Annotated in this window: 52 protein-coding genes and 1 tRNA gene (2 of these 53 only partly in view); 48 read left to right on the top strand and 5 right to left on the bottom strand. The window is 70.9% G+C overall.

What is annotated here, in order from left to right:
• The 4 genes from aroC to BGO45_RS00790 form a co-directional block, all read left to right on the top strand.
• On the top strand, positions 1-622 hold the 3' portion of the coding sequence (gene aroC, locus BGO45_RS00805; RefSeq protein ID WP_292690023.1) for a chorismate synthase. The gene continues 605 nt to the left of window position 1, outside the view; 622 of the gene's 1,227 nt are visible here — the last part of the coding sequence; its start codon lies off the left edge, out of view; it ends in the stop codon at positions 620-622.
• Positions 609-1,145 carry a shikimate kinase gene (locus tag BGO45_RS00800; RefSeq protein ID WP_292690021.1) on the top strand — a complete coding sequence of 179 codons (537 nt, stop codon included), beginning with the start codon at positions 609-611 and terminating at the stop codon, positions 1,143-1,145. The genes aroC and BGO45_RS00800 overlap by 14 nt, the downstream gene beginning before the upstream one ends.
• Positions 1,142-2,218: a 3-dehydroquinate synthase gene (gene aroB, locus BGO45_RS00795; protein WP_292690019.1), complete on the top strand. Its 1,077-nt coding sequence runs from the start codon at positions 1,142-1,144 to the stop codon at positions 2,216-2,218. The genes BGO45_RS00800 and aroB overlap by 4 nt, the downstream gene beginning before the upstream one ends.
• Before the next feature lie 102 nt (positions 2,219-2,320).
• A complete protein-coding gene (locus BGO45_RS00790) occupies positions 2,321-3,559 on the top strand; it encodes a heparan-alpha-glucosaminide N-acetyltransferase domain-containing protein (RefSeq protein ID WP_292690017.1) in 1,239 nt (412 codons plus the stop codon).
• 52 nt (positions 3,560-3,611) lie between these two features.
• On the opposite strand, the gene BGO45_RS00785 is transcribed toward BGO45_RS00790, so the two are convergent.
• From BGO45_RS00785 to BGO45_RS00775, 3 genes are all read right to left on the bottom strand, one after another.
• Positions 3,612-4,931: an MFS transporter gene (locus BGO45_RS00785; RefSeq protein WP_292690015.1), complete on the bottom strand. Its 1,320-nt coding sequence runs from the start codon at positions 4,929-4,931 to the stop codon at positions 3,612-3,614.
• A gap of 13 nt (positions 4,932-4,944) precedes the next feature.
• The gene (locus BGO45_RS00780; protein WP_292690013.1) at positions 4,945-5,826 is read right to left on the bottom strand and encodes a shikimate dehydrogenase; all 882 of its coding nucleotides are present in this window, start codon (positions 5,824-5,826) and stop codon (positions 4,945-4,947) included.
• A gap of 118 nt (positions 5,827-5,944) precedes the next feature.
• Positions 5,945-6,577: a TetR/AcrR family transcriptional regulator gene (locus tag BGO45_RS00775; protein WP_292690011.1), complete on the bottom strand. Its 633-nt coding sequence runs from the start codon at positions 6,575-6,577 to the stop codon at positions 5,945-5,947.
• 50 nt (positions 6,578-6,627) lie between these two features.
• Here BGO45_RS00775 and BGO45_RS00770 point away from each other — a divergent pair, with 50 nt between their 5' ends.
• The 35 genes from BGO45_RS00770 (at position 6,628) to BGO45_RS00600 (ending at position 47,030) form a co-directional block, all read left to right on the top strand.
• Complete coding sequence (locus tag BGO45_RS00770) at positions 6,628-8,448, top strand: sugar phosphate isomerase/epimerase and 4-hydroxyphenylpyruvate domain-containing protein (protein WP_292690009.1); 1,821 nt, start codon at positions 6,628-6,630, stop codon at positions 8,446-8,448.
• Positions 8,449-8,461: 13 nt separating this feature from the next.
• The gene (locus BGO45_RS00765; protein WP_292690007.1) at positions 8,462-8,920 is read left to right on the top strand and encodes a type II 3-dehydroquinate dehydratase; all 459 of its coding nucleotides are present in this window, start codon (positions 8,462-8,464) and stop codon (positions 8,918-8,920) included.
• A gap of 81 nt (positions 8,921-9,001) precedes the next feature.
• Positions 9,002-9,562: an elongation factor P gene (gene efp / locus BGO45_RS00760; protein WP_076490500.1), complete on the top strand. Its 561-nt coding sequence runs from the start codon at positions 9,002-9,004 to the stop codon at positions 9,560-9,562.
• A gap of 2 nt (positions 9,563-9,564) precedes the next feature.
• Entirely contained in the window at positions 9,565-9,975 is a 411-nt protein-coding gene (nusB, locus tag BGO45_RS00755; protein ID WP_292690006.1) for a transcription antitermination factor NusB, read from the top strand.
• 217 nt (positions 9,976-10,192) lie between these two features.
• Positions 10,193-13,141 carry a DEAD/DEAH box helicase gene (locus tag BGO45_RS00750; protein WP_292690003.1) on the top strand — a complete coding sequence of 983 codons (2,949 nt, stop codon included), beginning with the start codon at positions 10,193-10,195 and terminating at the stop codon, positions 13,139-13,141.
• Positions 13,142-13,233: 92 nt separating this feature from the next.
• Positions 13,234-14,811, top strand: a complete 1,578-nt coding sequence (locus tag BGO45_RS00745) for a Rieske 2Fe-2S domain-containing protein (RefSeq protein WP_292690001.1) — start codon at positions 13,234-13,236, stop codon at positions 14,809-14,811.
• Positions 14,812-14,948: 137 nt separating this feature from the next.
• Positions 14,949-15,479 (top strand): bifunctional pyr operon transcriptional regulator/uracil phosphoribosyltransferase PyrR, encoded by a 531-nt coding sequence (gene pyrR, locus BGO45_RS00740; protein ID WP_292689999.1) that lies wholly within the window; start codon positions 14,949-14,951, stop codon positions 15,477-15,479.
• A complete protein-coding gene (locus BGO45_RS00735; RefSeq protein ID WP_292689997.1) occupies positions 15,476-16,444 on the top strand; it encodes an aspartate carbamoyltransferase catalytic subunit in 969 nt (322 codons plus the stop codon). Before pyrR ends, BGO45_RS00735 begins: the two co-directional genes overlap by 4 nt.
• Positions 16,441-17,763 (top strand): dihydroorotase, encoded by a 1,323-nt coding sequence (locus BGO45_RS00730; protein WP_292689995.1) that lies wholly within the window; start codon positions 16,441-16,443, stop codon positions 17,761-17,763. Before BGO45_RS00735 ends, BGO45_RS00730 begins: the two co-directional genes overlap by 4 nt.
• Positions 17,760-18,263: a hypothetical protein gene (locus BGO45_RS00725; protein WP_076490507.1), complete on the top strand. Its 504-nt coding sequence runs from the start codon at positions 17,760-17,762 to the stop codon at positions 18,261-18,263. Before BGO45_RS00730 ends, BGO45_RS00725 begins: the two co-directional genes overlap by 4 nt.
• Positions 18,260-19,432, top strand: a complete 1,173-nt coding sequence (carA, locus tag BGO45_RS00720) for a glutamine-hydrolyzing carbamoyl-phosphate synthase small subunit (protein ID WP_076490508.1) — start codon at positions 18,260-18,262, stop codon at positions 19,430-19,432. Before BGO45_RS00725 ends, carA begins: the two co-directional genes overlap by 4 nt.
• A complete protein-coding gene (gene carB / locus BGO45_RS00715) occupies positions 19,425-22,712 on the top strand; it encodes a carbamoyl-phosphate synthase large subunit (protein ID WP_292689991.1) in 3,288 nt (1,095 codons plus the stop codon). The genes carA and carB overlap by 8 nt, the downstream gene beginning before the upstream one ends.
• Positions 22,709-23,569 (top strand): orotidine-5'-phosphate decarboxylase, encoded by an 861-nt coding sequence (gene pyrF / locus BGO45_RS00710; protein ID WP_292689989.1) that lies wholly within the window; start codon positions 22,709-22,711, stop codon positions 23,567-23,569. The genes carB and pyrF overlap by 4 nt, the downstream gene beginning before the upstream one ends.
• Positions 23,562-24,476: a guanylate kinase gene (gmk, locus tag BGO45_RS00705; RefSeq protein WP_292689987.1), complete on the top strand. Its 915-nt coding sequence runs from the start codon at positions 23,562-23,564 to the stop codon at positions 24,474-24,476. Before pyrF ends, gmk begins: the two co-directional genes overlap by 8 nt.
• 68 nt (positions 24,477-24,544) lie before the next feature.
• Positions 24,545-24,799, top strand: a complete 255-nt coding sequence (rpoZ, locus tag BGO45_RS00700) for a DNA-directed RNA polymerase subunit omega (protein WP_292689985.1) — start codon at positions 24,545-24,547, stop codon at positions 24,797-24,799.
• Positions 24,800-24,915: 116 nt separating this feature from the next.
• Entirely contained in the window at positions 24,916-26,109 is a 1,194-nt protein-coding gene (gene metK / locus BGO45_RS00695) for a methionine adenosyltransferase (protein WP_292689983.1), read from the top strand.
• Positions 26,110-26,208: 99 nt separating this feature from the next.
• On the top strand, positions 26,209-28,191 hold the full coding sequence (locus tag BGO45_RS00690) for a primosomal protein N' (protein WP_292689981.1): 1,983 nt from the start codon (positions 26,209-26,211) through the stop codon (positions 28,189-28,191).
• Between the two features lie 49 nt (positions 28,192-28,240).
• Positions 28,241-29,158 carry a methionyl-tRNA formyltransferase gene (fmt, locus tag BGO45_RS00685; protein ID WP_292689979.1) on the top strand — a complete coding sequence of 306 codons (918 nt, stop codon included), beginning with the start codon at positions 28,241-28,243 and terminating at the stop codon, positions 29,156-29,158.
• Positions 29,155-30,525 carry a transcription antitermination factor NusB gene (locus BGO45_RS00680; RefSeq protein WP_292689977.1) on the top strand — a complete coding sequence of 457 codons (1,371 nt, stop codon included), beginning with the start codon at positions 29,155-29,157 and terminating at the stop codon, positions 30,523-30,525. Before fmt ends, BGO45_RS00680 begins: the two co-directional genes overlap by 4 nt.
• A gap of 25 nt (positions 30,526-30,550) precedes the next feature.
• Positions 30,551-31,222 carry a ribulose-phosphate 3-epimerase gene (gene rpe, locus BGO45_RS00675; protein WP_292689975.1) on the top strand — a complete coding sequence of 224 codons (672 nt, stop codon included), beginning with the start codon at positions 30,551-30,553 and terminating at the stop codon, positions 31,220-31,222.
• Positions 31,223-31,439: 217 nt separating this feature from the next.
• Positions 31,440-31,703, top strand: coding sequence for a phosphoribosyl-ATP diphosphatase (locus tag BGO45_RS00670; RefSeq protein ID WP_022877496.1), 264 nt, complete (start codon positions 31,440-31,442; stop codon positions 31,701-31,703).
• 46 nt (positions 31,704-31,749) lie between these two features.
• Complete coding sequence (gene hisG, locus BGO45_RS00665; RefSeq protein ID WP_292689971.1) at positions 31,750-32,592, top strand: ATP phosphoribosyltransferase; 843 nt, start codon at positions 31,750-31,752, stop codon at positions 32,590-32,592.
• Positions 32,592-33,356: an imidazole glycerol phosphate synthase subunit HisF gene (gene hisF / locus BGO45_RS00660; protein WP_292689968.1), complete on the top strand. Its 765-nt coding sequence runs from the start codon at positions 32,592-32,594 to the stop codon at positions 33,354-33,356. The genes hisG and hisF overlap by 1 nt, the downstream gene beginning before the upstream one ends.
• Complete coding sequence (gene hisI, locus BGO45_RS00655; protein ID WP_292689966.1) at positions 33,353-33,700, top strand: phosphoribosyl-AMP cyclohydrolase; 348 nt, start codon at positions 33,353-33,355, stop codon at positions 33,698-33,700. The genes hisF and hisI overlap by 4 nt, the downstream gene beginning before the upstream one ends.
• Before the next feature lie 32 nt (positions 33,701-33,732).
• The gene (locus BGO45_RS00650; RefSeq protein ID WP_292689964.1) at positions 33,733-34,287 is read left to right on the top strand and encodes a Trp biosynthesis-associated membrane protein; all 555 of its coding nucleotides are present in this window, start codon (positions 33,733-33,735) and stop codon (positions 34,285-34,287) included.
• Positions 34,288-34,394: 107 nt separating this feature from the next.
• Entirely contained in the window at positions 34,395-34,625 is a 231-nt protein-coding gene (locus tag BGO45_RS00645) for a DUF6704 family protein (protein WP_292689962.1), read from the top strand.
• A gap of 2 nt (positions 34,626-34,627) precedes the next feature.
• Positions 34,628-35,404, top strand: a complete 777-nt coding sequence (trpC, locus tag BGO45_RS00640) for an indole-3-glycerol phosphate synthase TrpC (protein WP_292689961.1) — start codon at positions 34,628-34,630, stop codon at positions 35,402-35,404.
• Positions 35,401-36,735 (top strand): tryptophan synthase subunit beta, encoded by a 1,335-nt coding sequence (gene trpB, locus BGO45_RS00635; protein WP_292689959.1) that lies wholly within the window; start codon positions 35,401-35,403, stop codon positions 36,733-36,735. Before trpC ends, trpB begins: the two co-directional genes overlap by 4 nt.
• Positions 36,732-37,523 (top strand): tryptophan synthase subunit alpha, encoded by a 792-nt coding sequence (gene trpA / locus BGO45_RS00630; protein ID WP_292689957.1) that lies wholly within the window; start codon positions 36,732-36,734, stop codon positions 37,521-37,523. The genes trpB and trpA overlap by 4 nt, the downstream gene beginning before the upstream one ends.
• A gap of 10 nt (positions 37,524-37,533) precedes the next feature.
• Complete coding sequence (gene lgt / locus BGO45_RS00625) at positions 37,534-38,538, top strand: prolipoprotein diacylglyceryl transferase (RefSeq protein ID WP_076490526.1); 1,005 nt, start codon at positions 37,534-37,536, stop codon at positions 38,536-38,538.
• A gap of 52 nt (positions 38,539-38,590) precedes the next feature.
• Complete coding sequence (gene gltB / locus BGO45_RS00620; RefSeq protein WP_292689954.1) at positions 38,591-43,168, top strand: glutamate synthase large subunit; 4,578 nt, start codon at positions 38,591-38,593, stop codon at positions 43,166-43,168.
• Positions 43,161-44,627, top strand: coding sequence for a glutamate synthase subunit beta (locus tag BGO45_RS00615; protein WP_292689953.1), 1,467 nt, complete (start codon positions 43,161-43,163; stop codon positions 44,625-44,627). The genes gltB and BGO45_RS00615 overlap by 8 nt, the downstream gene beginning before the upstream one ends.
• 55 nt (positions 44,628-44,682) lie before the next feature.
• Complete coding sequence (pyk, locus tag BGO45_RS00610; RefSeq protein ID WP_292689950.1) at positions 44,683-46,128, top strand: pyruvate kinase; 1,446 nt, start codon at positions 44,683-44,685, stop codon at positions 46,126-46,128.
• 73 nt (positions 46,129-46,201) lie between these two features.
• Positions 46,202-46,284: transfer RNA gene (locus BGO45_RS00605), tRNA-Leu, on the top strand.
• A 125-nt stretch (positions 46,285-46,409) separates the two neighbouring features.
• Positions 46,410-47,030 (top strand): response regulator, encoded by a 621-nt coding sequence (locus BGO45_RS00600; protein WP_076490530.1) that lies wholly within the window; start codon positions 46,410-46,412, stop codon positions 47,028-47,030.
• Between the two features lie 68 nt (positions 47,031-47,098).
• On the opposite strand, the gene BGO45_RS00595 is transcribed toward BGO45_RS00600, so the two are convergent.
• On the bottom strand, positions 47,099-47,536 hold the full coding sequence (locus tag BGO45_RS00595) for a hotdog fold thioesterase (protein WP_292689947.1): 438 nt from the start codon (positions 47,534-47,536) through the stop codon (positions 47,099-47,101).
• 59 nt (positions 47,537-47,595) lie between these two features.
• Between BGO45_RS00595 and polA the strand changes: the two genes are divergently transcribed.
• From polA to BGO45_RS00570, 5 genes are all read left to right on the top strand, one after another.
• A complete protein-coding gene (gene polA, locus BGO45_RS00590; protein ID WP_292689945.1) occupies positions 47,596-50,232 on the top strand; it encodes a DNA polymerase I in 2,637 nt (878 codons plus the stop codon).
• Positions 50,233-50,302: 70 nt separating this feature from the next.
• On the top strand, positions 50,303-51,979 hold the full coding sequence (locus tag BGO45_RS00585) for a DUF885 domain-containing protein (protein ID WP_292689944.1): 1,677 nt from the start codon (positions 50,303-50,305) through the stop codon (positions 51,977-51,979).
• Positions 51,980-52,073: 94 nt separating this feature from the next.
• On the top strand, positions 52,074-53,132 hold the full coding sequence (locus tag BGO45_RS00580; RefSeq protein ID WP_292689943.1) for an LLM class flavin-dependent oxidoreductase: 1,059 nt from the start codon (positions 52,074-52,076) through the stop codon (positions 53,130-53,132).
• On the top strand, positions 53,129-54,469 hold the full coding sequence (locus tag BGO45_RS00575; RefSeq protein ID WP_292689941.1) for an MFS transporter: 1,341 nt from the start codon (positions 53,129-53,131) through the stop codon (positions 54,467-54,469). The genes BGO45_RS00580 and BGO45_RS00575 overlap by 4 nt, the downstream gene beginning before the upstream one ends.
• A gap of 143 nt (positions 54,470-54,612) precedes the next feature.
• Entirely contained in the window at positions 54,613-55,407 is a 795-nt protein-coding gene (locus BGO45_RS00570; RefSeq protein WP_292689939.1) for an SGNH/GDSL hydrolase family protein, read from the top strand.
• Here the strand turns inward: BGO45_RS00570 and BGO45_RS00565 are convergent.
• A complete protein-coding gene (locus BGO45_RS00565) occupies positions 55,371-55,565 on the bottom strand; it encodes a hypothetical protein (RefSeq protein ID WP_292689937.1) in 195 nt (64 codons plus the stop codon). The genes BGO45_RS00570 and BGO45_RS00565 overlap by 37 nt on opposite strands.
• A gap of 77 nt (positions 55,566-55,642) precedes the next feature.
• Here BGO45_RS00565 and BGO45_RS00560 point away from each other — a divergent pair, with 77 nt between their 5' ends.
• The 4 genes in view from BGO45_RS00560 to BGO45_RS00545 are tightly spaced (at most 33 nt apart) and all read left to right on the top strand, a layout consistent with a single transcriptional unit that may run on beyond the window.
• On the top strand, positions 55,643-56,305 hold the full coding sequence (locus tag BGO45_RS00560; RefSeq protein WP_292689934.1) for a MarR family transcriptional regulator: 663 nt from the start codon (positions 55,643-55,645) through the stop codon (positions 56,303-56,305).
• A gap of 16 nt (positions 56,306-56,321) precedes the next feature.
• A complete protein-coding gene (locus BGO45_RS00555; protein WP_292689932.1) occupies positions 56,322-56,723 on the top strand; it encodes an arsenate reductase ArsC in 402 nt (133 codons plus the stop codon).
• Between the two features lie 33 nt (positions 56,724-56,756).
• Entirely contained in the window at positions 56,757-57,563 is an 807-nt protein-coding gene (locus BGO45_RS00550; RefSeq protein ID WP_292689930.1) for an SDR family NAD(P)-dependent oxidoreductase, read from the top strand.
• A protein-coding gene (locus BGO45_RS00545) for a DUF6578 domain-containing protein (protein ID WP_292689928.1) crosses the window boundary here: on the top strand, positions 57,551-57,671 show its 5' portion. The gene runs 536 nt beyond the window's last position; 121 of the gene's 657 nt are visible here — the first part of the coding sequence; its start codon is at positions 57,551-57,553; the stop codon falls past the right edge of the window. Before BGO45_RS00550 ends, BGO45_RS00545 begins: the two co-directional genes overlap by 13 nt.

The following is a 57,671-nucleotide window of genomic DNA, read 5'->3' as shown; positions in this document are numbered from 1 at the left end:
GGCGATGGTCGCCGAGGTCGACGACGCGAAGAAGGCCGGTGACACGCTCGGCGGCATCGTCGAGGTGCTCGCGTACGGCCTCCCGCCGGGGCTGGGCTCGCACGTGCAGTGGGACCGTCGACTGGATGCCAAGCTCGCCCAGGCCCTGATGAGCATTCAGGCGATCAAGGGCGTCGAGGTCGGCGACGGCTTCCTCACCACGACGCGCCGCGGGTCGCAGGCCCACGACGAGCTGTTCGCGACCGGAGACGGGATCACCCGCTCGTCCGACCGCGCGGGCGGCACCGAGGGCGGCATGTCGACCGGCACCGTTCTGCGGGTGCGCGCCGGCATGAAGCCGATCGCCACGATCCCGCACGCGCTGCGCACCGTCGACGTCGCCACGGGCGACACCGCCGCGGCCCACCACCAGCGTTCCGACGTCTGCGCCGTCCCCGCGGCGGGCGTCGTCGCCGAGGCGATGGTCGCGATCACGCTCGCCGACGCGGTGCTGGAGAAGTTCGGTGGCGACAACGTCGCCGAGACGCGCCGGAACCTCGAGACGTACCTCGCTCACCTGCCGGAGACGCTGCGCACCACCGACGCCTCCGACGCGGCGTTGCTCGCGCATGACCTCGGCTGACGTCCGCGAGGGCGCGCTCGTGCTCATCGGACCGATGGGCGCGGGCAAGACGAGCGTCGGACGTCGCGTCGCGCGCGCGTTGGGGGAGACCTTCAGCGACACCGACAAGATCGTCGTGCGCGACCACGGCCCGATCCGCGACCTGTTCCTCGCCCACGGCGAGGCGCACTTCCGGGCGATCGAACGGGATGCCGTGGCCGAAGCGCTCGACCGCGGAGGCGTCGTCGCGCTCGGCGGGGGAGCGGTGCTCGACCCCGTCACACGCGAGCGCCTGACCCGGCATCGCGTGGTGCTGCTGACCGTGGCGCCGCACGTCGTGGCATCCCGGATCCACGGGGACGAGCGCCCGTTGCTGGGCGGCGAAGACCCGGCGGAGCGCTGGCTCCGCATCTACGAGGAGCGGCGCCCGATCTACGAGGCCGCCGCCGACATCGCCTTCGACACGTCGTCGGGTCCGCTGGCCCGCGTCGTCGACGACATCGTGGCCTGGGCGCGTCCCGTCCCGGCCCAGGAGACCCCATGAGCGACACCACCACCATCGCCGTCGCCGGCGACCCCGGATACGACATCACGATCGGCCGCGGCCTGCTCGCCTCCCTCGGCGAGAAGCTGCCCGCGGCGGCGCAGAAGGTGCTCGTCGTGCACCCGCCGACGCTCGCGGCACAGGCCGAGGCGTTGCGCGCGCAGCTGGTCGGCGACCGCCAGGTCCTGCTCGCGGAGATCCCCGACGCGGAGGCCGGCAAGCGCATCGAGGTCGCGGCGTTCTGCTGGCAGGTCATGGGCCAGGCCGACTTCACGCGGACGGACGCCGTCATCGGCTTCGGCGGCGGCGCGGTCACCGACCTCGCCGGGTTCGTGGCCGCGACGTGGCTGCGGGGCGTCGCCGTCGTCCAGGTGCCGACGACCGTGCTGGCGATGGTCGACGCGGCCGTCGGAGGCAAGACGGGCGTCAACACCGCGGAGGGCAAGAACCTGGTGGGCGCCTTCTGGCCGCCCCACGCGGTCGTCTGCGACCTGGACCTGCTCGACACCCTGTCGAAGAACGAGGCCACCGCGGGCTTCGCCGAGGTCGTGAAGGCCGGGTTCATCTGGCATCCCGAGATCCTGGACCTGATCGAGGCCGACCCGTCGGGGATCGTCGACCCGCGGGGGGACGCGTTCCGCCGCTGCATCGAGCTCGCGATCGACATGAAGGCGCGTGTCGTCGGCGAGGACCTGCGCGAGGCGGGCCTGCGCGAGGTGCTGAACTACGGTCACACCCTGGGCCACGCGATCGAGCACGCGGAGCGGTACCGCTGGCGTCACGGCGCCGCGATCTCGGTGGGCATGGTGTTCGCCGCCGAGCTCTCGCGTCTGGCGGGCCGTCTGTCCGACGACGTCGCCCAGCGCCACCGCACGGTGCTCGAGTCGCTGGGCCTTCCGACGACCTACCGCGCGGGCGCGTTCCAGACGCTCAAGGCGACGATGCAGCGCGACAAGAAGAGCCGCGGCAGCATGCTGCGCTTCATCGTGCTCGACGACCTCGCCCGCCCGACGGTGCTGCAGGCCCCCGACGAGTCGCTGCTGTTCGCGGCGTACCAGGAGGTCGGGGCGTAACGACACCTGTGTCCACAGGGGGTTTCCGCGTCATCCTCGGGGCGCGCTGTTACACCGCCGGGCCGACGCGGGCGGGCGGACCCGCTCCCTAGCGTCGACGTCATGGACACTCGTACCGCTCTCGCACCGCCCGCCCGTCGGCTCGGTTCCGCTCGCGTGTGGGGTATCGACATCGCCCGGTTCCTCGCGCTCGGGGGAATGATGATGGCTCACGTGTGGCAGGTGAACACCGACGGCAGCGCATCAGCGCTCCATCCATTTGTCTCGGGGAGGGCAGCCGCACTCTTCGCCGTCCTCGCCGGGGTCGGCATCGCCCTGACCACCCACAGCGACCTCGCCGCCGGAAGGTTCGGAGCCGCTCGCGCCGCGGTGTTCGGCCGCGGTCTGGCTCTCGTCGTCCTGGGGCTGACCCTGGGGTTGATGCCCTCCGGACCGTTCATCATCCTCGCGTACTACGGAATGGTGTTCTGGGTTCTCGTGCCGCTGCTGCGGGTGCCGTCGCCGATCCTCTTGGCCCTCGCGGGCGTCCTCGCCCTCGGCTGGCCACCCGTGTCGATGATGGTGCGCACCGGGCTGCCGCCGTTCGAGCTGGGATCCCCGAGTTGGTTCAGCCTCGCAGACCCGGCGATGTTGTTGCGCGGACTGTTCCTGACGGGCATCTATCCGGTCCCCACCTGGATCGTCTACGCGCTGGTGGGGCTCGTGGTCGGTCGCGCCGTCCGCGCGGCGACCGATACGGCGGCGGTGCGGCGATTGGCATGGCGCATGACGGCGATCGGCGCGGCATCGACGCTCGTCGCGTGGGGTGTCGTGCGCGCGATCGCGGAGCCGACGATCGCGGGGATCGCCGAAAGGCTGCACGCCGATCCGGCGATGGTCGACGCACTGTACTTCGGCGACTCCTTCGGCACCGTGTTCGCGGGGGATCCGGCGATGCTGCTCTCACCATCCGCTCACTCGGGGACGACTCTCGATCTCGCCCTCACCGTGGGGATCGCCCTCGCCGTGCTCGGCCTCTGCCTGCTCCTGGGCACGGTCCTCACCGCCAGGGTGCGCCGTGTCTTCGAGCCGATTCGACGCGCGGGGGCGGCACCTCTGACCATCTACGCCCTGCACGCCACCGCCGTGGGCATCGCCATGCTCATCGCCCAGGGCGACGGCGACGGCCCGCTGCAGTGGTACACCGAAGGCGCGGGCATCTGGGCGCTGAACGTGGCCGGGGCACTCCTCATCGGGACGATCCTGATGATCACCGACCGGCGTGGCCCGCTGGAGGCCGTCGTGACGTGGACCGGACGGCAGGTGTCACGCCCCTGGCGGCGCGCGGCCGTTCCCGCCTGATCCCCGACGACGGCCCCCTCCCGGAGGAGGGGGCCATCGTCGTTCGGGAGGATCAGACGGTCGCGGGGACGCGCTCCTCGGCGCGCAGTCCGAGCTGCCCGGTGGGCACGTCCTTCGTCTCGCGGGCGGTCAGCGCGCTGACCGAGGCCACGATGGCGATCACCGCGGTGAAGACGCTGATGACGATCCAGCCGTTCTCGCCGCTCCCGCCGAGCGCCGCGACGATGCTGGGCGCGAAGCCGGCCATCAGGAAACCGAGCTGCGTTCCGATCGCCATGCCGGAGAACCGGACGCGCGTGGAGAACATCTCGCCGTAGAACGAGGGCCAGACGGCGTTCGCCGCGGCGTAGCCGAACGAGAACGTGAGGATCGCGAGGCCGAAGGTGAGCAGGTCGTTCCCCTTGCCCATCGACAGGATGTAGAAGGGCATGAACGCCGCGGACGACAGTGCGCCGTAGATGAAGACGGGCTTGCGGCCGATGCGGTCGGCGAGCCGGCCGAACAGGGGCTGGGTGCCGAGGGCGACGATGTTGGCCACGACCACGAGCCACAGGGTGACGCTCGCGGCGAGCCCCTGCTCCTTGCCGTAGGCGATGGCGAGGGTGCCGAAGACGGTGGAGACCGCGGCGATGAACGCGCAGCAGATGACGCGCAGCACGTCGCGCCAGTGGTCGCGCAGCAGCGGGACGAGCGGCATGCGGGCGATCTGTCCGGTGGCCTTGGCCTGCTCGAACTCGGGCGTCTCGTGCAGGCTCCGCCGGATGAAGAACGCCACGATCACGACGACCGCGCTGAGCCAGAACGGCACGCGCCAGCCCCAGCTGAACTTGATGTCGTCGGGCAGGGCGACGACGGGGATGAAGATGAGGGCGGCGAGGATCTGGCCGCCCTGGGTTCCCGTGAGGGTCCACGACGTGAAGAACGACCGACGGTTCTCGGGGGCGTGCTCGAGGGTGAGCGACGACGCTCCCGCCTGCTCGCCGGCGGCGGAGAGCCCCTGCATCAGACGGCAGACGACGAGCAGCGCGGGGGCGAACCACCCGATCTGCGCGAAGCCCGGGAGGCATCCGATGATGAAGGTCGAGAGGCCCATCAGCAGCAGCGTGAACATCAGCACCTTCTGCCGACCGATCCGGTCGCCGAAGTGGCCGAGGATCACCGCGCCGACCGGGCGGGCGACGTAGGCGAACCCGAAGGTCGCGAACGACATCACCAGGGCCGCCTGATCCCCGGACGGGAAGAACACCGTCGGGAAGATCAGCGCGGCCGCCGAGCCGAACAGGAAGAAGTCGTAGTACTCCACGGCGCTGCCCATGAAGCTCGCGGCGGCGGCCTTCACGGGAGTCTTCCGCGTCGTTGCGGTGGTGGTCATGGACGTGTGCTCCTTAGCGGGCGAGGACGTCGCCGGCGGCGACGAGGTCGAGGAAATGGGCGGTCATGCGGTCGGGATCGGGTCGCGTCCCGGTGATGAGGGCGAAAGCGTCGACGGCCTGGTGGACCGCCATCCGTCCGCCGCCGAGGGTGCGGCAGCCGCGTTCGCGCGCGGTGATCAGCAGCTCGGTGTCGAGCGGCCGGTAGACGATGTCGGCGACCCAGAGGTCGGGCCGCAGCAGGTCGGCATCCAGGGGGAGTCCGGGGTGCTCGGCCATCCCGACGGGCGTGCAGTGCACGAGACCGTCGGCTCCCGCGAGCACGGCCGCGAGATCGGCGGGCACGGCGGAGTCGACCACGGCGGACGGATGCCGTGCCGCGAGGTCTCCGGCGAGGGCACCGGCGCGGGCGGCGTCGATGTCGACGATCGTGAGCTGCGCCGCACCCGAGCGCAGCAGGGCATCGGCGACGGCGGACCCGGCTCCTCCCGCCCCGAGCTGCACCACCCGGTCGGTCACGGCATCCGGGAGTCCCTCGCCGAAGGCGGCGGCGAACCCGGTCGTGTCGGTGTTGTAGCCGACGCGGCCCGAGGGTGTGAACAGGACGGTGTTCACGGCGCCCAGCGCTGCGGCCACGGGGTCGATGCGGTCGAGGTGCGCGATCACGCTCTGCTTGCACGGGTGCGTGACGTTGACCGCGTCGTAGCCGAGGCGCTCCGCCCAGGCGAGCACGTCGCCGATGCGGGCGGGGTCGATGCCGAGCGAGGGGAGGTCGAGGGGCCGGTAGACGTAGGTCAGGCCGAGCGCGCGCGCCTCGGCCATGTGCATCGGCGGAGTGAGCGAGGGCAGGACGCCCGCGCCGATGAGGCCCACGAGGTACGGGTGCGAGTCGATCACGGTACTCCTTCGTCTCCGGATCCCGGTCGTCGGCGGCGAGCCGCTATGTACTAACCGGTACGTTCACAGAAAAGCACGACGAACGACGCCTGTCAACAGGGGCGTGGATGCCGGCGGCTCAGGCCGCGGGGGAGGTGAGCCACCCGACGACGACGTCGCCGATGACCGACCGCAGGTGCGCGCGCCGGGCAGGGGCCGCCAGATCGACGTCGAACAGGTGCCCGAAGGTGTAGCGGTTCGCGACCTGGAAGACGCAGTAGGCGCTGATCACGAGGTGCACGTCGATCGCCTCGACGTCGTCGCGGAAGAGCCCCGCGGCGCGACCGCGCTGGAGGATCTCGTCGAGCACGTCTTTCGCGGGCTTCGAGGCCTCGCGCAGCCCGTCGATCTGGCGGATGAACTCGCCGCGGTGGATGTTCTCGATCGCGACGAGCCGGATGAACGCGTCGTGCTGGACGTGGTGGTCGAACGTGACCTCGGCGAGCGCACGCACGGCCTGCACGGGATCGGAATGGTCGACGTCGATGCCGCGCTCGGCCTCACGGATGCCGCGGTACGCCTCTTCGAGGACGGCGCGGTACAGGCCTTCCTTGCCGCCGAAATAGTAGTAGATCATCCGCTTGGTGGTGCGGGTGCGGGCGGCGATCTCATCGACGCGGGCGCCGGAGTAACCGTCTTCGGCGAAGACCTCGGTCGCGACGGCGAGGAGCTCGGCGCGGGTGCGCTCGGCGTCTCGGCGGACCTCGGGCATCGGCCCAGACTAGTGGACGCGCTATGTACCAGATGGTACATTCGGCGCCCATGAAGACCTCGATCGCGACCGTGTGCGTCAGCGGCACCCTCGCCGACAAACTCCACGCCTGCGCCGCCGCCGGGTTCGACGGCGTCGAGATCTTCGAGCCCGACCTGCTGGCAGCCCCCGAAAGCCCCGAGGAGATCGCCGCCCTCGCCGCGCGTCTCGGCCTGAGTCTCGACCTGTACCAGCCCCTGCGCGACGTCGAAGGCGTGGACGAGGAGACGTTCGCCGGCGTCCTGCGGCGGGCCGAGGCGAAGTTCCGCCTCATGCGGCGCCTGGGCATGGATCTCGTGCTGTGCTGCAGCAACGTCGCCACCGCGACGATCGACGACGACGCGGTGTCGGCGAGCCAGCTCCGACGTCTCGGGGATCTCGCCGACGGGTATGGCATCCGCATCGCCTTCGAAGCCCTCGCGTGGGGACGCTATGTCGACGACTACCGCCGCGCCTGGCGCATCGTCGAGCTCGCCGACCACCCCGCGGTCGGCATCTGTCTCGACTCGTTCCACATGCTCTCGCGGGGCCACGACCCCGCGGGCATCGCCGACATCCCCGGCGACCGCATCTTCTTCGTTCAGCTCGCGGATGCACCGCTCCTGACCATGGACGTGCTGTCGTGGAGCCGGCACCACCGGCTCTTCCCCGGCGAGGGCGGCTTCGACCTCGCCGACTTCACGGCCCGCGTGGTGGCGGCGGGGTACACCGGCCCGTGGTCGCTCGAGGTCTTCAACGACACGTTCCGGCAGACCGACCCGCGCCGCACCGCGCTGCACGCGCGCCGGTCGCTCCGGTGGCTCGAGGACGCGGTCGCCCGGATCGCCCCGGATGCCACGGCGGACCGTCCCGACATCGCGATGCTCCCCGACTCGGCCGCGCCGTCGGACGTCGACTTCGTCGAGATCACGGCGGAGGACACCTCCGCCGTGGAGGAGCTGCTCGCGCAGCTCGGCTTCACCCCGCGCGGTCGGCACCGCACGAAACCCGTGACACTGTGGACCGCGGGGGAGGCGCGGGTGATCCTCAACGAGCAGCACGCCCGCGGCCGGGCGCCCCGGCTCGCGGCGATCGGTTTCGAAGTCGACGACGCCGAGGCGGTCGACCTGCGCCTGCACGACCTCCGCGTACCGCGGGCCTACCGACGCACGTACGCCCGCGAAGAGCGTCTCGACGGTGCCGTGGCCCCCGACGGCACCGAGGTGTACTGGGCGCAGGCCGCCGACGAGGGCGACCCGGCGTGGGTGCGCGAGTTCGAGCACGGCGAGCCGCCGCGCGAGAGCCCGATCCTCGCGGTCGACCACATCAGCCTCACCCAGCCCTGGCAGGTGGTCGAGGAGTCGACGCTGTTCTACACCGCCGGGTTCGCCCTGTCGCTCGACAGTCGCACCGAGGTGCCCGGACCCGAAGGACTGGTGGAGAGCCGCGTCCTCACGGCGCCGAACGGCGCGATCCGCATCCCGTTGAACGTCGCGCCGCCGATCCTCGCCGAGCGGGGGAGCGAGCGCGTGCTGCCGCAGCACGCCGCGTTCCGCTGCGCCGACGTGCGCGCTCTGGCCCGCGCGGCCCGCGCCCGCGGGTTCCAGCCGCTCACCATGCCGGCGAACTACTACGACGACATCGCCGCCCGCTTCGACCTGTCCGACGCGTTCGTGGACGAGCTTCGCGAGCTGCATCTCGGCTACGACCGGGATGCCGCGGGCGAATACCTGCACTTCTACACCGAAACCCTCGGCGAGGTGTTCCTGGAGTTCGTCGAACGCGTCGGCGACTACAGCGGGTTCGCCGCGGGTACCGCGCCGGTACGCCTGACCGCGCAGCGGGGACGCTGATAGCGTGCCTCGGGTGAGCACGCCGCGCCGCCTCCTTCTCGTCAACGGTCCGAACCTCAACCTGCTCGGGACACGCCAGCCCGAGATCTACGGGCACGACACCCTCGCCGACGTGGAGCGCGTGACCACCGAGGCGGCCGACCGGCACGGCCTCGAAGTCCGCGCGATCCAGAGCAACCACGAGGGCGTGCTCATCGACGCGATCCACGCCGCCCGGCTCGACTGCGCCGGCATCGTGATCAACGCCGGAGGTCTGACGCACACCTCGGTCGCGCTGCGCGACGCGCTGGCATCCGTCGCTCTTCCCGTCGCCGAGGTGCACATCTCGAACATCAAGGAGCGCGAGAGCTTCCGGCACTTCTCCTACATCGAGGACGTCGCGGCGGTGCACGTGATCGGAGAGGGCGTTCCCGGATACGCCCGCGCCGTCGACCTCCTCGTCGACGTCATCAGCGGCCGCGCCGACGGCTGAGCGGCCCATCGCGTAGACTGGACCGCTGGGCGAGCGCCGACGCGACGCCCCACCGACTCACGAAACGGAACATCGAAGCTCATGGCATCCACCGCAGACATCAAGAACGGCGTCGTCCTGAACATCGACGGTCAGCTCTGGAGCATCGTGGAGTTCCAGCACGTCAAGCCCGGCAAGGGCGGCGCGTTCGTCCGCACGAAGATGAAGAACGTCATGTCGGGCAAGGTCGTCGACAAGACGTTCAACGCCGGCGCCAAGATCGACATCGAGAACGTCGACCGCCGCGACTTCACCTACCTGTACAACGACGGCGAGGGCTTCGTCTTCATGGACGTCGCCGACTACGACCAGATCACCGTGGGGGCGGCCACCGTCGGTGACGCCGCCAACTTCCTGCTCGAGAACCAGCAGGTGCAGATCGCGCTGAACAACGGCAACCCGCTCTACATCGAGCTCCCGCCGTCCGTCGTGCTCGAGGTCACCTACACCGAGCCGGGCCTCCAGGGCGACCGCTCCTCGGCCGGCACCAAGCCCGCCACCGTCGAGACCGGCTACGAGATGCAGGTTCCGCTGTTCCTCGAGACCGGCACCAAGATCAAGGTCGACACTCGCACCGGCGAGTACCTCGGCCGCATCAGCTGACGTTGAGCGCCCGTAGCAAGGCGCGCAAGCGCGCCCTCGACATCCTGTTCCAGGCCGACGTCCGCGGTGAAGAGCTCCCCGTGATGCTCGCGGTCGAGGCCAAGCGCGCCGCGTCCGAGCCCGACCGTCAGGCGTCGTGGCTGTACGCCCGCGACATCGTCGACGGTGTGATCGACAACCGCGACGCCATCGACGAGCAGATCACGACCTTCGCGAAGGACTGGTCGCTGCAGCGCATGCCCGCCGTCGATCGCGCCCTGCTGCGCATCGGCACGTGGGAGATCCTCTACAACGACGAGGTGCCCACGGCCGTGGCGATCGACGAGGCCGTGGAGCTCGCGAAGGAGTTCTCGACCGACGACTCCGGCTCGTTCGTGCACGGCGTCCTCGCCCGGATCGCCCGCTCGTCCTGACCCCCGTCGACGTGTTCCGACGCGGCCCGCGTTCCTCGCGGGTCGCGTCGTCGCGTCTTCCCCGAATGCCGATAAACGCGATCCACGGCGAGACACGCGACGCCGGCTTGTTTCTCGTCGCCGATCGCGTTTATCGACGCTCGCACGCCCCCGCGACGCGGACGCCGAGGCGAAGCCGGCGCCTCGCGATGTCGGACGCCTGCGACAGGATCGCCGCATGAGCGACTGGCGTGGCCTCCTGCCCGACACCGAGCGAGCGGCGTTCGACGCCCTGGCGCTCGGCATCGAGCTTCGGCAACGCGAGGCGTACGACCCGTCCCGCTGGGAAGCGCGCTCCGTCGACCCGGTCACGCCCCGCATGCTCGCGCGGCGGCAGGACGAGTTGCAGCTCGTCGCCCGGCCGCTCGTCCGCGGCGCGCGTGAGACGTGGATCCGGGCGGATGCCACGTGGGACGCGGTCCGCCGGTCCACCGGCCGCTTCGACCCGGCGCACATCGGTTGGTTCGCCGAGCTCCACGCCCTCGCGCAGGCCATGCGCACGACCGGCCCCTTCGTCGCGGCCAGCGACACCGTCGCGCTCGACACGATCGCCTCGCCGCTACTGTGGCCGCATCTGCGCGCGGCCGAGGGGCTCGGCATCCCGCTCGTGGCGATGCACCCGCAGCAGAGCGTGCGGCTGGCAGACGAAGCGGCGGCTCGGGTGTCGGTCGAGTCCGCCGGTGAGGGCGCACTCCGCCTCCGCGCCGCCGTCGAGATCGACGGACGGGAAGTGGATGCCGCGCACGTGCGGCCGCTCGGAACGGCGGGGGTCTTCGCCTTCGAGGTCGACCGCGACCCGATTCCGGTGACGCTCGCCCCTGTGTCGTTGCCCGCCCCGCTGTCGGCGCTGCTCGTCGACGGCCCCGTCGTCGTGCCCGCCGAGGACGCGGGGGAGTTCCTCGCCGGAACGTACGCGCGGCTCGCGCGGCGGGTGCCGCTGGCCGTGGCCCCGGGCGTCCCCGCACCTCCGCCGCCGCGACCGACCCTCGAGGTGACGGTGTCGTACCGCGACGACGAGTCCGTCGAGTACGCGCTGGACTGGATCTACCCGGGCGGCATCCGCGCGGCGTACGGCACCCCCGCCGACGCCGAGCGCGATCCCCGCGCCGAGGTCGAGATCGCGGGCCGGGTCGAATCGACGTGGGCCGAGCGCGCCGACCTCCCCGTCCGAGCCCGGGCGCTGCTGCGCGACGCCGATGCCGCCGTCCTCGCGACCCGCGTGCTTCCGGCGCTCGACCTCCTCGACGACGTGCGGGTGGTGACCCGGGGGAGCGTTCCGGCATTCCGGGAGTTGCGCGGCGACCCGTCGCTGACGATCACCGCGGTGCCGTCGCCCGACCGTGACTGGTTCGACCTCGGCATCGTCGTCGTGATCGACGGGCGGACGATCCCGTTCGGAACCCTGTTCACGGCGCTCTCGCGGGGTCGCACCCGCATCAAGCTCTCCGACGGGGCGTGGTTCTCGCTCGCGCACCCGTCGCTGCAGAGGCTGCGGGATCTGCTCGAGGAGGCCGCGGAGCTCGACGAATGGGAGACCGGCCCCCGCATCCCGCGCCGCCACCTCGCGCTCTGGAGCGACTTCGAAGACCTCGCCGACGAGTCCGCCGCTGCCGGCGAGTGGCGCGACCTCGCGCGCGCGCTGCGCGACGTGGCATCCGTCCCCGCCGTGGCGACCCCGCCCGGCTTCCGCGCCGAACTCCGTCCGTACCAGCGCGAGGGCCTCGCGTGGCTCGCGCTGCTGCACGCGCACCGGCTCGGCGGCATCCTGGCCGATGACATGGGGCTCGGGAAGACCGTCCAGATCCTCGCGCTCATCGCCCATGCGCGGGCGGCCGGGGAGCGGCGGCCCTGGCTCGTCGTCGCGCCGACGTCGGTGCTGCCGACCTGGGGCGCGGAGGCCGCACGCTTCGCCCCCGCCCTGCGGGTCGTCACGATCGAGGCGACGGCCGTCCGGCGCACGCGCGCGGTCGCCGAGCTCGCCGGCGACGCCGACATCGTGGTCGCGCCGTACGGGGTGGTCCGCACCGACGACGTCGAGTTCGCGGTGCCCGAGTGGGCGGGCGTGGTGCTCGACGAGGCCCAGTTCGTGAAGAACCCCGCGACACGGATCCACCGTGCGGTGGCGGCGCTCCGCGCGGACTCGGTCTTCGCCGTCACAGGCACGCCCATCGAGAACGGCCTCGACGACCTGTGGGCGCTCCTGGCCCTCACCGCTCCGGGACTGTACCCCTCGGCGCGTCGGTTCCGCGAGGAGTACGTCCGCGCGATCGAGCAGCTGCCGTCCGACGCGCCGACCGAACTGTCGGCCGCCGCGGCCGAGGCCCACCGTCGCGGGAGTCTCGCACGGCTGCGCTCGCGCGTGCGCCCGTTCCTGCTCCGCCGGACGAAGGACGTCGTGGCCGCCGATCTGCCGCCCAAGCAGGAGCAGACCATCGCGGTGCCCCTCGCGCCGGCGCACCGCGAGCTGTACGACCGCGTGCTGCAGCGCGAACGGCAGAAGGTGCTCGGGCTGCTGGACGACCTCGACCGGCAGCGGTTCATCGTGTTCCGCTCGATCACGCTGCTGCGGATGCTCGCGCTCGCCCCCGGCCTCGTCGACGAGCGCGACGCCCACCTCGGGTCGGCGAAGCTCGACGTGCTGCTCGAGCGTTTGGTCGAGGTGGCATCCGAGGGTCATCGTGCGCTGGTCTTCAGCCAGTTCACGACGTTCCTCGACCTCGCGGCGGAACGCCTGGATGCCGCCGGCCTCGCCTACGCGCACCTCGACGGCTCGACCTCCCGACGCGGCGAGGTCGTCGAGCGGTTCCGTGAAGGGGACGCCCCGGTGTTCCTCATCAGCCTCAAGGCCGGCGGTTTCGGCCTGACGCTCGTCGAGGCCGAGTACGTGTTCCTCCTCGACCCGTGGTGGAACCCGGCCGCCGAGGCGCAGGCCATCGACCGCACCCACCGCATCGGTCAGACGAACAGCGTGTTCGTCTATCGGCTCATCGCCGCGGGCACCGTCGAAGAGAAGGTGCTCGAGCTGCAGCAGCGCAAGGCCGCCCTGTCACGCGCCGTGCTCGACGACGGCGAGGCGTTCGCGAACGCGCTGGACGCCGACGACATCCGGGGCATCCTCGGCGGGTGAGAGCCGCGGGCCGGGCGGCCCGGGACCTTGTGCCCACCGCGGGCACAGCGACCCCCGCGTAGACTCGACGGGTTCTCACGGACAGGAGCGAAATGAAGATCACCGGCCTCGGCCACGCGGGAATGTTCATCGAGACCGCGGGCGGCAGCATCCTCTGCGACCCCGTGATCGGTCCGAGCTTCTTCGGCTCGTGGTTCCCGTTCCCCGACAACCGCGCGCTCGACTGGGAGCGCTTCGGCAAGGCCGATTTCCTCTACATCTCCCACCGCCATCGCGATCACTTCGACCCGGCGATGCTCGAGCGCTACGTCTCGAAGGACATCCGGGTCCTGCTGCCCGAGTACCCGACCGACGACCTCGAGCAGGACCTCGTCGCCCTCGGGTACACCAACCTCGTGCGCACCGAGGCGGGTGTGCCGCTGCAGTTCGGCGACCTGAAGCTCATGATCACCCCGCTCCGCGCCCCCTCCGACGGCCCCATCGGTGACTCGTCGCTCTCGCTCGACGACGGCACGGCATCCATCCTGAACCAGAACGACTCGCACCCCCTCGACCTCGAGACGCTGATGTCGTTCAGCAAGCCCGACGCGTACTTCACCCAGGTCTCCGGAGCCATCTGGTGGCCCATGGTCTACGACCTGCCGCAGGACTCGAAGCAGCACTTCGCGCAGCTCAAGCGCGACGCGCAGAACAAGCGCGCGATGCACTACATCGAGAAGGTCGACGCCGCGCACGTCTTCCCGATGGCGGGCCCGCCTATGTTCCTGCGCGAGGCGCTGTTCCGCTACAACGGCACCGGCCTCGACGACGACTCGATCTTCACCGATCAGCGCGAGTTCCTCGCGTACATGAAGGAACAGCGGCCCGATCAGAAGGGTCACCTCTTCCTCCCCGGCACCGAGGTCGACGTGCAGGGTTCGGAGGTGAGGGTGACGCAGACGATGTACACCGACGCCGAGATCGAGCGCATCTTCGGCGACAAATGGGACTACCTCGCCGAGCAGCGCGACAGCCGTCAGGCCGAGATCCAGGCCGAAGAGGCATCCCGTGCCGAGATCATCCCGCCGGCTGAGATGCTCGCGGCTCTGAAGGCGTGGTGGGAGCCGCTGCTGCGCCGCGCCCGCACGATCCGCAACGGCGTCGGCGGCATGGTGCGATTCCGGATCGGCGAGCTCGACATGGTCGTGGACTTCCCCAAGGCGAAGCTGCGCGAGTACGCGGGCGAGGAGTGCATCTACTGGTACACGATCCCGGCCGACCTCGTATCCACGAACATCCGCGACCACGAAATCGACTGGTCGAACTCGATCTTCCTGTCGATGCAGTTCGAGGTCGGGCGCTCGGGAAAGTTCAACGAGTTCCTCACCACGTTCCTCAAGTGCCTGTCGCGTGACCGCATCGAGTACGTCGAGAACTGGTATGCCGAGCAGTCCGACCAGACCGAGGATGCCGAGATCGACGGCTGGACCGTGCAGCGTCGGTGCCCGCACCTGCGCGCCGACCTCACCATGACCGGCAAGATCGAGGACGGCGTCCTCACGTGCTCGCTGCACGACTGGAAGTGGGACCTCGCCTCGGGTCGCTGCCTGACCACGACCGGACACCCCATCCGCTCGACGCCGTCCGGCCTCGCCAAGGAGAAGGCCGCCGCCGAGGTCGCTGCGGGCTGAGTCGCGCGGAATCCGAAGCCGAAGGCGTTCCGCCCCTTCGCCGGCGCGCCCGGCGACCACCACCCGCACCCGCTACACTGGGGGAGAACCACGGCAACCTTTAACCCCGTCCTGTGAGGCGGAGAAGGGAGCGGCGGATGAGCACGCGCACAGTGATGCACGATGCCGACATCGCCCGCGCATTGACGCGAATCTCGCACGAGATCCTGGAGTCCAACAAAGGACCGGAAGGACTCGTCCTCCTCGGGATCCCGACGCGGGGTGTCACCCTCGCTGAGCGCATCGCTCCGCTGATCAGCGAGTTCGGGGGAGCGGCCGTCCCGGTCGGCGCCCTCGACGTGACGATGTACCGCGACGATCTGCACCGCAACCCCACGCGTGCACCCCAGACGACGCGGATCCCCGCCGGTGGCATCGACGGCAGGACCGTCGTGCTCGTCGACGACGTGCTGTTCTCGGGCCGGAGCATCCGCGCGGCCCTGGACGCCCTGCAGGACATCGGGCGTCCCTCCGCGGTGCGCCTCGCGACGCTCATCGACCGCGGTCACCGCGAGCTGCCGATCCGCCCCGATTTCGTCGGCAAGAATCTGCCGAGCGCCCGCGACGAGCGCGTGAACGTGCGCCTCGCCGAGGTCGACGGCATCGAAGAGGTGACGATCGAATCATGAGGCACCTCCTCGACACCCGTGACCTCTCCCGCGCCGAGGCGCTCGAGATCCTCGACGTCGCCGAGGACATGGCCGACACCCAGCGCCGCGAGGTCAAGAAGCTGCCGACGCTGCGCGGCAAGACCGTCGTGAACCTCTTCTTCGAGGACTCCACGCGCACCCGCATCTCGTTCGAGGCGGCCGCCAAGCGCCTGAGCGCCGACGTCATCAACTTCTCCGCGAAGGGGTCCAGCGTCAGCAAGGGCGAGTCACTGCAGGACACGGCGCAGACGCTGCAGGCGATGGGGGCGGATGCCGTCGTCATCCGCCACGGCGCCTCCGGCGCCCCGCGCACTCTGGCGACATCCGGCTGGATCACCGCCGGGGTCGTCAACGCCGGCGACGGCACGCATGCCCACCCCACGCAGGCTCTGCTCGACGCCTTCACGATCCGTAAGCGACTGCACGGCGACGACAGCCGCGGCCGGGGGCTCGACGGCATCCGGGTCACGATCGTCGGCGACGTGCTGCACTCCCGCGTGGCGCGGTCGAACGTGTGGCTGCTGCACACCCTCGGCGCGCACGTGACCCTCGTCGCCCCGCCGACCCTCGTGCCCCAGGACGTCAGCGGCTGGCCCGTCGAGATCGAGTACGACCTCGACCGGGCGATCGCCGCAGGCCCCGACGCGCTCATGATGCTCCGCATCCAGCTCGAGCGCATGAATGCCGCATATTTCCCCACTGAACGGGAGTATTCCCGCCGGTACGGGCTGGACGCGCGGCGCCTGGACTCCCTGCCGACCGGTAGCATCGTTCTGCACCCCGGCCCGATGAATCGTGGCCTGGAGATCTCCGCCGAAGCCGCCGACTCGCCGCGCTCGACGGTTCTCGAGCAGGTGGCGAACGGCGTCTCCGTGCGCATGGCCGTGCTCTACCTGCTGCTGGCAGGCGCGCGGACCGACTCCGAGAAAGAGGACCTTCGATGAGCCACGCCCCCTCCCACACCCTCCTGGTGCGCGGCGCGCGGATCGAGGGTCAGGATGCCACCGACCTCGTCGTCCGCGACGGCGTCATCGTCGAGACCGGCACCGGCCTCTCGCACGCGGGAGCGACGGTCGTGGATGCCGACGGCCTCATCGCCCTGCCCGGGCTCGTCGACCTGCACGTGCACCTGCGCGAACCGGGGTACGAGGCATCCGAGACCGTGGCCACCGGCTCGCGCGCGGCGGCGGCGGGCGGTTTCACGACCGTCTTCGCGATGCCGAACACCTCGCCGGTCGCCGACACCGCCGGGGTCGTCGAGCAGGAGCTCGCCCTCGGCGAGGCGGCGGGCTACGTCCACGTGCAGCCGATCGGCGCGGTGACGGTCGGTCAGAAGGGCGAGCGGCTCGCCGAGCTCGGCGCCATGGCCGATTCGCGTGCGCGGGTCCGCGTCTTCAGCGATGACGGCTTCTGCGTCTTCGACCCGCTCATCATGCGACGCGCACTGGAGTACGTGAAGGCGTTCGACGGCGTCATCGCGCAGCACGCGCAGGACCCGCGCCTCACCGAGGGCGCGCAGATGAACGAGGGCGCGGTCTCCGCCGAGCTCGGTCTCACCGGCTGGCCCGCGGTCGCCGAGGAGTCGATCATCGCCCGCGACGTGCTGTTGGCCGAGCACGTCGGCTCGCGCCTGCACGTGTGCCACCTGTCCACCGCCGGGTCGGTCGACATCATCCGCTGGGCCAAGAAGCGGGGCGTCAACGTCACCGCCGAGGTGACCCCGCACCACCTGCTGCTGACCGACGAGCTGGTGCGCGACTACGACGCCCGCTACAAGGTCAACCCGCCGCTGCGCCGCGAGGAGGATGTGCTCGCGGTGCGCGAGGGCCTCGCCGACGGCACGATCGACATCGTCGCGACCGACCACGCGCCGCACCCCGCCGAGGCGAAGTCGTGCGAGTGGGCGGCGGCCGCGAACGGCATGGCGGGGCTCGAGAGCGCCCTGCGCGTCGTCCACCAGGCCATGGTCGAGACGGGGCTTCTGGAGTGGACCGACGTCGCACGCGTGATGTCCCGCACGCCCGCCCGCATCGGCCGGCTCGAGGGTCACGGCACCGCTCTGACCGCCGGTCAGCCCGCGAGCTTCACGCTCTACGATCCCCGCCCCGCCCGCACGTTCGGGCTCGACGACCTGCGCGGTCGCAGCAAGAACTCGCCGTACCTCGGGCGCGAGCTGCCCGGCGAGATCCGCTGGACCGTGCGCTCCGGCATCCCCACCGTCGTCGACGGCGCTGTCCTGGAGGTTCCGGGGGTGCTCGCGTGACGCGCGAGGGCGCACTGCTGGTGATGGCCGGCGTCGCGCTGGTGATCCTGGTCCTCCTCGCGGTGGCGTGGCTCCGACGAACGCGGCGCGATGCGCGCTACTCCGCCCCGGTGGGAGAGCTTCCCGACGGCGCCGAGGAGTGGGGCGTGTTCCCGGGTCTCTACGTCGCGACCACGCGTCACGACGAGCCCCTGGAACGCCTCGCGATCCGCGGCCTCGGGTTCCGCTCCCGCGTGGACGTCACGGTCACCTCGGCCGGGATCGCCCTCGACCTGCCGGGCCAGCCCCGCATCGCGCTTCTCCGCGACCGCCTCGTCGACGCCGCTCAGGCCACGGTCGCCATCGACCGCGTGGTCGAGCGCGACGGCCTGACGCGCGTCAGCTGGCGGATCGACGACGACACCGTCGTCGACACCTACCTCCGACCTCAGGATGCGTCGGCGAAAGCCCTCGCCGATGCCATCCGTCCGCTCATCATCACGACAGGAAGCGACGCATGACCGCCCTGATCTCCCCTCCGCGCATCTCGCGCGAACCCGCCGTCCTCGTGCTGGAGGACGGCACCCGCTACCCCGGTCGCGCCTACGGCGCCCGCGGCGAGACCTTCGGCGAGGTCGTCTTCGCCACCGGCATGACCGGGTACCAGGAGACCCTCACCGACCCCTCGTACGCCGGCCAGATCGTGCTGCAGACCGCCCCGCACATCGGCAACACCGGCGTGAACGACGAAGACCCCGAGTCCCGCCGCATCTGGGTCGCCGGCTACGTGGTGCGCGACCCCTCCCGCGTCGTCTCGAACTGGCGCGCCGACCGGTCGCTCGACGACGCCCTCGTCGAGGACGGGATCGTCGGCATCTCCGGCATCGACACCCGCGCCGTCACGCGTCGCATCCGCTCCGAGGGCAGCATGCGCGGCGGCGTCTTCTCGGGCGAGGCCGCGAACCTGGATGCCGACGAGCAGCTGCGTCGTGTGCTCGCCGCCCCCGGCATGGCCGGCCGCAACCTCTCCGCCGAGGTCTCGGTCACCGAGGTCGAGGTGACCCCGGCGACCGCCGAGCGCGTCGGCAACCTCGCCGTGCTCGACCTGGGCGTCAAGCAGTCCACGATCGACAACCTCGCGGCCCGCGGGTTCGACGTGCACGTGTTCCCGCAGTCCGCGACCATCGACGAGATCCGCGCGATCGAGCCGGTCGCGGCGTTCTACTCCAACGGCCCGGGCGACCCGGCCGCGAGCGACCAGCACGTCGAACTGCTGCGCGCGGTGCTCGACGACGGGCTGCCGTTCTTCGGCATCTGCTTCGGCAACCAGCTGCTGGGTCGCGCGCTCGGCTTCGGCACGTACAAGCTGCCGTTCGGCCACCGCGGCATCAACCAGCCCGTGCTCGACAAGACCACCGGTCGCGTCGAGATCACCTCGCAGAACCACGGCTTCGCCGTCGACGCCCCCCTGGACGCCGTCGTCGACAGCCCGAACGGCTACGGCCGCGTCGAGGTGAGCCACATCGGCCTCAACGACAACGTCGTCGAGGGACTCCGTGCCCTCGACATCCCGGCATTCAGCGTGCAGTACCACCCCGAGGCCGCCGCCGGCCCCCACGACGCCAACTACCTGTTCGACCGCTTCCGCGACATGGTGCTCGCGACCCAGGAGACGAAGAAGAATGCCTAAGCGCGACGACATCCACTCCGTCCTCGTCATCGGCTCCGGCCCGATCGTCATCGGTCAGGCCTGCGAGTTCGACTACTCCGGCACCCAGGCGTGCCGCGTCCTCCGCGAGGAGGGCGTGCGGGTCATCCTCGTCAACTCCAACCCGGCGACGATCATGACCGACCCCGACTTCGCCGACGCGACGTACATCGAGCCGATCACCCCCGAGGTGATCGAGTCGATCATCGCGAAGGAGAAGCCGGATGCCGTGCTCCCCACGCTCGGTGGCCAGACGGCCCTGAACGCGGCGATCCAGCTGCACAAGCGCGGCATCCTCGAGAAGTACGACGTCGAGCTCATCGGCGCGGACTTCGACGCCATCAACCGCGGCGAGGACCGCCAGATCTTCAAGGAGCTCGTGCTGGAGGCCGGCGCCGACGTCGCGGCATCCGTCATCTGCCACTCGATGGACGAGCTCCTCGCCGGTGCCGAGAAGCTCGGCTACCCGCTGGTCGTGCGTCCCTCCTTCACCATGGGCGGTCTCGGCTCGGGCTTCGCGTACGACGAAGCCGACCTCCGCCGCATCGGCGGCGCGGGCCTGCACGACTCGCCCACCAACGAGGTGCTGCTCGAGGAGTCGATCCTCGGGTGGAAGGAGTACGAGCTCGAACTCATGCGCGACACCGCCGACAACACGGTGGTCGTCTGCTCGATCGAGAACGTCGACCCGGTCGGGGTGCACACGGGTGACTCGATCACCGTGGCGCCCGCGCTGACGCTGACCGACCGCGAGTACCAGAAGCTCCGCGACATCGGCATCGACATCATCCGCGCCGTGGGCGTCGACACCGGCGGCTGCAACATCCAGTTCGCCGTCGACCCGAAGACGGGCCGCATCATCGTCATCGAGATGAACCCGCGCGTGTCCCGCTCGAGCGCGCTGGCCTCGAAGGCGACCGGGTTCCCGATCGCGAAGATCGCGGCGAAGCTCGCGATCGGCTACCGCCTCGACGAGATCCCGAACGACATCACCAAGGTGACCCCGGCGAGCTTCGAGCCCACGCTCGACTACGTCGTGGTCAAGGTGCCGCGCTTCAACTTCGAGAAGTTCCCCGCCGCCGACACCACCCTCACCACCACCATGAAGTCGGTCGGCGAGGCCATGGCCATCGGCCGCAACTACACGACGGCCCTGCAGAAGGCGCTGCGCTCGCTCGAGAAGCGCGGCTCGAGCTTCCACTGGGGCGAGGAGTCGCGCTCGGTGGAGGAACTGCTCGAGGTCGCGAAGACCCCGACCGACGGCCGGATCGTCGTCCTGCAGCAGGCGCTGCGCAAGGGCGCGACGCCCGAGCAGGCGTTCGACGCGACGGCGATCGACCCCTGGTTCATCGACCAGATCGTGCTCATCAACGAGGTCGCCGAGATCATCCGCAACGCCGGAGAACTGGATGCCGAGACCCTCCGCCTCGCGAAGGAGCACGGTTTCAGCGACGTCCAGATCGCGGAGATCCGCGGGCTCGACGAGGCCGAGGTGCGCGGCATCCGGTACGCGCTCGACGTGCGCCCGGTCTACAAGACCGTCGACACCTGCGCGGGGGAGTTCCCGGCGCTGACGCCGTACCACTACTCCAGCTACGACTGGGAGACCGAGGTCACCCCGTCGGAGCGGACGAAGGTCGTCATCATCGGCTCGGGCCCGAACCGCATCGGCCAGGGCGTCGAGTTCGACTACTCGTGCGTGCACGCCTCGTTCGCCCTGTCGGACGCCGGGTACGAGACCGTCATGGTCAACTGCAACCCCGAGACCGTGTCGACCGACTACGACACCAGCGATCGCCTGTACTTCGAGCCGCTGACGCTCGAAGACGTGCTCGAGGTCCTGCACGCCGAGTCGCAGTCCGGCACGATCCTCGGCGTCGTGTGCCAGCTGGGCGGTCAGACGCCGCTGGGCCTGGCGAAGGGCATCGAAGCCGCCGGCTACACGATCCTCGGCACCAGCCCCGAGGCGATCGACCTGGCCGAGGAGCGCGAGCTGTTCTCCCGCCTGCTCGACGAGGCCGGTCTCGTGGCCCCCCGCAACGGCACGGCCATCGACGTCGAGGGCGCGGTCACCGTGGCCGAGGAGATCGGCTACCCGGTGCTCGTGCGCCCGAGCTTCGTGCTCGGCGGCCGCGGCATGGAGATCGTCTACTCGACCGAGGCTCTGCGCGACTACTTCGTGCGCGTCGCCGACCAGGCGATCATCGGCCCCGGGCTCCCGCTCCTCGTGGACCGCTTCCTCGACGACGCGATCGAGCTCGACGTCGACGCGCTGTACGACGGCACCGACCTCTACATCGGCGGCGTCATGGAGCACCTCGAGGAGGCCGGCATCCACTCCGGCGACTCGTCCTGCACCCTGCCGCCGGTCTCTCTCGGCCGCACCGAGGTCGACCGGGTCCGCGAGGCGACCCTCGCGATCGCGAAGGGCGTCGGCGTCCGGGGGCTCCTGAACGTGCAGTTCGCGATCTCGGCCGGTGTCCTCTACGTCATCGAGGCGAACCCGCGCGCGAGCCGCACCGTTCCGTTCGTGTCGAAGGCGCTCGGCATCCCGCTCGCGAAGGCCGCCAGCCGCATCATGGCCGGCAGCACCATCGCCGAGCTGATCGCCGAGGGCCTGCTGCCCGAGCAGGACGGATCCCGCGTTCCGCTGGACGCCCCGGTCGCCGTGAAGGAGGCCGTGCTGCCGTTCAAGCGGTTCCGCACCGCCGACGGCCACACGGTCGACTCGGTGCTCGGCCCCGAGATGCGCTCGACCGGCGAGGTCATGGGCATCGACCGCGACTTCCCGACCGCGTTCGCAAAGTCGCAGGAGGCCGCGTACGGCGGGATGCCGACCTCGGGCACCGTGTTCATCTCGGTCGCCGACGCCGACAAGCGCGCGGTGATCCTGCCCGCCCACCGGCTGCAGGAGCTCGGCTTCTCGCTGCTCGCGACGGAGGGGACGGCGGAGATCCTGGCGCGCAACGGCATCCGGGTGCAGGTCGTCGAGAAATACTCCGAGACGCAGGGCTCCGGCCAGCGGAACGTGGTCGACCTCATCAACGCCGGCGAGATCGACATGATCGTGAACACGCCCTCCGGTGGCACCGCGCGTGCCGACGGGTACGAGATCCGCGCCGCGGCCGTGGCCGCCGACAAGGCGCTCTTCACCACGATGGCCGTCCTCGGCGCGGCGGTGAGCGCCCTCGGTGCGATGAAGGACGGCTTCGCGGTGCGCAGCCTCCAGGAGTACGCCGTCGACCGTGCGGGTCGCCGGTGAGCGAGACGTTCGGACAGCGGCTGGCGACAGCCCTCGAAACCCGCGGCGCCCTGTGCGTCGGCATCGACCCCCACGCCGCGCTGCTGTCGGCGTGGGGGCTGGATGCCACGGCCGACGGCGCGCGCGAGTTCGGGTTGCGTGTGGTCGAGGCCGCGGCCGGTCGCGTCGGTGTGGTCAAGCCGCAGGTGGCGTTCTACGAGCGCTACGGCTCCCGCGGGTTCGCGGCGCTGGAGGATGTGATGGCCGCCGCGCGCGCGGCGGGCCTGCTGGTCATCGCCGACGCGAAGCGCGGTGACATCGGCACGACCATGGAGGGCTACGCCCACGCCTGGCTGGAGCCCGGCTCGCCCCTGGAGGCGGATGCCGTGACCTTGACGCCGTATCTCGGTGCCGACTCGCTGCGCGAGACCCTCGGGCTCGCGGTCCGCCACGACAAGGGGGCGTTCGTGCTGACGGCGACGAGCAATCCCGAGGCGCGGGCGCTGCAGAGCGCGATCGTCGACGACGCCCTGGCGGTGGGCGATCACGAACACGTCGCCGCCCGGGTGGCGCACGACGTGAACCAGGCGAACATCGGTGCGCCCGGGGCCCTGGGCCCGGTGGGCGTCGTGGTCGGCGCCACCGTCGACCGCGCGGCGTACGGCCTGGGCGACGTCGCGTTGGCCGGCATGCCGATCCTCGCTCCCGGGTTCGGGGCGCAGGGGGCGGATCCGGCCGATCTCCGCCGTCTGTTCGGCTACGTCGCGAAGGCGGTCGTGGCGAACGAGAGCCGAAGCGTTCTGGCCGTCGGCCCCGCCCGGCTCGCGGACCGGATCGAGGCGCGCGCCGACCTGTACCGGGAGGCCCTGCATGGCTGATTCGCGCCGTCCCCCCGAGGTCGACCGGGCGGCGGCCTCGCGTCGCGCGGTCGCCGCGCGCCGCGAACGCGCCGCACTGAAACGCGACGTGTCCACCCGCGTGATCACCCCGCAGGAGCTTCTGCGCCGCGGACTCGCCGATCCGCTCTCCGCGGCCGGGGCGATGCGCGTCACCGAGTTCCTCACGGCGATCCCCGCGATCGGCGAGAGCAAGCGCGACCGCATCCTCACCTCGCTCGGGATCTCACCGGTGAAGCGCCTGGGTGGTCTGGGGTCGCGCCAACGCGATGCGCTCCGCGACTACCTCGACGCCCGGTGGCCCGAGCCCGGTCCGCGCGAGGGGCGCAGCCGCCTGGTGGTGCTCGCCGGCCCCACCGCGGTCGGCAAGGGCACGGTCGCGGCCCACATCAAGGAGAACTTCCCCGAGATCCACCTCTCGGTCTCGGCCACGACCCGTGCGCCGCGTCCGGGTGAGGTGGACGGCGAGCACTACTACTTCGTCGACGATGCCGAGTTCGACCGGCTGATCGCGGCGGGGGAGCTGCTGGAGTGGGCGACCGTGCACAACAAGCACCGGTACGGCACGCCCCGAGAGCCGATCGACCGCGTGCTCGCGGCGGGCGGCACGGCGCTGCTCGAGATCGACCTGCAGGGCGCCCGTCAGGTGCGCGCGGCGGATCCGTCGGCCACGCTCGTGTTCCTGCTGCCGCCGAGCTGGGACGAACTCGTCCAGCGTCTGGTCGGCCGGGGGACCGAGGATGCCGAGGAGCGCACGCGCCGACTCCGCACCGCCCGGACGGAGCTCGCGGCGCAGAACGAGTTCGACTACCGGGTCGTGAACGACGAGGTCGCGCACGCCGCGGCCGAGGTCGTGGCCCTCGCCGCACGTCGCCCCGACGTCGGATAGAATACGAGGATGCTTCGGCGCCGTCGGGCGCCGCATCCACCCCATCCCGCCGAACCAGGAGGTTCCCCATGGCCGGACGTGACAAGGGCATCATCGACCCGCCCATCGACGCGCTGCTCGACAAGGTCGACTCGAAGTACCAGCTCGTGATCTACGCGTCCAAGCGCGCACGTCAGATCAACGACAACTACTCCGATCTGCACGAGGGCAACCTCTTCGACAACGTGGGTCCGCTCGTCGACTCCACCGTCGAGGACAAGCCGCTGACGATCGCGCTCCACGAGATCCACGAGGACAAGCTGCGCCTCAAGGCTGCGGAGTAATCCACAGCCGACGCATCTCGTGATCTGTTCACAGATGTGACGATGCCCCGGGCGGCTGTCCGCCGTCCGGGGCATACTTGTGCCCGTCCCCAGCCCGAAACCGACCGGGAGTCGCCTTGACCGACCTGCGCCTGTTCACGTCCGAGTCCGTCACGGAAGGACACCCCGACAAGATCTGCGACCAGATCTCCGACAGCATCCTGGATGCCATCCTCACCGAGGATCCGTCCGGTCGCGTCGCCGTCGAGACCCTCGTGACCACGGGCCTGGTGCACGTCGCGGGTGAGGTGTCGACGAGCGCGTACGTCGAGATCCCCGCGATCGTGCGCGACGTCGTGAACCGCATCGGGTACACCTCCAGCGACACCGGCTTCGACGGCGACTCCTGCGGCGTGAGTGTGTCGATCGGCGCGCAGTCCTCCGACATCGCCGCCGGCGTCAACAAGGCGTTCGAGCAGCGCGAGCGCGGCTCCGTCGACCCGCGCGACCTGCAGGGCGCGGGCGATCAGGGCATCATGTTCGGCTTCGCGACGAACGAGACGCCGCAGCTCATGCCGATGGCGGCCTGGACCGCGCACCGCATCGCCGAGCGCCTGGCATCCGTCCGCAAAGACGGCACGCTGCCGTTCCTCCGCCCCGACGGCAAGACGCAGGTCACGCTCGGGTACGACGGACACACGCCGCGCACGGTCGACTCGGTCGTGCTGTCGACGCAGCACCACCCCGACATCTCGCAGGAGGAGCTGCGCGCGCTCGTGCAGGCCGAGGTCATCGACCCCGTGCTGCGCGAGACGGGGCTCGATCTGCCCGACGTGCAGTACTACATCAACCCGGCCGGCCCCTTCGTCATCGGTGGACCGAAGGGCGACGCCGGCCTCACGGGGCGCAAGATCATCATCGACACCTACGGCGGGGCCTCGCGTCACGGTGGCGGCGCCTTCAGCGGCAAGGACCCCTCCAAGGTCGACCGCTCGGCGGCGTACGCCATGCGCTGGGTCGCGAAGAACGCCGTCGCGGCGGGGCTCGCCGACCGTCTCGAGGTGCAGGTCGCCTATGCGATCGGCAAGGCGAACCCGGTGGGTCTGTACGTGGAGTCGTTCGGCACGGCGCGCGTCGCCGATGAGACGATCGTGCACGCCATCCGCGAGGTGTTCGACCTGCGTCCGAAGGCGATCATCGACCAGCTCGACCTGCTGCGCCCGATCTACGCCCAGACAGCGGCCTACGGACACTTCGGCCGTGAGCTGCCCGACTTCACGTGGGAGCGCACCGACCGCGTCGACGCGCTGCGCACCGCCGCCGGACTCTGACGTGAGGGCGCCCGCGCCGGGCGTGCACCGCGTCGCCGCTGCCCTGGCATCCCGTGAACCGCTCCGCCGTGCGCGGCGGAGATCCCGCGGGGCCGCCGAGTGAGTGCCCGCCGCGTCGCGCGGGTCCAGCTCGACTCGCCGGTGCCTCAGCTCGATCGGCTCTTCGACTACGCGATCCCGCATCCTCTGGTCGCCGACATCGTGCCCGGCGTGCGTGTGAAGGTGCCGCTGCGGTCGGCCGGTCGGATGATGGATGCCTTCGTGGTCGAGGTCGTGGCCGACGACGGCACCGAGCGACCGCTGTCGTCGGTGGAGAGCGTCGTCTCGACGATGCCGGTGCTGCCCGAGGGGCTCTTCACCCTCGCCCGCAAGGTCGCGGACCGCGCCGCCGGCTCGGTGAGCGACGTGCTGCGGCTCGCGGTCCCGAAGCGCATGGTGCGGGCCGAGAAGGCCTGGCTCGCCACCCCTCTCCCGGGGACTCCGGTGGTTCCGACCGAGTCGCTCACGCGCGCCGATGCGACGCTGAAACCGTACGGGGGACTCATCGACGCGCTCGACGGCGGCGAGCGCGTCGCGGTCGACGCTCCGCCGCACACCACCGGCGCGCTGCCCCGCGGCGCGTGGGCCGACCTCCTCGCCGCGGCCGCGGTGCACATGCTGGCGCGGGGGCGGAGCGCGGTGCTCGTGGTCCCGGACTACCGCGACCAGGCCCAGCTCATGGCCGCGCTGGCCGACCTCGTGCCGCCCGAAGCCGTCGTGCGCGACGACGCCGACCAGTCCGGTCCCGTGCGCTACGGCCAGTACCTCCGCACCCTGGCGCCGGTTCCGGTGATCGTGGTGGGCCGCCGGTCAGCGGTCTACGCCCCCGCGCACGACACCGGCCTGGTCGCGCTGTGGGACGACGGCGATTCGCTCCTGGCCGAGCCGCTGGCGCCCGGCGTGCACGCGCGCGATGCGGCGCTCGTGCGGCAGGAGCTCGAGGGTTCGGCGCTCGTCTTCGCCGGCCACACCCGCTCGACCGACGTCCAGCGTCTGGTCGAGGTGGGCTACGTCCGGGAGTCGGCACCGGCGCGGCGACAGAGTCCGCGGGTCGTGCTCAGCGCGACACGGGAGGGGGAGTCGCGCACGGCGCGCGTGCCGTCCTCCGCGTTCGCCGCCGCGCGCGAGGCGCTGGCGCAGGGTCCGGTCCTCGTCCAGGTCGCGCGCCCCGGATACGCGCCGTCGCTCGTGTGCGCGGACTGCCGTCGCCCTGCCCGCTGCGCGCACTGCGCCGGCCCCCTGCGAGCAGCTCGACCCGGAGCGGTTCCGGTGTGCGCGTGGTGCGGCCGCAGCGCCCACGCATGGACCTGCGGGCACTGCGGGTCGGTGAAACTGCGGATGGCCTCCTCGGGCAGCGAGCGCACGGCCGACGAGCTGGGCCGGGCCTTCCCGAACACGCGCGTGATCATCGCGGACGGCGCGCATCCGGTGGCGGAGGTGGATCCCGCCCCGGCTCTCGTGATCGCCACGCGCGGGGCCGAGCCGATCGCGCGGGGCGGGTACCGGGCGGTGATCCTCCTCGACGGCGACCGCATGCTGCAGAACGAGGCGCTGCGTGTCGGCGAGCACTGCCTGCGCTGGTGGTCGAACGCCGCCGCCCTCGCCGCTCCCGGCGCGCCGGTGCACCTCGTCGGCGTCGCGGGTCCGGTGGCGCGGGCCCTCGCGACCTGGACGCAGCCGGCCTACGCCCGCGCGGAGCTCGTCGACCGCGCCCCGCTGCGGATGCCGCCCACGGTCCGCGTGGCGAGCGTCGAGGGACACGCCCGGAGCGTCGACACGCTCCTCGCCGAGCTGCGGGAGGCCGTGCCGGATCTCGACCCCTTGGCCGTCCTCGGCCCGGTCGACACGTCCACGGGCCCCGACACCCCGACGTCCCGCGCGCTCGTGCGGTTCGACTACGCGCACGGCCGCGCCGTCGCCGACGCCCTTCGCGCCGGGGTGATCGCGGATGCCCTGCGCGCGCGCAAGTCGACGAAGGAGAAGGGACCGAGGCCGCGGAATACACTCAGAGTGCGGCTCGACCTCCCCGAGCCCGACCTCTGAGCGCCGCCGCCCGGTCCCACCCACCCGCATCCGAAGCGTGAGGAGAACCATGCGCCTCGTCTTCGCCGGCACCCCCGCCGTCGCCGTCCCCTCCCTGCGCGCGCTGGCCGCGGGTCCGCACGAGATCGCCGCCGTCGTCACCCGTTCCGACGCGCCGCTCGGCCGCAAACGCGTCCTGACGCCCTCCCCGGTCGCGCTGGCGGCGGAGGAGCTCGGCATCCCGACGATCAAGACCGACCGCCTGGATGCCGAGGCCACCGCGCGCATCGCCGCGCTCGCCCCCGAACTCGGCGTCATCGTCGCGTACGGCGGTCTCGTGCGCGAGCCGCTGCTGTCGGCGCCCGCGCACGGATGGATCAACCTGCACTTCTCGCTCCTCCCGCGCTGGCGCGGCGCCGCCCCCGTGCAGCGGGCGCTGATCGCCGGCGATCGCGAGACCGGGGCGAGCGTCTTCCAGCTGGTGGCCGAACTGGATGCCGGCGACGTCTTCGCCGAGGAGCGCTACGCGGTGCCGTGGAACGCCACCGCGGGCGACGTGCTCGACGCCCTCGCCGAGGTCGGCGCCCCGCTGCTCGCGCGCGTCGTGGACGGGATCGCCGACGGTTCGGCGGTCGCGACCCCGCAGGCCGGCGAGCCGACCCTGGCCCCGAAACTGACGCTCGACGACGGCGCCCTGGACTTCTCCTCGGATGCCGAGACACTCCGTGCGCGGATCGCGGGTGTCACGCCCGAGCCCGGCGCCCACACCACGGTCGACGGAGCACGGTTCAAGGTGCTGCGGGCCGGGGCGAGCACGGCGGATCCGATCCCACCCGGCCGGGTCGTGGCATCCGGTCGCGAGATCCTCGTGGGGACGGCGACCTCCCCGCTGCGACTCGAGACCGTGCAACCCGCGGGCAAGGGCGCGATGCCTGCCGGCGACTGGTTCCGGGGTCTGCGCGTCGAGAACCCGGTGCTGGGCTCATGAGCGTCCAGGGAGCGCGCGCCGTCGCGTACGACGTGCTGCGGGCGGTCTCCGCCGACGAGGCGTACGCGAACCTGTCGCTGCCGCACGCGATCGAGCGGGCGAGACTGGATGCCAAGGACGCCGGCCTCGCGACGGAGTTGACGTACGGCACGCTGCGACGGCGCGGAACGTACGACGCGATCATCGCCGCGGCGGCGGACCGGACCGTGGACCGTATCGACCCGCCGGTGCTCGACGCGCTGCGGCTCGGCGTCCACCAGTTGCTGTCGACGCGCGTCGCCTCGCACGCCGCCGTCAACGAGTCGGTCGAACTCGCCCGACGGCACGGCGGCGGGCGCGGGGCGGCGGGATTCGCGAACGCCGTCCTGCGGCGTGTGTCGCGCGAGACGCCGGGGCACTGGATGGCGCGCATCACCTCGGCCGCCCGCAGCGACGACGAACGAATCGGACTGACGACCTCCCACCCGGTGTGGATCGTCCGCGCGTTCCGTCGCGCCCTCGCGGCCGAGGGGCGCGCCGACGAGCTCGACGCCCTCCTGGCCGCCGACAACGACGCCCCGCGGGTGGCGATGGTCGCGCTGCCGGGTCTGGCCGAGATCCCCGACGACGCCCGTCCCGCCCGATTCGCGCCGACGGCGTTCACGACCCGCGGGGGCGACCCCGAGGCGCTCATCCGCGCGTCGGACGGTCGCCTCCGCGTGCAGGACGAGGGTTCGCAGCTCGCCGCCCTGGCCCTCAGTCGCGTACGGCCGATCGCGGCCGGGGAGCGGTGGCTCGACCTGTGCGCCGGCCCGGGCGGCAAGACCGCGCTGCTGGCGGCGGAGGCCCTCGCGGGCGGCGCCCGACTGGATGCCAACGAGATCTCGCCGCACCGTGCCGGGCTGGTGCGCCGGGCCGTGGCATCCGTCCCGCTCGAGGTCGACGTGACCGAGGAGGACGGCCGCGACCGCGCGGCGCGAGCGGCGGGGGAGTACGACCGCATCCTCGTCGACGCTCCGTGCACGGGCATCGGGGCGCTGCGGCGTCGACCCGAGGCGCGGTGGCGGAAGAGTCCCGCCGACGTCCCCGACCTCACGGCGCTGCAGCTCGAGCTCGTGCGGGCGGGTCTCGGCGCGCTGAAGCCGGGCGGGGTGCTGGCGTACGTGACGTGCTCCCCGCACCTGGCGGAGACGTCCGGAGTTCTGGCCGAGGTGCGCCGCGAGTTCGGCGACACCGTCGAGGAGCTCGACGCCCGCGCCGTGGTGCGCGACATCGCCGGGCCCGACATCGACCTGCCCGCGCAGGCCGACGGCTCGCTCCGCGCCCAGCTGTGGCCTCACCGCCACGGCACCGACGCCATGTCGATCGCGCTGCTGCGGCGCGCGTGAGGCCCGTCGCTCGCATAATGGTCGGGTGCCCTCCGACACCCCCCGCATCAATCCGAGCATCCTCGCCGCCGACTTCGTGAACATGCAGGCGGAGCTCGCCCGCATCTCCGGGGCCGACTTCGTGCACGTCGACGTCATGGACAACCACTTCGTGCCGAACCTCACCTTCGGTCCGCAGATGGTCGGTCGCATCCAGGAGACGAGCCCGGTGCCGCTGGACGTGCACCTGATGATCGACGACCCCGACCGGTGGGCGCCGGAGTACGCCGAGCTGGGCGCGGCATCCGTCACCTTCCACCTCGAGGCCGCCGCGTCGCCCGTCGCGCTCGCGCGGACGCTCCGCTCGATCGGCGCCCGCGCCGGGGTGGCCGTGAAGCCCGCCACGCCCGTGGAGAACCTGTTCGACGTGCTCAACGAGTTCGACCAGATCCTGGTGATGACGGTGGAGCCCGGCTTCGGCGGTCAGTCGTTCATGCCCGAGACGATGCCCAAGCTCCGCACGCTCGCCGACGAGGCGAAGCGCCGCGGGTCGAGCGTGTGGCTCCAGGTCGACGGCGGCATCGGCGAGTCCACGATCGCGCAGGCCGCCGAGGCCGGGGCGGACACGTTCGTCGCCGGGTCCGCGGTGTTCGGCGCGGAGGATCCCGACCGGGCGATCCAGTCGCTGCGGTCCGCCGCCGCGCGCCACGCGCACTGAGCCGCCGCGCTGACCCGCCGCCCGCGCTGCGCACCCCCGCCCTCGCCGTCATCCCCCTCCCGCGATAAACGGCATCGGCGGCGTGAAACTGGACGTCCCGTCGTTTCTCGTCGCGGATGCCGTTTATCGCGGTGAAGCATGACGCACAACGCCGCACGGCACCCGGGGGCAGACCGTGCCGACAGCCGGGGCGCCGCCGAGCCGATACCCTAGACAGGTGAAGACCTTCGACGACCTGTTCGCCGAGCTCAGTGCCAAGGCCGTCGAGCGCCCCGCCGGCTCCGGAACCGTGGCCCAGCTCGATGCCGGCGTGCACGCCATCGGCAAGAAGATCGTCGAGGAAGCCGCCGAGGTCTGGATGGCTGCCGAGTACGAGTCCGACGAGGCCGCAGCCGAGGAGATCTCGCAGCTGCTGTACCACCTGCAGACGCTCATGCTCGCGAAGGGCCTGACGCTCGCAGACGTCTACCGACATCTCTGAGCCGCTGCCTTCCCCCTCTCGCTCACGAACCACGAAAGCCCCCGTCATGCTGCGAATCGCCGTGCCGAACAAGGGGTCGCTCGCCGAGACCGCCGCCGAGATGCTCTCGGAGGCCGGATACACCGGACGTCGCGACTCGAAAGACCTGTACACCGTCGACCCCGTCAACGAGGTCGAGTTCTTCTACCTCCGCCCGCGTGACATCGCGACGTACGTCGGCTCCGGGGCCCTCGACGTCGGCATCACCGGGCGCGACCTGCTGCTGGACGCCCGGATGCCGGGCGCCCGCGAGGTCGAGTCGCTCGGCTTCGCCGGTTCCACGTTCCGCTTCGCCGGCCGGCCGGGCCGGTTCACCGACGTCGAGGACCTGCAGGGTCTCCGCGTCGCCACCGCCTACCCGGGCCTCGTCGACGCGTTCCTCGACGAGCGCGGCGTGGCCGTCGACATCGTGCCGCTGGACGGCGCCGTCGAGTCCGCGGTGCAGTTGGGCGTGGCGGATGCCGTGGCCGACGTCGTCTCGACCGGGACGACGCTGCGCCAGGCGGGGCTCGAGATCTTCGGTCCTGTGCTGCTCGAATCGGACGCGGTCCTGATCTCCGGCCCGAACGAGGTCGAGGGCACCGAGACGCTGCTCCGGCGCCTGCGCGGTGTCCTGGCCGCTCGGAAATACGTGCTCATCGACTACGACCTCCCCGCCGCTCTCGTCGAGCAGGCGATCGCCGTCGCTCCCGGCCTGGAGTCGCCGACGATCTCGCCCCTCCGCGACCCCGAGTGGGTCGCCGTGCGCGTGATGAGCCCCCGCCGCGACGTCAACCGCGTCATGGACGAGCTGTACGCGATCGGCGCCCGGGCGATCCTGGTGACCGAGATCCTCGCCGCGAGGCTCTGATGACGCTCGCCCGCCGCGTCATCCCGTGCCTCGACGTGGCCGCCGGCCGCGTCGTGAAGGGCGTGAACTTCCTCGACCTGCGCGACATGGGCGACCCGGTCGAGCTGGCGAAGCTGTACTTCGACCAAGGCGCCGATGAGATCACCTTCCTCGACGTGACCGCGACCGTCGACGAGCGCTCCACGACCTACGACGTCGTCCGCCGCACCGCGGAACAGGTCTTCATCCCGCTGACCGTCGGCGGAGGAGTCCGCTCCGCCGAGGACGTCGCCCGCCTGCTCTCCGTCGGCGCCGACAAGATCGGCGTGAATTCCGCGGCGATCGCCCGCCCGGCGCTGATCGACGAGATCGCCGACCGCTTCGGCGCGCAGGTGGTCGTGCTGTCGCTCGACGTGAAGCGCGCGGCATCCACCCCCTCCGGCTTCGTCGTGACGACCCACGGCGGCCGCACCGAGACGACGCTCGACGCGCTCGACTGGGCTCGCGAGGCCGTCGAACGCGGTGCCGGCGAGCTGCTGGTCAACTCCATCGACGCCGACGGGACCAAGCAGGGTTTCGACCTCGAGCTCGTCCGCCTCATGCGCGAGGTCGCCGCGGTGCCGGTGATCGCCTCGGGCGGCGCGGGCGCTCTCGAGCACTTCGCCCCGGCCGTCGAGGCGGGCGCCGACGCCGTGCTCGCGGCATCCGTGTTCCACTCCGGCCAGCTCACGGTCGGCCAGGTCAAGGACGCGATGGCGGCCGAGGGGATCGAGGTGCGCCGATGAACGTCGAAGCGTTCGACCGTGTGAAGTACGACGACCAGGGACTCGCGACCGCGGTCGTCCAGCAGTTCGACACGCGCGAGGTGCTCATGGTCGGGTGGATGGATGCCGAGGCCCTGCGCCGCACGCTCACCACCGGCCGCGTGACGTTCTGGTCGCGCTCGCGCCAGGAGTACTGGCGCAAGGGCGACACGTCCGGGCACATCCAGATCGTCAAGGGTGCGCGTCTCGACTGCGACGGCGACACCCTGCTGCTGGAGGTCGACCAGGTCGGAGCCGCCTGCCACACCGGCGACCACACGTGCTTCGACGCCACCGACCTCGAACCCGTCGTGGGGCAGCTCTGATGCGCCGAGCGCGTTCGCTGTCCGTTGTCGGGATGCTTCTCGCCGGCGCTCTCGGCGTCATCTCGTCGACCCAGACGTGGATCGACGTGACCCTCGCCGACGGCGCTCAGCAGACCCTCGCGGTGCCGGGCTCCGACGCGGTGCCGGTGCTGACACCCCTCAGCCTCGCCGCGTTGGCCCTCGGTGCCGCGCTGTCGATCGTCGGTCCGGTGCTGCGCTACGTGCTCGGCGTCATCGCGCTCGCGATCGCGGGGGCCGTGGGAGTCGCGACCGCCGTCCTGCTCCTCACGTTGCCGGTCTCGGCGACCGCGGCGACGGTCACGAAAGCGACCGGGATCTCGGGAACGGATGCCGTCGCCGACCTCGTGGCGTCCATGGCGCTCACCCCGTGGCCCGCGGTCACGCTGCTGGCCGAGCTGATCCTGGCCGCCGCAGCGGTGTTCGCGCTCGTCACGGCCCGGCGGTGGCAGGGGAGCGCGGGTCGGAAGTACCGCACCGCCGCCGACGCGCCTGCGGACGCCTCCCGTCCCCACGACGCCATCGACTCGTGGGACGACCTGTCGCGGGGCTCCGACCCCACGGCCTGACCGAGACCTTCGGTCGATATCGAGAGGTCGGCGGGGTCCCGCCGCCGCGCTTCGATAGACTGGTCGCACGCTGTTCCCCGCGCTCGCGCGCGACTCGAAGGAGATTCATGAGCAACCCCATCGGCGATCCCGGCCACGGACACTCGCCCGCCGCCTGGACGGCCGTGATCATCATGCTCCTCGCGATCACGCTGGGCACGCTGTTCTTCTGGCTCGACATGCCGGTCCTCGTGTGGGCCTCGGTGGGCCTCCTGCTCGTGGGCGCCATCGTCGGCTGGGCGATGACCAAGGCGGGCTACGGCGCCAACGGCGCGAAGTCGAACCCGAAGGCCCACTGACCGTGCTGGCCGATCTCACGGCCGGAGCGGTAGAGGACGCCGAACGGCGCGCCGAAGCACGGCCGTTGGCCGCCGTCGAGCGCGACGCGCTCGCGCAGACCCCTGCGCGGGATGCGCTGGCCATGCTCGCCCCCGCCGACCGCGTGAAGATCATCGCCGAGGTCAAGCGGGCGAGCCCCTCGCGCGGGGATCTCGCCGCGATCCCCGACCCGGCACGCCAGGCCCGCCTGTACGAAGAGGGCGGCGCCTCCGCGATCTCGGTCCTCACCGAGGGGCGGAAGTTCAAGGGCAGCCTCGCCGACCTTGAGGCCGTCCGCGCCGCGGTGTCGGTTCCGGTCCTGCGCAAGGACTTCCTCGCGACCCCGTACCAGGTGCTCGAAGCCCGCGCGTCGGGCGCCGATCTGGTCCTGCTGATCGTCGCGGCGCTCGACCAGAAGACGCTCACCGAGCTCTACCGTCTCGCCACCGACCTCGGCATGGCTGCGCTCGTCGAGACGCACTCCGCCGACGAGCTGGAGCGGGCGGGCGAGCTGGGCGCGAAGCTCATCGGCGTCAACGCCCGCAACCTCTCGACCTTCGAGCTCGACCGCGACCTCTTCGGCTCGCTCACCGAGCGCTTCCCCGCGGATGCCGTGAAGATCGCCGAATCCGCTGTCCTCGCCCCCGCCGACGTCGCCCACTACCGCGCCGCCGGCGCCGACGTCGTCCTCGTCGGCGAGGCGCTCGTGACCGGCGATCCCGTCGCGACCCTCCGCGCGTTCCTCCAGGAGACTGCATGACCACCGTCAGCCTGCGCGACCAGAAGGGGCCGTTCTTCGGCGACTTCGGCGGCCGCTACATGCCCGAATCCCTGATCGCCGCGATCGACGAGCTCACCGGGGTGTGGGAGGCCGCGATGGCCGATCCCGAATTCCTCGCGGAGCTGAAGGCCCTGCTGCACGACTACGCCGGGCGCCCGTCGGTGCTCACCGAAGTGCCCCGTTTCGCCGCGCACGCCGGGGGTGCCCGGGTGTTCCTCAAGCGTGAAGACCTGAACCACACCGGCTCGCACAAGATCAACAACGTCCTCGGCCAGGCGCTCCTCACCAAGCGTCTGGGCAAGACCCGCGTGATCGCGGAGACCGGTGCCGGACAGCACGGGGTCGCCACCGCGACCGCCGCGGCCCTCTTCGGCCTGGACTGCGTCATCTACATGGGCGAGGTCGACACCGAGCGTCAGGCCCTCAACGTCGCACGCATGCGCCTCCTCGGCGCCGAGGTCGTTCCGGTCACCACCGGTTCCCGCACCCTGAAGGACGCCATCAACGAGGCGTACCGCGACTGGGTGTCCACCGTCGAGACGACCAACTACATCTTCGGCACCGCCGCGGGCCCGCACCCGTTCCCGGCGATGGTGCGCGACTTCCAGAAGATCATCGGCGAGGAGACCCGCGCCGAGTTCCTCGAACGCCTCGGACGCCTCCCCGACGCCGTGTTCGCGTGCGTGGGCGGGGGATCGAACGCGATCGGCATGTTCGACGCGTTCCTCGACGACGAGGGCGTCGCCCTCTACGGCGTCGAGGCGGCCGGCGACGGGGTCGACACCCCCCAGCACGCCGCTTCGATCGAGCGCGGTCGCCCCGGCGTGCTGCACGGCGCCCGCACCTACGTGCTGCAGGACGAGGACGGCCAGACCACCGAGTCCCACTCGATCTCCGCGGGCCTCGATTATCCGGGCGTCGGACCCGAGCACGCGTGGCTCGCCGACATCGGCCGAGCGAAGTACATCCCGGCGACCGACGACGAGGCGATGCAGGCCCTTCGCCTGCTCTCGCGCACCGAGGGGATCATCCCCGCGATCGAGTCCGCCCACGCCCTGGCCGGTGCCCTCCGCATCGGCAAGGAGCTCGGGCCGGATGCCATCATCGCGGTGAACCTCTCGGGACGCGGCGACAAGGACATGGACACCGCCGCCCGCTACTTCGACCTGTACGACGCCGAGCACGCCCCGCCGCCCGAGGGCCGCCCCGCGCAGACCGCGGGCGCCGAGGCCGTGGCATCCGCCGCCGGTTCGCCGGTCGAGGTCACGCCGGCTCCGGACGCCGCGAGCGGTGCGGGGGTCGAGCTGTGACCTCGCGCGTCTCCGCGGCGATCGACGCCGCTCACGCCGCCGGCCGCGGTGCCCTCGTCGGGTATCTGCCCGCGGGCTTCCCCGACGTCCCCACGAGCATCGAAGCGGCCGTCGCGCTGGCGGAGTCCGGTGTCGACGTGATCGAGCTCGGTCCGCCCTACAGCGACCCCGTGATGGACGGCCTCGTCATCCAGGAGGCCACGCAGACGGCGCTCGCCAACGGATTCCGCATGCGCGACCTCTTCACGATCATCCGCGAGATCACCGCGCGCACCGACGTGCCGGTGCTCGTGATGACGTACTGGAACCTCGTCGAGCAGTACGGGGTCGAACGCTACGCCGATGACCTGCTCACCGCGGGCGGCGCCGGGCTGATCACGCCCGACATCACGCCGGACGCCGCGTCGGCGTGGATCGCCGTGAGCGAGCGCACCGGCCTCGACCGGGTGTTCCTCGCCGCGCCGACCTCGACGGACGAGCGCCTCGACATGATCGTGAAGGCCTCGACGGGCTTCGTGTACACGGTCTCGACGATGGGCATCACGGGGGAGCGGGCGCAGCTGGATGCCGCGGCCCGCGGCCTCGTGGAGCGTCTCCGCGCCCACGGAGCCGCGCACGCCTGCGTCGGCATCGGCATCTCCAACGCGGAGCAGGTGGCCGGGGTCATCGAGTACGCGGACGGCGCGATCGTCGGTACGGCCCTCGTGAAGGCCCTCCGCGACGGCGGAGTCGACGCCCTGCGCGAGCTCGCCCGAGAGCTGTCGGACGGCACGACGCGGCGCGCTTAGACTCGTCTTCATGACGTTCGCCCTCTCGAGCGCCGCCTCCGGCGTGCTCGCCAGCATCCCGAGCCCCTCGATCTCGTACATCGATCTCGGACCCCTGCGCATCCACTTCTATGCCCTGTGCATCGTCGCGGGCATCATCGTGGCGGTGTTCCTCACGAACGCGCGCCTGACGCGTCGCGGGGCCGAGAAGTGGGTCGTCATCGACATCTGCCTGCTGGCGGTGCCCATCGCGATCGTCTTCGCGCGGATCTATCACGTGGTCACGCACCTGGGCTTCTACTTCGGCCCGGGGTCCAACCCGTGGAACCCGTTCCAGCCCGGCTCCGTGTGGGCCATCTGGGAGGGCGGCATCGCCATCTACGGCGCGCTGATCGGCGGCGCGCTGGGCGCCTGGCTCGGCTGCAAGTGGACCGGCATCCGCTTCTGGACCTTCGCCGACGCGCTGGCCCCGGGCCTCATCATCGCGCAGGCCATGGGCCGTTTCGGCAACTGGTTCAACCAGGAGCTCTTCGGCCAGCCGACCGACCTCCCGTGGGGCCTCGAGATCGCCTCGCCGAACTCGGCGATCCCCGTCGGACTGCCAGCCGGCACTCTTTTCCAGCCGACTTTCGCCTACGAAGTCATCTGGAACCTGCTCGGCGCCGCGGTCATCCTGTGGGTCGGGAAGCGGTTCACCCTGCAGTGGGGCAAGCAGTTCGCCGTGTACCTCGTCTGGTACAGCGCGGGCCGGATCGTCTGGGAATCCATCCGGATCGACCCGAGCGACATCATCCTCGGCCTGCGGACCAACGTCTGGGCCGCGATCTTCGGCGTGGTCCTCGGCATCGTGATCTTCATCGTGCAGACGCGCCGCCACCACGGCCTGGAGCCCTCGCCGTACCAGCCGGGGCGCGAGGGCAAGGCTCCCGGGGCTGTAGACTCGACCGACCCCACTGACTTCGTCGACGTGAGCGAGCCGCCCGCGACGAACGACACCGTCGGCACCAGCGCCACAAGCAGCCCCGCCACGAAGTAACTCCCTGGGCCGACGTCGTCCCATTCGCAGCATCAACGTGAGGACGGTTGGTATGGCTTCGAGCTCCCGTTCCGGCGCCGTCGGCGGCGCTTTCCCCGCCCGGCAGGGCATGTACGACCCGGCATTCGAGAAGGACGCCTGTGGTCTCGCCATGGTGGCGACGCTCCGTGGCGCGCCCGGGCACGACATCATCGACCTGGCGCTGACGGCGCTCCGCAACCTCGAGCACCGTGGTGCCATCGGGTCGGATGCCGGCACCGGCGACGGCGCGGGCATCCTGACGCAGATGCCCGATGCGTTCCTGCGCGCGGTGGTCGACTTCGACCTGCCCCCCGTGGGGGAGTACGCCGCGGGTCTCGTCTTCCTGCCCCTCGGTCACGAGGAGCGGGCGGCGCAGAAGGCCGGCATCGAGAAGCTCGCCGCCGCCGAGAACCTGACGGTCCTCGGATGGCGCGAGGTTCCGACCGAGCCCGAGAACCTCGGCAAGCTCGCGTTCGAGGCGCGCCCGGCATTCGAGCAGCTGTTCGTCTCGCACCCCGCGGTGGGCGACCAGGCCGCGCTGTCGGGCATCGCGCTCGACCGCCGCGTGTACCGCCTGCGCAAGCGCGCCCGTCACGAGCTCGACGCCTATTTCGTGTCGCTGTCCAGCCGCACCCTCGGGTACAAGGGCATGGTCACCACGCTGCAGCTCGAGCCGTTCTACCCCGATCTGCAGGACGAGCGCTTCGCCTCCGAGCTCGCCGTCGTCCACTCGCGGTACTCCACGAACACGTTCCCGTCCTGGCCGCTCGCCCAGCCGCTGCGCATGCTCGCGCACAACGGTGAGATCAACACCGTCAAGGGCAACCGCAACTGGATGCGCGCGCGTCAGTCGCAGCTCGAATCCGAGCTGATCGGCGACGTGCGTCCGCTGCTGCCCATCTGCACGGAGGGAGCGAGCGACTCGGCATCCTTCGACGAGGTGCTCGAGCTCCTGACCCTCACCGGTCGCAGCCTCCCGCACGCGATCATGATGATGGTGCCCGAGGCGTACGAGAAGCAGGCGACGATCGACCCCGATCTCCGTGCCTTCTACGACTACCACTCGATGCAGATGGAACCGTGGGACGGCCCGGCCGCTCTGATCTTCACGGACGGCACGCTCGTGGGTGCGACCCTCGACCGCAACGGTCTGCGTCCGGGGCGCTGGACCGAGACCACCGACGGCCTCGTCGTCATCGGATCCGAGACCGGCGTGCTCGACTTCGCGCCCGAGCGCATCAAGCGGCGCGGACGTCTGCAGCCCGGCCGCATGTTCCTCGTCGACACGGCCGAGCGCCGCATCGTGGAGGACGAGGAGATCAAGGCGAGCCTCGCCGCCCTCGAGCCGTGGCAGGAGTGGGTCGACGCCGGCCGCGTCAAGCTCAGCGAGCTGCCCGAGCGCGAGCACATCGTGCACCCCATCGCCTCGATCACCCGTCGCCAGCGCACGTTCGGCTACACCGAAGAGGAAGTGCGGCTGCTGCTCACGCCGATGGGCCAGAACGGCACCGAGCCGCTCGGTGCGATGGGCAGCGACGCTCCCGTCGCCGTGCTCAGCGACCGCCCGCGTCTGCTGTTCGACTACTTCACGCAGCAGTTCGCGCAGGTCACGAACCCGCCGCTGGACTCGATCCGCGAAGAGGTCGTCACGTCGCTGTCGCTCGGCCTCGGCCCCGAGCGCAACCTGCTCGACTGGGGTCCGGAGCACACGCGCACCGTGACGCTCGACTTCCCCGTGATCGACAACGACGAGCTCGCCAAGATCCAGCACATCGACACCGCTCTGCCCGGGCGGTCCTCCGTCACGGTGCGCGGTCTCTACCGGGTCGAGGCCGGTCACAAGGGGCTGCAGAAGCGTCTGACGCAGATGTGCAACGAGGTCGACCAGGCGATCGAGGACGGCGCCGAGTTCATCGTGCTCAGCGACCGCGACTCCAACAAGGACCTCGCTCCCATCCCGTCGCTGCTGATGCTCGCCGCCGTGCACCACCACCTCATCCGCAAAGAGACGCGGATGAAGGTCGGGCTCGTCGTCGAGGCGGGCGACGTGCGCGAGGTGCACCACATCGCGACCCTCATCGGGTACGGCGCGTCCGCCGTCAACCCGTACCTCGCCATGGAGACCGTCGAGTACCTCGTGCGGGCCGGCTTCATCACCGGCGTGACCCCCGAGAAGGCCGTCAAGAACCTGATCTACGCGCTCGGCAAGGGCGTGTTGAAGATCATGTCGAAGATGGGCATCTCGACCGTGTCGTCCTACGCGGGCGCGCAGGTGTTCGAGGCGGTCGGCCTCTCGCGCGAGTTCGTCGACGCCTACTTCACCGGCACCGAGACCAAGCTCGGCGGCGTGGGGCTCGACGTCATCGCGGCGGAGAACGCCGCGCGGCACGAGTACGCCTACCCCGAGGACGCCGCGGCCCGCGCGCACGAGCGCCTGTGGACCGGTGGCGAGTACCAGTGGCGTCGCGACGGTGCCCCGCATCTGTTCAACCCCGACACCGTGTTCCGTCTGCAGCACGCCACGCGCGAGCGCCGTTACGACATCTTCCGCGAGTACACGAAGCTCATCGACGACCAGGCCCACGAGCTGAAAACCCTGCGCGGCCTGTTCTCGTTGCGCACCGGTCAGCGGCCGCCCGTTCCGATCGACGAGGTCGAGTCGGTGTCGGCGATCGTGAAGCGCTTCTCCACGGGGGCCATGAGCTACGGCTCCATCTCCCAGGAGGCGCACGAGACCCTCGCGATCGCGATGAACCGCATCGGCGGGAAGTCGAACACGGGCGAGGGCGGCGAAGACGTCGACCGCCTGCTCGACCCCGCGCGCCGCAGCGCCATCAAGCAGGTGGCCTCCGGTCGATTCGGCGTGACAAGCCTGTACCTCACCGAGGCGGACGACATCCAGATCAAGCTCGCTCAGGGCGCCAAGCCCGGCGAGGGCGGTCAGCTGCCGCCGACGAAGGTGTACCCGTGGGTCGCGCGCACCCGTCACGCGACGGCGGGCGTCGGGCTGATCTCGCCGCCGCCGCACCACGACATCTACTCGATCGAAGACCTCAAGCAGCTGATCTTCGACCTCAAGCGCGCGAACCCGTCGGCCCGCATCCACACCAAGCTCGTCAGCCAGTCGGGCATCGGCGCGGTCGCCGCGGGTGTGGCGAAGGCACTGAGCGACGTCATCCTCGTCTCCGGGCAGGACGGCGGCACCGGTGCGAGCCCGATGAACTCGCTCAAGCACGCGGGAACGCCGTGGGAGCTGGGCCTCGCGGAGACGCAGCAGACGCTCATGCTCAACGGCATGCGCGACCGCGTCGTGGTGCAGGTGGACGGTCAGATGAAGACCGGCCGCGACGTCATCATCGGCGCCCTCCTCGGCGCCGAGGAGTTCGGTTTCGCCACCGCTCCGCTGGTCGTCTCCGGCTGCATCATGATGCGCGTCTGCCACCTCGACACCTGCCCCGTGGGCGTCGCGACGCAGAACCCCGTCCTGCGTCAGCGGTTCAACGGCAAGGCCGAGTACGTCGTGAACTTCATGGAGTTCATCGCGCAGGAGGTGCGCGAGTACCTCGCCGCCCTCGGCTACCGCTCGATCGACGAGATCGTCGGCCGCACCGAGCTCCTCGACGTCAACGGCGCCGTGGAGCACTGGAAGGCGCGGGGTCTCGACCTCGCCCCCATCCTGGAGGGTCCGCGCTTCGCCGACGACGAGCCGCGTCGTCACGCCCGCGCGCAGAACCACGAGCTCGAGGAGCACTTCGACGTGCAGCTCCTGGAGCGCGCGCAGGACGTCGTCGCGCACGGCGGTCAGATCACGATCGAGCTGCCCGTGCGCAACACCGCGCGCGCCGTGGGGACCATGCTCGGCCATCACGTCACCAAGGCGCACGGAGAGCACGGTCTGCCCGACGGGTCGATCGACGTGCGCCTCACGGGCTCCGCGGGACAGTCCTTCGGCGCGTTCATGCCCTCGGGCATCACGCTGCGCCTCGAGGGCGACTCGAACGACTACGTCGGAAAGGGCCTCTCCGGGGGGAAGATCGTCGTCCGTCCGCCGCGCGGCTCGACGTTCGCGGCATCCGAGAACGTCATCGCCGGCAACGTCATCGGCTACGGCGCGACACAGGGGCAGATGTTCCTCAACGGTGTCGTGGGGGAGCGGTTCCTCGTCCGCAACTCCGGCGCCACCGCGGTCGTCGAGGGTGTGGGCGACCACGCGCTCGAGTACATGACCGGTGGTCTCGCCGTCATCCTCGGGGCGACCGGCCGCAACCTCGGCGCCGGCATGTCCGGCGGACAGGCGTACGTCTACAAGCTCGACACCGACCTGGTGAACCGGGAGGCCGTGGCATCCGGTGAGCTCGAACTCGGACCCCTCGGTTCGGGGGATGCCGAGATCCTGCGCGACCTGCTCGAGAAGCACGTCGCGGAGACCGATTCCACGCTGGCCCGTCGTCTGCTGGACGACTTCGAGGCCGAGGTGGAGAACTTCGTCCGGGTGCTGCCGCGCGACTACGCCGCTGTGCTGCAGACCCGCCAGGAGGCTGTCACCGAGGGGCTCGACCCCGACGGCGACGTCGTCTGGAAGCGCATTCTGGAGGTGACGGGTGGCTGACCCGAAGGGCTTTCTCAAGGTCACGGAGCGCGAGCTTCCGAAGCGTCGGCCGGTGCCGGTGCGCATCATGGACTGGAAAGAGGTGTACGAGCCGGGGGATTCGGCCGTCATCAAGCGCCAGGCCGGCCGGTGCATGGACTGCGGCATCCCGTTCTGCCATCAGGGCTGCCCGCTCGGGAACCTGATCCCCGAGTGGAACGACCTCACCTGGCGCGGCGAGGGCCGCTCCGCGATCGAGCGTCTGCACGCGACGAACAACTTCCCGGAGTTCACCGGCCGGCTGTGCCCCGCGCCGTGCGAGAGCTCGTGCGTGCTGGGCATCAACCAGCCCGCGGTCACGATCAAGCAGGTCGAGGTCTCGATCATCGATGAGGCGTTCGGCAACGGCTGGGTCGAGCCCGAGCCGCCGGAGCGCCTCACGGGGAAGACCGTGGCCGTCGTCGGGTCCGGTCCCGCCGGCCTCGCCGCCGCCCAGCAGCTCACCCGTGCGGGTCACACGGTGGCCGTCTACGAGCGCGACGACCGCATCGGCGGCCTGCTGCGCTACGGCATCCCGGACTTCAAGATGGAGAAGCGGCACCTCGAGCTGCGGCTGCGGCAGATGCAGGCCGAGGGCACCCGCTTCCGCGCGGGCGTGGAGATCGGCACCGACATCTCGTGGAGCGACCTGCGCGCCCGCTACGACGCCGTCGTGGTGGCCACCGGGTCGACGGTCCCGCGCGACCTCCCGATCCCGGGCCGCGACCTGGACGGCGTGCACTTCGCGATGGAGTACCTCGTCGAGGGCAACAAGGCCGTCGCGGGCGACCAGGTGCCGCAGCAGATCACCGCGCACGGCAAGCACGTCGTGGTCATCGGCGGCGGCGACACCGGCGCGGACTGCATCGGGACCGCGCACCGCCAGGGAGCGCTCAGCGTCACCAACCTGGCGATCGGGAAGCAGCCGCCGTCGGAGCGCCCGGCCGAGCAGCCGTGGCCGATGATGCCGAACCTGTTCGAGATGGCCTCCGCGCACGAAGAGGGCGGGGAGCGCACGTTCCTCGCCTCGACGGTGGAGTTCCTCGGCAACGAGGCGGGCGAGGTGCGGGCGCTGCGCGTGGCCGAGACGGAGTACGTCGACGGCCGCCGCGTCCCCAAGAGCGGCACCGAGCGCGAGATCCCCGCCGATCTCGTCCTCATCGCCATGGGCTTCACCGGCCCCGAGCGCGAGTACCTCGAGCAGCAGCTCGGCGCGCAGTTCACCGCGCGCGGCAACGTCGAGCGCGACGCCACGTACGCGACGACCGCTCCGGGGGTCTTCGTCGCCGGTGACGCCGGGCGCGGTCAGTCGCTCATCGTGTGGGCGATCGCGGAGGGCCGCGCCGCGGCCGCCGAGGTCGACACGTTCCTCATGGGCGAGACGGTGCTCCCGGCACCCGTCAAGCCCACCGATGTCGCCATCGGCCTCCTGCCCGCCTAAGCTGGCAAGGGCCGATCGGCCACTTCCCGAATATCCTCACGGAGCTTGAAAACGGATGAGACGCGCCAAGATCGTCGCAACCCTCGGCCCCGCCACGTCGTCGTATGAGATGGTTCGCGCCATCATCGACGCCGGGGTGGACGTCGCCCGACTGAACCTGAGCCACGGAGACTACTCCGTGCACGATGCCAACTTCGCCAACGTGCGCAAGGCGGCAGAGGACGCGGGCCGCCCGGTCGCGGCCCTCGTCGACCTCCAGGGTCCGAAGATCCGCCTCGGCAAGTTCGAGAACGGTCCGCACGACCTCGCCCCCGGCGACATCTTCAAGATCACGATCGAGGACATCCTCGGCACGAAGGAGATCGTCGGCACGACGTTCAAGGGCCTGCCCCAGGACGTCAAGCCCGGCGACTTCCTCCTCATCGACGACGGCAAGGTCCGCGTGGAGGTCGTCGAGACCGACGGCACCGTCGTGACCACCAAGGTCATCGTCGGCGGCCCGGTGTCCAACAACAAGGGCATCAACCTCCCCGGTGTCGCCGTCAACGTCCCCGCGCTGAGCGACAAGGACGAGGCCGACCTCCGCTGGGGCCTGCGTGCCGGCGCCGACCTCATCGCGCTGTCCTTCGTGCGGGATGCCAAGGACATCGAGCGCGTGCACGAGATCATGGGCGAAGAGGGCCGGTACATCCCGGTCATCGCCAAGATCGAGAAGCCGCAGGCGGTCGACAACCTCGAGGAGATCATCGACGCGTTCGACGGCATCATGGTCGCCCGCGGCGACCTCGGTGTCGAGCTGCCGCTGGAGGCGGTGCCGATCGTGCAGAAGCGCGCGGTCGAGCTGTCGCGCCGTATGGCGAAGCCCGTCATCGTCGCCACGCAGATGCTCGAGTCGATGATCACCAACCCGGTTCCGACCCGCGCCGAGACCAGCGACGTGGCCAACGCCGTGCTCGACGGTGCCGACGCGGTCATGCTCTCGGGCGAGACGAGCGTGGGTGCGTACCCCGTCGTCGTGGTCGAGACGATGGCCCGCATCGTGCAGTCCACCGAGGAGCACGGTCTGGAGCGCATCGCGCCCCTCACCAACAAGCCGCGCACGCAGGGCGGGGCCATCACCCTCGCCGCCGTCGAGGTGGCCGACTTCGTCGAGGCGAAGTACCTCTGCGTCTTCACCGAGTCGGGAGACTCGGCGCGCCGCATGTCGCGTCTGCGCTCCACGATCCCGATGATCGCGTTCACGCCCGAGCCCGGCATCCGCCGCCGCCTGGCGCTGACGTGGGGCGTGCGTTCGACCCTGGTCGAGCACGTGTCGCACACCGACAAGATGTTCCTCCAGGTGGACGACTACCTCCTGTCGAACGACCTCGCGAAGGTCGGCGACAAGGTCGTCGTCATCTCCGGTTCGCCTCCCGGAATCGTCGGTTCGACCAATGACCTGCGCGTGCACCGCGTGGGCGACGCCGTGCACGGCGCGGCTCCGGTCTACCGAGAGAACTGATCCAGGGCGACGCGCGCCGGTCCGCCGGCGCGCGTCGTCGTTCCCGCCGGGTAGGTTGGGGACGCATACACCTGCCGGTGTGGCGGAATGGCAGACGCGGGGCACTCAAAATGCTCTGTCCGCAAGGGCGTGTGGGTTCGAGTCCCACCACCGGCACGATGGAGGAATCGGCTCCCGCCCGGGGTCGAGTCGGTATCCTTTTCCCCCGCGGTGCTTCCCGGTGCCGCACTCCGAGATCACCGTTCGCGTGATCCTCGCAGCCACAGTCTTAGGATGGAACCGTGACAGATCACGAAGCCGCGCCGGTGAGCGCGCCCACCGCCCCCCGCCGTGTCGTCGTGGCGGAAGACGAGTCGCTCATCCGTCTCGACATCGTCGAGATCCTGCGCGACAACGGCTTCGACGTCGTCGGCGAGGCCGGTGACGGCGAGACCGCCGTCCAGCTGGCCACGGAACTGCGCCCGGACCTCGTCATCATGGACGTCAAGATGCCGCAGCTCGACGGCATCAGCGCCGCCGAGAAGCTGAGCAAGAACCACATCGCCCCGGTCGTCCTCCTGACGGCGTTCAGCCAGAAGGAGCTGGTCGAGCGCGCCAGCGAGGCCGGCGCGCTGGCCTACGTCGTGAAGCCCTTCACCCCGAACGACCTGCTGCCCGCGATCGAGATCGCGCTGGCCCGCTACGAGCAGATCATCACCCTCGAGGCCGAGGTCGCCGACATGGTCGAGCGTTTCGAGACGCGCAAGCTCGTCGACCGCGCGAAGGGACTCCTCAACGAGAAGATGGGGCTGAGCGAGCCCGAGGCCTTCCGTTGGATCCAGAAGGCCTCGATGGACCGCCGCCTCACGATGCAGGACGTGGCGAAGGCCATCATCGAGCAGCTGGCCCCCAAGAAGGCCTGAGCGCCGGACTCTTCAGGAATGGATGCCACTTCGGTGGCATCCATTCCTGTTTCCCGGCTGACGAGGTGTCAGGCCGGTCGGGGCGGGGCATCCTTGATCATGTTCGTGATCCGGATCGTCGAGCAGCGGCGGCCCTGCTCGTCGGACACCGCGATCTCGTGCACGGTGAGCGAACGACCGAGGTGGATGGGCGTGCACACGCCCGTCACGCGGCCCGAGGTGGCCGAGCGCGTGTGGGTGGCGTTGATGTCGATGCCCACCGCGAGACGTCCGGCGCCGGCGTAGAGGTTCGCGGCCATCGATCCGAGGGATTCGCCCAGGACGACGTAGGCACCGCCGTGGAGCAGCCCGACCGGTTGTGTGTTGCCCTCGACGGGCATGGTGGCGACGCTCCGCTCGACCGAGAACTCGACCCACTCGATGCCCATCTTCTCGGCGAGGGCGCCCATTCCGCGCTCCTTCGCCCAGTCGAGGCCGGATGCGGTGTCGGGTGTCGTGGAGGTCATCGTCGCCTTCGAGGAGCCGGGGCCGGGGGAGTGTCCGAGGTTCTCGTTACGCTGGACGAGTGACGGATGCCGAAAAGCCTACTCTCCTCGTCGTCGACGGCCATTCCCTGGCGTACCGGGCGTTCTACGCGCTGCCGGTCGACAACTTCTCCACGAAGGACGGCCAGCACACCAACGGCATCTACGGGTTCCTGTCGATGTTCGTGAACCTGGTGAAGGCCGAGAAGCCGACCCACCTGGCGGTGGCGTTCGACACGTCACGCCAGTCCTTCCGCACGAAGGAGTACAGCGAGTACAAGGCCAATCGCAGCGAATCCCCGGCCGAGTTCAAGGGGCAGATCCCGCTGCTGCAGGACTGCCTGCGCGCGCTGAACGTGGCGGTGCTCACGAAAGAAGAGGTCGAGGCCGACGACATCCTCGCGACCCTCGCCACCGAGGCCTCCGACGCCGGATTCTCTGTGCTCGTCTGTTCGGGCGACCGCGACACGATCCAGCTCGTGAACGACGACATCACCCTGCTGTACCCGAACGTGCAGGGCGTGTCGCAGCTCAAGCGCTACGACACCGACGCGGTCATCGAGAAGTACGGCCTGCCGCCGGCGCAGTACCCCGAGATCGCCGCCCTCGTCGGCGAGACGAGCGACAACCTCCCGGGCGTCCCCAAGGTGGGGGAGAAGACCGCGGTGAAATGGCTCACCCAGTGGGGCTCGCTCGAAGCACTGCTCGAGAACGCCGACAAGATCACCGGCGTCGCGGGCAACAACCTGCGCGAACACCTCGACGACGTGAAGCGCAATCGCGCGCTGAACCGCCTGCTCCGCGACGTCGAGCTGGAGAAGTCGCCCGCAGACCTCGTGGTGCAGCCGATCGACACCCAAGCGGTGCGCGACATCTTCGCGCGCCTCGAGTTCCGCACGCTGCTCCCGCGCGTGTTCGACGCGTTCGACGCCGACCCCGCGTCCGCCGAGCCGACGCTGCCCACCGCGAAGGCGCCCACGGCCGCGGTCCTCGGCGCCGACGCGATCGCCGCCTGGGCGGCCGAAGCGACGGGTACCGTCGGCGTGACGGTCGATCTGTTCGGGAAGGCACCGGCCCGGATCGGCCTCGCGACCGACACCGCCGCGGCCGAGGCCGAGTGGACGGGCGCGGTACGCGACGCCCTCGCCGGGTGGCTGGCCTCCGACGCCCCGAAGGCGTTCGCCGCGGCCAAGCCGCAGCTCAAGGCGCTCGCGCGCGAGGGGATCGACGTGGGCGGGATCGTCGACGACGTGATCCTCGCCGGCTGGCTCGTGCGCCCGAGCTTCCCCGACAAGACACTCGCCGACCTCGTCGACCGGTACCTCGGCGAGAAGCTTCCCGAGGCCGACCCGACTCAGCTGGTACCCGAGACGGAGGGGGCCACCCCGGGCCAGCTGTCCTGGTACGTGCGTCGCGTGTCCGACGCGCAGCGCGGCGACCTGCCCGACAGTGTCGCGGGGGTCCTCGACGACATCGAGCTGCCGACGCTCAGCGCCCTGGCCGACATGGAGCTCGCGGGCGTCGCGGTGTCGCACGAGAAGCTCGCGGGCTTCTCCGGCGAGTTGGCCGCGCGCGCCGACGAGCTCGCGCAACAGGCGTACGCCTCGATCGGACACGAGGTCAACCTCGGGTCGCCGAAGCAGCTGCAGGAGGTGCTGTTCGACGAGCTGCAGCTACCGAAGACGCGCAAGACCAAGAGCGGGTACACCACGGATGCCGCGGCCCTGGCCGACCTGCAGGAGAACGCGCATCACCCCTTCCTCGATCTGCTGCTGCGTCACCGCGAGGCCACGAAGCTGAAGCAGATCATCGACGCCCTCGACGCGGCCATCGGACCCGACGGTCGCGTCCACACGACCTACGTGCAGACCGGCAGCCAGACCGGACGCCTGTCCAGCACCGACCCGAACCTGCAGAACATCCCGATCCGCACGGAGGAGAGCCGCCGCATCCGCGCCGCTTTCGAGGTGGGCGAGGGCTACGAGACCTTGCTGACGGCCGACTACTCGCAGATCGAGATGCGGATCATGGCGCATCTGTCGGGCGATCCCGGCCTCATCGAGGCGTTCAACTCGGGGGAGGACCTGCACCGCTTCGTCGGATCCCGCGTGTTCGGCGTCGAGCCGTCCGAGGTCACCCCGGCCATGCGCACGAAGGTCAAGGCGATGTCGTACGGCCTCGTGTACGGGCTGTCCGCGTTCGGGCTGTCCAAGCAGCTGCGCATCGAGCAGTCCGAGGCGAAACAGCTCATGCTGGAGTACTTCGCCCGTTTCGGCGCGGTGCGCGACTACCTGCGCGGTTCGGTCGAACAGGCGCGTCAGGACGGCTACACCGAGACGATCTTCGGACGTCGCCGTCCGTTCCCCGACCTCACCAGCATGAATCGCGTGCTGCGCGAGAACGCCGAGCGGGCGGCTCTGAACGCCCCCATTCAGGGCAGCGCCGCCGACATCATGAAGATCGCGCTGTTCCGCATCCGCGACGAGCTGGCATCCGCCGGCCTCCGTTCGCGGGTGCTGCTGCAGATCCACGACGAACTGGTGGTCGAGGTCGCTGCGGGGGAGTGGGAGGCGGTCGAGGCGGTCGTGCGCGCCCGTATGGCCGACGCGGCCGACCTGTCGGTGCCGCTCGACGTGCAGATCGGCCGCGGCGGGGACTGGGACGAAGCGGGTCACTGATCGCGCGCCCCGGGACGGCGTTCGGCCGTCCCGGGTGGTCAGGCTCCCGGGGCTTCCCTAGGCTCGACCCATGACTGATTCACAACGCACCCCCACGCCGATCGACACGATCGCCGACGCGTGGGTGGACACCCTGGCCGAGCGGGAGCCGACGCTGGCCACCTACATCGGACGCACCGAGTTCAACGACCGCTTCGGCGACCTGAGCCCCGAGGGGGCGAACGAGCTCGCCGACCAGGCCCGGGCCACCAAGGCGGCACTCGAGAACGCGACGCCGGTCGACGCGATCGACGAGGTCACGAGAATGGACCTCGGCCGCGAGCTCGACCTGCACCTGGAGCTGCACGCGGCGCAGACGCATCTGCGCGACGTGAACGTCATCGCCTCTCCCGCACAGGATCTGCGTCAGGCGTTCGACCTCATGCCGACCGCGACCGTCGAGGACTGGTCGACGATCTCCACCCGTCTGAAGGCGCTCCCGGGCGCCATCGACGGCTACGTCGCGACGCTCCGCGAGGGCATCGCGCGAGGGGTCGTGCCCGCCCGCCGCCAGGTCGTGGAGGTCGCCACCCAGATCGCGCGGTACACCTCCGACACCGGTTTCTTCGCGGAGTTCGTGGGGGAGGCCGCCCCCGAGGAGGGGCAGCTGCCCGCGTCGCTCGCCCGCGACCTCGATCAGAACGCCGGTGCCGCGCGTGTCGCGTACGACGCTCTGGCATCCTTCCTCACGTCGGAACTGGCCCCGGTGGCGGGCGAGACCGACGGCGTCGGCCGAGAACTGTACGCGTTGCATTCGCGGCGGTTCCTCGGCGCGACGATCGACCTCGACGAGACGTACGAGTGGGGCGTCGAGGAACTCGCGCGCATGGTCGCCGAGCAGGAGTCGATCGCGAACGAGATCCTCCCCGGCGCCACGGTCGAAGAGGCCGTCGCGTTCCTCGAGCAGGACGAGTCGCGCAAGCTCCACGGCACCGCGGCCCTCCAGGAGTGGATGCAGCGCACCAGCGACCGCGCGGTGGAGGAGCTGGGGCGCACCCACTTCGACATCGCCGACCCGATCCGGCGCCTGGAGTGCATGATCGCCCCCACGAAGGAGGGCGGCATCTACTACACCGGCCCGACGGACGATTTCTCGCGTCCCGGCCGCATGTGGTGGTCGGTGCCCGAGGGCGTCGAGAGCTTCGACACGTGGCGCGAGCTGACGACCGTCTATCACGAGGGCGTTCCGGGCCACCACCTGCAGATCGCGCAGGCGGTGTACAACCGCGGACAGCTGAACTCGTGGCGCCGCCTCCTCGCGGGGACCAGCGGTCACGCCGAGGGCTGGGCGCTGTACGCCGAGCGGCTCATGGAGCAGCTGGGTTACCTCGACGACCCCGCCGACCGTCTGGGCATGCTGGACGGTCAGCGCATGCGTGCGGCGCGCGTCGTGCTCGACATCGGCGTGCACCTCGGCAAGCCGCGTCTCGACGGCGAGGGCGTCTGGGACCACGAGTATGCGCTGGCGTTCATGCTCCGCAACGTCAACATGCCCGAGGAGTTCGTGAAGTTCGAGGTCAACCGGTACCTCGGGTGGCCGGGGCAGGCCCCGTCCTACAAGGTGGGCCAGCGCATCTGGGAGCAGGTGCGCGACGAGGCGCGCGAGCGCGACGGCGCCGACTTCTCGATGAAGGCGTTCCACACGAAGGCGCTGGGAATCGGCGGCGTCGGCCTGGATACGTTGCGCGCGGCTCTGGCATCCGCGTGATCGGAATCGGGGCGCTCTCGGGAGAGGGCGCCCCGATTCTCGGGAATACCGCCGGGGGGCATAAAGTTCATTCATCCGAATGCAAGGAGACGCCATGAACGATCGCCCGCTCGAGCTCGGACTCGACACCTTCGGAGACATCTCCCGCGGCCCCGACGGGAGCCTGCAGTCCGACGCCCAGACGATCCGCAACGTCGTCGATCAGGCCGTCCTCGCCGACCAGGTGGGCCTGTCGTTCTTCGGCGTGGGGGAGCACCACCGCAAGGACTTCGCCGTCACGAGCCCGGAGATCGTGCTCGCGGCCGCCGCGGCGCGCACGAAGGACATCCACCTCGGCACGGCCGTCACCGTCCTCTCCTCGGACGACCCGGTGCGTGTCTTCGAGCGCTTCGCCACGCTGGATGCCGTCTCGAACGGCCGCGCCGAAGTGATCCTCGGCCGCGGGTCGTTCATCGAGTCGTTCCCGCTGTTCGGCTACGACCTCCGGGACTACGAGCAGCTGTTCGAGGAGAAGCTGGAGCTGTTCTCGCTGCTCCTCGACGAGAAGCCGGTGAGCTGGCAGGGACGCACGCGTGCCGCCCTGCAGGACGCCGACGTCTACCCGAAGACCGAGAACGGTCTGAAGGCCTGGGTCGGCGTCGGCGGCTCGCCCGAGTCGGTCGTGCGCGCCGCACGGTACGGGTACGGCCTGGTGCTGGCGATCATCGGCGGCTCGTCCGCCCGCTTCCGCCCCTTCGCCGACCTGTACCGCCGGTCGCTGGATGAGTTCGGCAAGCCGCGGATGCCGATCTCGGTGCACTCGCCCGGGCACATCGCCGAGACCGACCAGCAGGCGTGGGAAGAGGCGTACGAGGGCGTCGCCGAGCTCAACAACACGATCGGCCGTGAGCGCGGGTGGCCCGAGTACACTCGCCTGCGGTTCCAGCACGACGTCGGCCCCGAGGGGGCGATGTACATCGGTTCGCCCGAGACGGTCGCCCGAAAGATCGCCGCGACCGTTCGGGCGCTGGGCAACTCCCGCTTCCAGTTGAAGTTCGCCAGCGGCTCGATCTCGCACGACCGGCTGATGTCGAGCATCGAGCTGTACGGCACGCGCGTCCTCCCGCTCGTGCACGAGATGCTCGCCGAGTCCGAGACCGCCGGCATCCGGTGACGACCTCGACCGACGTCGCGCGCATCGCGGACCGCCTCGACGCCCTCCCGTTCACACGACGCCATGCCCGCGTGCTCGGCGGGTCGGGTCTCGGGTGGGCGTTGGATGCCATGGACGTCGGGCTCATCTCGTTCGTCATCGCCGCGCTCGCTGCGCAGTGGCAGCTGGCTCCGACCGAGGCATCCTGGATCGCCTCCGCCGGGTTCGCCGGGATGGCGATCGGAGCGAGCCTCGGGGGCCTCCTGGCGGACCGATTCGGGCGGCGCCACGTCTTCGCCCTCACGCTGCTCGTGTACGGCATCGCGACGGGGGCGAGCGCGCTCGTGGGGGGCCTTGCGGCGCTACTCGTGCTGCGGTTCGTCGTGGGCCTGGGCCTCGGCGCCGAACTGCCGGTCGCGTCGACGTACGTGAGCGAGTTCGCCCCCGCCCGCATGCGTGGACGTGTGATCGTCTTCCTCGAGGCGTTCTGGGCGATCGGATGGACGGCCGCTGCACTGATCGGCTACCTCGTCGTCCCGGCATCCGCCGACGGGTGGCGCTGGGCGTTCGCGCTCGGTGCGATCCCCGCGGCCTACGCGCTCCTGGTGCGGTGGGGGCTTCCCGAGTCGCCCCGGTGGCTCGCGAGCCGGGGGAGGGATGCCGAGGCCTCGGCCATCGTGCGCGACTTCGAGGCCGCCGCCGGTCGGGTGTCGTTCACTCCGGCCGCGACGGAGGTAGACGAGGGGCCCCGCGCGACCCGCGCGCGGGTGCGCGCCCTGTGGGCCGGGCCGCTGCGCAGGCGCACCGCGGCGTTGTGGGTGCTCTGGTTCTGCGTCAACTTCTCGTATTACGGGGCGTTCATCTGGATACCGACGATCCTCGTGTCGCAGGGGTACGACCTGGTCCGCTCGTTCGGGTTCACCCTCGTCATCACGCTCGCGCAGCTCCCCGGATACGCGGTGGCCGCCTGGCTCATCGAGGCCTGGGGCCGCCGGGCGACCCTCGCGACCTTCCTCGCCGGTTCCGCGGTCGCCGCGGTGTTCTTCGGAACGGCATCCGGCGAGGTCGCCGTGATCGCCGCTGGGATGGCGCTGTCGTTCTTCAACCTCGGCGCGTGGGGCGCTCTGTACGCCGCGACCCCCGAGACGTATCCCACGCCTCTCCGGGCCACGGGTGCGGGCTGGGCCGCGGGTGTGGGTCGCATCGCATCGATCGTCGCTCCGCTGAGCGTGCCGCCGCTTCTCGGCCTCGGCGGCGCACCGCTGCTGTTCGTGGTGTTCGCGGCGTTCTTCGCGGTCGCCGTCGTCGCGGCGCTGTTCCTCCGCGAGGAGCGCGGCCGGGCGCTGGCCGAGGGCTAACGCTCGGACCCCGGCTCGACGGGTTTGGGGCGCATTGCGTGCGTTGGGGCGCGCATTCTCCGCCCCAACGCACGGATCACGCCCCGAAGCCTGGCTTTCACGCTCGACGTCTGCGTCCGCCGCGGCGCGCGTAGGCTGGCGGGATGGCATCCGTGCGGTACGTCGCGATCGGCGACTCGTTCACCGAAGGCGTCGGCGACGAACTCCCCGACGGCACCGTCCGGGGCTGGGCGGATCTCGCGGCGCAGGGGTGGGCGGATGCCACCGGTGAGCCGATCCAGTACGCGAACCTCGCGATCCGCGGCAAGCTCGTGCAGCCGATCGTCGACGAACAACTCGAGCCGGCACTCGCCCTGAAGCCGACGCACCTGTCGTTCAACGGCGGAGGGAACGACATGCTGCGGCCCCGCACGGGCGTCGACCGGATCGTCGACGTCTTCGAGCACGTGCTCCGCCGCTGCGACGAGGAGGGAGTGCAGCTCATCGTCCTCTCCGGCGCGAATCCCTCGGCGGGCCTGCCGCTCGGCCGGGTCGTCCAGAACCGAGGCGACCGTTTGTCGCACGCGGTCGAGGAACGGCTCGGGTCCCGGCCCGACCTGATCAGGGCGTACAACTGGTTCGACCGCGAGCTGGCGGGGCCGGAGTTCTGGTCGGTCGACCGGCTCCACATGAACGCCCGCGGCCACCACCGCGTGGCCGCCCGTGTCTTGGAATCCGTCGGCCTCACGGCGCCGGGGGAGTGGTGGCACCTGCCGGACATCCCCGAGATCCAGCGGCTGAAGGGCACGGCCTACTATCGCGAGCACGTCGCGCCGTGGGTACGACGACGCCTGACCGGCACGTCATCGGGCGACGGTCGCGCCGCGAAGTTCGGCGGCGGGTGGACGGAGCTGACCCCGCGTCAGGTCTCGGGCACGACCGTCGAACCCACGGAGTAGACCAGCTCGGCGAGGGCACCGACTCCGGCGAGGAAACCGGCGAAAGCGGCCTCGGCCTCGCGCGCGCCGGGAACCGCGAACAGCCAGTCGAGCGAGTCGTCGTCGGTCGCGAGGTAGCCGTCGAGGGTCGTGGCGGTGTGGAAGATCGCTCGGGTCATGCGCCGCACGGTAGCGGCGACCTCCGACATCGGAGGCGGGAGTTGCATTCCGCATTTACCTCAATCATCATTGAGTAATGTCCGTTCGCTCCCTGGAGCTCCGCGCCGCGCGGCACGCCGCGCTCGCGGACCCCGCGCGGCTGCGCGTGGTCGACGCCCTCGCCCTCGGCGACCGGTCGCCGCGCGAGCTGGGGGAGCGCCTGGGACTGGCATCCAATCTGCTCGCCCACCATCTCAAGGTTCTCGAGACGTCCGGACTCGTCGAGCGTCGCCGCTCCGAAGGGGACGGGCGGCGCAGCTACGTGCGTCTCGTCACCGACGCGATGCCCACGGAAGCGAGCGACCTCGACATCCGGGTTCCGCGCGTGCTCTTCGTGTGCACCGCGAACTCCGCCCGGTCGCAGCTCGCCGAGCACGTCTGGCGCGCGCACGCGGCGATCGACGCCGCCTCCGCCGGAACACTGCCGGCCGAGGGCGTCGCACCCGGTGCCGTCGCCGTGGCCGCGGCCCACGGTCTCGACCTCTCGCGCGCCCATCCGAAGACGCTGGACGACATCGCACAGCCCGACGACCTGCGGATCACCGTGTGCGATCGCGCGCGCGAGTCCGTGGCATCCACCGATCTGCACTGGTCGATCCCCGACCCCGTGCGCGTCGGGACCCGCGACGCCTTCGACGCGGCCTTCGACGAGATCTCCCGCCGCATCGACGCCCTGCTCCCGCACGTGCGGGCCGCCTGACCCCGAGGAAGAACCCATGTCCCGTCCCACCGTCCTGTTCGTCTGCGTCCACAACGCCGGCCGGTCGCAGATGGCCGCCGGCTACCTGCAGCACCTCGCGGGCGACCTCATCGACGTGCTGTCCGCCGGCTCCGAGCCCAAGGAGCACATCAACCCCGTGGCGATCGAGGTCATGTCCGAAGAGGGCATCGACATCGCCGGGAACACCCCGAAGATCCTGACGGTGGATGCCGTCCGCGAGTCGGACGTGGTCATCACGATGGGTTGCGGCGATGCGTGCCCGATCTTCCCCGGGAAGCGCTACGAGGACTGGCAGCTGGACGACCCGGCCGGTCAGGACCCCGCGACCGTGCGCCGGATCCGCGACGACATCCGCGGCCGCGTCGAGGCCCTGATCGGCGAGCTCACGGGGGAGTGAACACTGTCGGCCGCCGGGCGTAGGGTCGGTGCCATGACCCGCATCGCTCTCGTCACCGGTACCTCCAGCGGTATCGGCCTGCACACCGCCATCGGCCTCGCTCAGGCCGGCCTCTCCGTCATCGCCACCGTGCGCGACACCGCACGCGCCGAGGCGCTCCGCGACGCCGCCGACCGCGCCGGCGTCTCCCTCGACATCCGCGCGCTCGAGGTCACCGACGCCGACGCCGCGGCGGCCCTCATCGCCGACCTGGGTGTCGTCGACGTCCTCGTCAACAACGCGGGACGCGGTGCCGTGGGCACCCTCGAACAGCTCTCGGATGCCGACCTCCAGGCGCAGCTCGACACGAACTACCTCTCGGTCGCCCGGCTCACGCGACTGGTGCTGCCCGGAATGCGCGAGCGCGGCCGCGGCCGCATCGTGACGGTCACCAGCGTCGGGGGAGCGGTGGGGCAGCCCTTCGCCGACGCCTACTGCGGCGCGAAGTTCGCCGTCGAGGGCCTGATGCAGTCGCTCGCGCCGGTGGTCGCGCCGTTCGGCATCGATGTCGCGATCGTCGAGCCCGCGGCTGTGGCGTCGTCGTTCACGGCATCCGTGGACCGCTACGACGGCGGGCCGTACCAGGCGCAGCTCGACGCCTACATCCAGCGGACGACGGCGTCGTTCGCCCAGGCGCAGGCGGCCGAGGATGCCGCGAAGACCGTCGTGGAAGCCGCGACAACCGAGACCCCGAAGTTCCGCTGGCAGACGTCGGAGGCCGCGGTCCGGTTCGCCGGCCTGTCGCTCGGCGACCTGGACGGGTCGCGGGTCATCGGCGTCACGTCGGAGTGGATCCGCTGACCGCCCGCGCGCCCGATGTCACCCGCGTCTGGCTCGAGACGTGGGAGTGGGAATGCTGCGGCGAGCCGTTCGGTATCGGCGACGAGGTCGATCTGCTTCTCCTCACCC

The organism is Microbacterium sp. 71-36, from assembly GCF_001898305.1.
GTDB lineage: Bacteria > Actinomycetota > Actinomycetes > Actinomycetales > Microbacteriaceae > Microbacterium.
The sequence above is the reverse complement of the archived record's forward strand: the minus strand, read 5'-3'. Positions and strand labels throughout refer to the sequence as shown.

What these genes read in the sequence shown, in the direction of transcription:
- BGO45_RS00565 (WP_292689937.1), bottom strand. Translation starts at nt 55,565, where the DNA reads ATGACCCGAGCGATCTTCCACACCGCCACGACCCTCGACGGCTACCTC.
- hisG (WP_292689971.1), top strand. Translation starts at nt 31,750, where the DNA reads ATGCTGCGAATCGCCGTGCCGAACAAGGGGTCGCTCGCCGAGACCGCC.
- BGO45_RS00570 (WP_292689939.1), top strand. Translation starts at nt 54,613, where the DNA reads ATGGCATCCGTGCGGTACGTCGCGATCGGCGACTCGTTCACCGAAGGC.
- BGO45_RS00585 (WP_292689944.1), top strand. Translation starts at nt 50,303, where the DNA reads ATGACTGATTCACAACGCACCCCCACGCCGATCGACACGATCGCCGAC.
- BGO45_RS00770 (WP_292690009.1), top strand. Translation starts at nt 6,628, where the DNA reads ATGAAGACCTCGATCGCGACCGTGTGCGTCAGCGGCACCCTCGCCGAC.
- gmk (WP_292689987.1), top strand. Translation starts at nt 23,562, where the DNA reads ATGGCTGATTCGCGCCGTCCCCCCGAGGTCGACCGGGCGGCGGCCTCG.
- BGO45_RS00560 (WP_292689934.1), top strand. Translation starts at nt 55,643, where the DNA reads ATGTCCGTTCGCTCCCTGGAGCTCCGCGCCGCGCGGCACGCCGCGCTC.
- BGO45_RS00595 (WP_292689947.1), bottom strand. Translation starts at nt 47,536, where the DNA reads ATGACCTCCACGACACCCGACACCGCATCCGGCCTCGACTGGGCGAAG.
- carB (WP_292689991.1), top strand. Translation starts at nt 19,425, where the DNA reads ATGCCTAAGCGCGACGACATCCACTCCGTCCTCGTCATCGGCTCCGGC.
- pyrR (WP_292689999.1), top strand. Translation starts at nt 14,949, where the DNA reads ATGAGCACGCGCACAGTGATGCACGATGCCGACATCGCCCGCGCATTG.
- BGO45_RS00730 (WP_292689995.1), top strand. Translation starts at nt 16,441, where the DNA reads ATGAGCCACGCCCCCTCCCACACCCTCCTGGTGCGCGGCGCGCGGATC.
- BGO45_RS00550 (WP_292689930.1), top strand. Translation starts at nt 56,757, where the DNA reads ATGACCCGCATCGCTCTCGTCACCGGTACCTCCAGCGGTATCGGCCTG.
- aroB (WP_292690019.1), top strand. Translation starts at nt 1,142, where the DNA reads ATGAGCGACACCACCACCATCGCCGTCGCCGGCGACCCCGGATACGAC.
- fmt (WP_292689979.1), top strand. Translation starts at nt 28,241, where the DNA reads ATGCGCCTCGTCTTCGCCGGCACCCCCGCCGTCGCCGTCCCCTCCCTG.
- BGO45_RS00645 (WP_292689962.1), top strand. Translation starts at nt 34,395, where the DNA reads ATGAGCAACCCCATCGGCGATCCCGGCCACGGACACTCGCCCGCCGCC.
- efp (WP_076490500.1), top strand. Translation starts at nt 9,002, where the DNA reads ATGGCATCCACCGCAGACATCAAGAACGGCGTCGTCCTGAACATCGAC.
- hisF (WP_292689968.1), top strand. Translation starts at nt 32,592, where the DNA reads ATGACGCTCGCCCGCCGCGTCATCCCGTGCCTCGACGTGGCCGCCGGC.
- BGO45_RS00735 (WP_292689997.1), top strand. Translation starts at nt 15,476, where the DNA reads ATGAGGCACCTCCTCGACACCCGTGACCTCTCCCGCGCCGAGGCGCTC.
- pyk (WP_292689950.1), top strand. Translation starts at nt 44,683, where the DNA reads ATGAGACGCGCCAAGATCGTCGCAACCCTCGGCCCCGCCACGTCGTCG.
- BGO45_RS00750 (WP_292690003.1), top strand. Translation starts at nt 10,193, where the DNA reads ATGAGCGACTGGCGTGGCCTCCTGCCCGACACCGAGCGAGCGGCGTTC.
- BGO45_RS00580 (WP_292689943.1), top strand. Translation starts at nt 52,074, where the DNA reads ATGAACGATCGCCCGCTCGAGCTCGGACTCGACACCTTCGGAGACATC.
- BGO45_RS00650 (WP_292689964.1), top strand. Translation starts at nt 33,733, where the DNA reads ATGCTTCTCGCCGGCGCTCTCGGCGTCATCTCGTCGACCCAGACGTGG.
- BGO45_RS00790 (WP_292690017.1), top strand. Translation starts at nt 2,321, where the DNA reads ATGGACACTCGTACCGCTCTCGCACCGCCCGCCCGTCGGCTCGGTTCC.
- gltB (WP_292689954.1), top strand. Translation starts at nt 38,591, where the DNA reads ATGGCTTCGAGCTCCCGTTCCGGCGCCGTCGGCGGCGCTTTCCCCGCC.
- carA (WP_076490508.1), top strand. Translation starts at nt 18,260, where the DNA reads ATGACCGCCCTGATCTCCCCTCCGCGCATCTCGCGCGAACCCGCCGTC.
- lgt (WP_076490526.1), top strand. Translation starts at nt 37,534, where the DNA reads ATGACGTTCGCCCTCTCGAGCGCCGCCTCCGGCGTGCTCGCCAGCATC.
- BGO45_RS00555 (WP_292689932.1), top strand. Translation starts at nt 56,322, where the DNA reads ATGTCCCGTCCCACCGTCCTGTTCGTCTGCGTCCACAACGCCGGCCGG.
- rpoZ (WP_292689985.1), top strand. Translation starts at nt 24,545, where the DNA reads ATGGCCGGACGTGACAAGGGCATCATCGACCCGCCCATCGACGCGCTG.
- BGO45_RS00680 (WP_292689977.1), top strand. Translation starts at nt 29,155, where the DNA reads ATGAGCGTCCAGGGAGCGCGCGCCGTCGCGTACGACGTGCTGCGGGCG.
- BGO45_RS00785 (WP_292690015.1), bottom strand. Translation starts at nt 4,931, where the DNA reads ATGACCACCACCGCAACGACGCGGAAGACTCCCGTGAAGGCCGCCGCC.
- hisI (WP_292689966.1), top strand. Translation starts at nt 33,353, where the DNA reads ATGAACGTCGAAGCGTTCGACCGTGTGAAGTACGACGACCAGGGACTC.
- BGO45_RS00800 (WP_292690021.1), top strand. Translation starts at nt 609, where the DNA reads ATGACCTCGGCTGACGTCCGCGAGGGCGCGCTCGTGCTCATCGGACCG.
- trpB (WP_292689959.1), top strand. Translation starts at nt 35,401, where the DNA reads ATGACCACCGTCAGCCTGCGCGACCAGAAGGGGCCGTTCTTCGGCGAC.
- BGO45_RS00745 (WP_292690001.1), top strand. Translation starts at nt 13,234, where the DNA reads ATGAAGATCACCGGCCTCGGCCACGCGGGAATGTTCATCGAGACCGCG.
- BGO45_RS00775 (WP_292690011.1), bottom strand. Translation starts at nt 6,577, where the DNA reads ATGCCCGAGGTCCGCCGAGACGCCGAGCGCACCCGCGCCGAGCTCCTC.